Source organism: Pseudarthrobacter sp. rb (assembly GCF_056389225.1).
In genome coordinates this window covers 224,538-266,440 of the sequence record NZ_JBWJAR010000001.1, presented here as the reverse complement: position 1 = coordinate 266,440, position 41,903 = coordinate 224,538, and the positions used below count along the sequence as shown (strand labels likewise).

Below are 41,903 nucleotides of genomic sequence, written 5' to 3'. Positions count from 1 at the left end.
CCCCACAACCCCCCCCCCCCCCCCCCACCCCGGGCGGCCCGCCCCCCGGGGCCCCCCCCCCGCTTTTCTGTCTGCACCGTAGGGACCGCCCGGGCACGCCGTCGGGGAGGACTGGCGGTCAGGACTCCCGAGGGAGCGCAGGGAGGCGCGGACGAAGCAGCAATGCCGCCACTACCCCGCCCGCGGCGCCGCCCAGGTGCGCCTGCCAGCTTACGTAGCCGGCCACAAACGGCAGGGCGCCCAGGAGGATGCTCCCGTACCCCATGAAGAGGACCACCGCGAGCAGGATCTGCCGCCAGCTGCGGTTGAAGAACCCACGCACCAAAAGGAACGCGAAGAGCCCGAAGACCAGGCCGGACGCGCCCACCGTGACACCGTTGCCGATAAGCCAGACGGTGACTCCGCTGCCGAGCCAGCTGAACGCCAGCGCGGTGAGGAACACACGGAGCCCCGAGAGGAACACGAGGAAGCCGAAGATGACCAGGGGCAGGCTGTTGGACAGCAGATGGTTCAGGTTGGCATGCAGGAGCGGGAAGGTGAAGATGTCCAGCAGCCCGTCGGCACTCCTGGGCCGCAGGCCGAAGGTCCGCGTGAGGGCGCCCATCATCAGCGTGTTGACCACCTCGATGGCGAACAGCAGGGCCACGAAGCCGCCCAGAACCACGAGGCCGCCCTTGGCGCGCGCGGCGATGGTTTGCCGCGCCGGGCCGCCTCCGTTACCCGTCAGTCCGCTGCCCGGTCCGGCCATGGCCGGTCCTAGTGCACAACGATCGGCTGGAAACCCTCAGCACGGAGGGCACTGAGGACCTGCTCACCGTGCTGGTGGCCCTTGGTCTCCAGGTTCACGGTGATCGAGACATCGCCCATGCTGATGGATCCCCCCACCCGGGTGTGGTCCAGGCCGGTGACGTTGGCATCATTTTCGGCGATGATGCGGGCAATGGTTGCCAGGGAGCCGGGGCGGTCATCAAGCATCATCCGAACGGTCATGTAGCGCCCTGCGGCGGAGAGGCCGCGCTGGATGACCTTGAGCATCAGCATGGGGTCGATGTTTCCGCCGGAGAGGACCACCACCGTGGATCCCGGGTTCTCGATCTTGCCGTCCATGAGGGCTGCCACGCCCACTGCCCCGGCCGGTTCCACCACCATCTTGGCCCGCTCGAGCAGGAAGATCAGCGCGCGGGCCAGAGAGTCCTCGCTGACGGTGACCACGTCATCCACCAGCTCGCGGATGATGCTGAAAGGCAGCTGTCCCGGGCGCCCCACGGCAATGCCGTCCGCCATGGTGGAGACCCGCTTAAGCGGTACCAGGGCGTCAGCGGCAAGCGAGGGCGGGTACGCGGCGGCGTTCTCCGCCTGGACGCCGATAATGCGGATCTCCCGGCCGAGTTCCCTTGCGCGGGCCTTGATGGCGACGGCGACCCCCGCAAGGAGCCCGCCGCCGCCCACGCCCATGAGGACTGTGTCAACGTTGGGGACCTGCTCAAGGATTTCCAGGCCCACGGTCCCCTGGCCTGCCACCACATCCACATTGTCGAACGGATGGACGAAGACCATGCCGGTTTCATCGCTGTAGCGCTGGGCTTCAGCGAGCGCCTCGTCCACGTTGTGCCCGTGGAGGATGACTTCGGCACCGTGGCTGCGGGTGGCGGCAAGCTTGGGCAGCGCTACGCCCAGCGGCATGTAGATCCGGGCCTTGATGCCGAGGCTTTTGGCGGCAACGGCAACGCCCTGTGCGTGGTTGCCGGCCGACGCCGCCACCACGCCCCGTTTTTTCTCTTCCGGCGAAAGCCGGGCCATCCGGACGTAGGCACCGCGGACCTTGAACGAGCCGGCGCGCTGCAGGTTTTCGCATTTGAAATGGACGTCCCCGCCCACCATGCCCCCCAGCGCCCGGGACGATTCCACGGGCGTGCGCGCAATGATCCCGTCAAGCAGCTTCTGCGCCTCAAGGACATCGTCCAGTGTGACGGGAAGGGTTTCAAGGATCTTCACGGACTACTCTCCTTTGGGTTCTGCTCCGGCGCCTTCCGGGGAGGAAGCACGGGCATCACGGTGTTCAGCTGGGGTGCCGGACGCCGCGTCCCGCCCCGAACCAGGTGCAGACGGCGGCTCAACGTCCTCGATGGTGTTGTCCCCGCCCGCTCCGGCCGTAATGGGCTTCCCGGCAATTACCGGCACCTGTTCATGTTCCCACGTTCTGGCGGCGATGTAGCGAACAGCCGAGTTTGCTACGGCCAGGATGGGCACGGAGAACAGCGCGCCGGGGATCCCGGCGAGGTAGGAGCCGGCCGCAACGCTGAGGATGACTGCCACCGGATGCAGCGATACTGCCTTGCCCATGACCAGGGGTTGCAGGATGTGGCCTTCAAGCTGCTGGACCAGCAGGACGATGGCCAGCATGATCAGGGCGTTGATGGGGCCGTTGGCCACCAGGGCCAGCAGAATGGCGACGACGCCCGTCAAAAGGGCACCTACCACGGGGATGAAGGAGCCGAGGAACACCAGCACGCCCAGGGGAAGCGCCAGCGGGACACCGATGATGGCGGCGCCAACGCCGATGCCAAGCGCGTCGACAGCCGCGACAAACATCTGGATGCGGGCGTAGCTGACCATGGACGCCCAGCCCTTGCGGCCTGCACCGAACGTCGCCGCCCGGGCCTTCCGGGGAAGCATCCTGACCAGGAACGCCCAGATCCGGTCACCTTCCAGGAGGAAGAAGATGAGGATGAACAGGGAGAGGAGCATGCCGGCGGCGAAGTGGCCGGCGGTGCTGCCGAAGGACAGGGCGCCGCTAAGGATGCTGCTGCTGTTGTTCTGCAGCGCGTCGGTGGCTTCCTTGATGTACTGGTCAATCTGTGCGGCGGTCAGGTGCAGAGGCCCGGCGGACAGCCAGTCCTGGACCTGCCGGACGCCCTCAAGCGCCTGGGAATACAGTTCGCCGAAACCGACCACAAGTTGCCTGCCCACCAGGGCCAGTGCACCGGCAATGACGCCGATGAAGCCAAGGACTGTCACTGCGACGGCCAGTCCCGCGGGAAGCCCCCGCCGCTTCAGCCATGCCGTGACCGGGCTCAGCAGACCGGCGAGGAGTGCGGCCACCATGATCGGAATGATCAGGAGGGTGATGTGGCTAAGCAGCCACACCAGCGTTCCCGCCATCAGGAGGATCAGGCCGAGCCGCCACGACCAGGAAGCTGCGATGCGGATGCCGTACGGTATGTCCTTGTCCAGCTCACGGTCCGTCAGGACCCTCAGGGGTGCGGCCGCGGCCGGCGCCGGCGCGGGAGCCGGTTGGACCGGTGCTGGGTGGGCAAGGGTAACGTCGTCCTCTTTTGGCGTCATATCCCAATACTTCCCCAGCGGTGGCCCAATGCAAACTACCGGCCCGCGCCGGGTGTGTAGTCGATCCCCCATTCCATGCTGAAGGACTCCCGTGCAGGCAGCCACCGGAGGCCGTCACCGGAGTTGAAGGCGTTGGCCGGCCCCGTCATTGGCTCCACCGCCACGGCCCGGGTCCGGCCTGGATACACGGTGCTCACGTAGATGTGGACGTACCGGCAGGATTCGTCCTGCCACAGCGACACCGCACTGCCGTCACCCGCTGCAAGGATGTGCCGGGCCACGCCGCCCTCAAAGCGGAGGTCCGTCAGGGCCACGTCCACGGCAAGGTCCGCGACGTGCCGGCCTGGACGGAAGTCAACGTCCCCGTCGACAGGGGCCGAACTGCGCGGAATCAAGCGCTCATCGGTCACCAGCCGCGTGTCGGCGGCAACTGTCAGCTTCAGTTCCTCGACCGGAGTGTCACCCACCCGCAGGTAGGGGTGCGCGCCGAGGACGAAAGGCGCTGCCGCCGTCCCGTCATTGGTGAGGGTCTGCCGGACGCGCAGCCCGAGGTCTTCGGACAGCTGGTAGTCCACCCGGTGCCGCACCAGAAAGGGGTAGCCGTGCTGCGGGAAGACGACCGCTTCCAGCGCCACGGCGTGCGGGGACTCCCCCACCAGGGCATAGCCGGCGTTTCGAAGCAGGCCGTGGCTGGCGTTGTTGCGGGATACCTCGGTGATGTCCAGCTGCTGTTTCCTGCCGTCGAGGAACCATTGCCCGTCCTCCACCCTGTTGGCCCAGGGGGCGAGCGTGATGCCGGCCCCACCCGGGGAGATCTCATCGTCCCCGTAGGTCTCGGTCAGCAGGACCCCGCCCCGGCTGAACGAGCGCAGCCCGGCGGCGAGCTCGGTGACCACGGCCACGGCATCACCCCGGCGCAGTTCGTATTGCCGGCCGGTGGCGCAGGCCCGCGTGGATGCAACGGAGGTTTCCTGTGGGGAAGAGGCAGTCATGGGGATTACCGTACAACGGGCGGCGCCACACCTCCATCCCGCGTCATGTTACTTTTTGTTGTTAACTATTCTTTTCTGATCGCTTGTGCCACACTTTTTGCATGACAGGGATTACCAGCACCAGACTCTCCGACGGCCGGGAGCTGATTTATTTCGATGACGCCGGCACCAGCACCCCGCGCACCGGCAACCTCACCACCGACCACCGCGGCCTGCCGCCGCGGGGGGAACCGGGCGAGGTCCGCTTCGATGCGCTGACGGACGAATGGGTAGCCGTTGCCGCCCACCGCCAGGCCCGCACCCACCTTCCGCCGGCAGACCAGTGCCCCATCTGTCCCACCACTCCCGGGAATGCTTCCGAGATTCCTGCCGCGGACTATGACGTGGTGGTCTTCGAGAACCGGTTCCCCTCCCTGGGACCGGCGCTGGGGCCGGTCCCTGAGCATGCCGGATGGGGAACGAAGGGCCCTGCGTACGGCCGCTGCGAGGTGGTGTCGTTCACCCCGGACCACACCGGATCCTTCAGCGGGCTGAGCCAGGAGCGGTCCCGGACCGTGATTGAAGCCTGGTCGCAGCGTACCGCTGCCCTCAGTGCCATGGCGGGGGTCAAGCAAGTCTTCCCGTTCGAAAACCGCGGCGCCGACATCGGCGTTACGCTGCACCACCCGCACGGGCAAATCTACGCCTACCCCTACGTCACGCCCCGAGCCGGCGTCCTGGGTGCTGCGGCCCGGAAGTACTACGACGCAAGGGACGGCAGGGACACCCTGACCGGTTCGTTGCTGCGCGCCGAGCGGGAGGACGGCAGCAGGATGGTGCTGGAAGGGACGCACTTCAGCGCCTACGTGCCCTTCGCAGCCCGGTGGCCCCTGGAAATCCACCTGGTGCCGCACCGCCAGGTCGCCGACCTCGCCGCCCTGGGCGGGGAAGAAAAGGATGAGTTGGCGCATGTCTACCTGGACCTGCTCAAGCGGGTCGACGCCCTGTACCCCACGCCCACTCCCTACATCTCCGCATGGCACCAAGCCCCGCTGGATGACGTCCTGCGGCCGGCGGGATACCTCCACCTGCAGCTGACCTCTCCTCGCAGGGCAGCCGACAAGCTGAAGTATCTGGCCGGGTCGGAGGCAGCCATGGGCGCTTTCATCAATGACACCACTCCCGAAAGCGTGGCGGAACGGCTCCGCAATGTTGCCGTCCCGCCGTCGTCCACGCCAGCTGCCGCCCTCGCAGCCACCCCGGAAGGAGCCTCCGCGTGACCACCCGGAACCAGAACAACAACCAGGCCGCAGTTGCCACACCGCAGGACCTGGGCGCCCGCTTTGAGCAGGAGTTCGGCAGCGCTCCCGACGGCGTGTGGCAGGCGCCCGGCCGGGTCAATCTCATCGGCGAACACACGGACTACAACGAAGGCTTCGTCCTGCCCTTCGCCATCGACCGTACCGCGCGGGTGGCCGTCGCCGTGCGGCAGGACGCCACCATGCGGCTGCTGTCCACGTACGGCGACCAGGGGGTGGTCAGCACCAAACTCGAAGCCCTGCAGCCGGGAACGGCAAAGGGCTGGACCAAGTACCCCCTGGGCGTCGTGTGGGCGCTGCGGCAACGGGGGATCGACGTCCCCGGGCTGGACCTGCTCCTGGACTCAAACGTTCCGCTCGGCGCCGGCCTGTCGTCGTCGCACGCCATTGAATGTGCCGTCATTACCGCATTGAACGACCTCACGGGCGCCGGGCTGGAGGCCGAGGACATGGTGCTGGCAACCCAGCGGGCTGAGAATGACTTCGTCGGGGCACCCACCGGCATCATGGACCAGTCCGCATCCCTGCGCGGTTCAAAAGGCCACGCAGTGTTCCTGGACTGCCGGGACCAGACGGCGCGCCTCGTTCCGTTTGAGACCGGACCCGCCGGCCTGGTGCTCTTGGTGATCGACACCAAGGTGTCGCACTCCCACGCCGACGGGGGCTACGCCTCGCGGCGGGCATCCTGCGAGCTGGGCGCGGAGGTCATGGGGGTGAAGGCCCTTCGGGACCTGGATGTGGCGGACCTTGAGGAAGCCAGCGGGCTGCTGGACGAGGTCACGTTCCGTCGCGTGCGGCACGTGGTCACCGAGAACAACCGGGTGCTCCAGACCGTGGAGCTGCTGGCCGGCCCCGGTCCCGGCGCCATCGGCCCGCTGCTGGACGCCAGCCACGCCTCCATGCGCGACGACTTCGAAATCTCGTGCCCGGAACTGGACCTGGCCGTGGACACCTCCCGTGCCAACGGCGCCATCGGCGCACGCATGACGGGCGGCGGCTTCGGCGGGGCAGCAATTGCCCTGACGCCGGTGGACGCGGAACAGAAGGTGCGTGACGCTGTCGCCGGGGCTTTTGCCGACGCCGGCTTCGCGGCGCCTGAGATCTTCACCGTCTCCCCCGCCGCCGGCGCCATGCGGATCGCCTAGGCAGGCGCGGTCCGTCAGGGGCACGTTAACGGCCGTGGGCCCCACCAGTTTGGTGGGGCCCACGGTTGGTTAACGTACGACGGCGGAAGTTGCCGGTGTGCCTAGTCGTCGCCGCGCAGGATGGCCAGCAGGCGGATGATCTCCACGTAGAGCCAGACCAGCGTGACGGTCAGGCCGAAGGCGGCCGTCCAGGAGAAGCGCTGCGGGGCACCATTGCGGACGCCCTCCTCAATGCTGGTGAAGTCCATGATCAGCGAGAAGGCGGCGAGGCCGATGGCCAACAGGCCGATGAAGACGCCCAGCGGGATGCCGAAGATCTCAATGCTGCGCATGCCGAAGGGTTGCTGCAGGACGCCGGTCCACATCATCACCATGTTGACCAGGGAGAACACGGCGTAGCCGATGATGGCGATCATGAAGAACCGCATGGCCTTCGGGGTGGCGCGGACCTTGCCGCTCTTGAACAGCAGCAGGGTCACGGCGAACACTGAGAGCGTGCCGATCACGGCCTGCAGCCCGACGCCGGGGAACATGCCGTCCAGGATCCGGGTCAGGCCGCCGAGGAAGAGACCTTCCAATGCCGCGTAGGCCAGGATCAGTGCCGGTGAAGGCTGCTTCTTGAACGTGTTCACGAGCGCCAGGACGAAGCCGCCCAAGGCTCCGACGATCATCAGCATGGAGGCCAGCTGCTGCGCCACCGTGAGGGTGATGGCAGCGCCCACCACCACGGCGCCGAGGCATGCGGCGGTCTTCATGATGACGTCGTCGAACGTCATCCGGCCGGTGTCGGCGGGGCCAGCCGAGGGCTGGCTGTACATCTGCCGGAGCTGTTCATCAGTCATGCTCTGGGGCTGCGTGCCCCAGCCCTGCTGGCCGTAGGGCTGCTGGCCATACGGTTGCTGGCCGTAGGGCTGCTGGCCATAGGGAGCGCCATAAGGGGCCTGCGGTACAGGCGGTGCCTGGGTGGCTCCACGGAAACTCTTTCCGTTGAAGATCGGGTTGCCGCCAAGTGCCATTGCGGGATTCCTCCATTGTGGGGTGGGTGATGAGCTTGTTGTTACGCTACCAATTCCCACGCGGGGGCCGCCGGGAAAGTTCCCAAGGGGCCCGGTTGCAACCGAACCGTGACCGTTGCGTCCCTGGACGCACCGGGCCCCACCGGGAACTAACCCACGCCCAGGTAGGCCTCCTTGACGGTGGGATCTTCCAACAGTTCCTTGCCCGTGCCGCTGTGGGTGATCTCCCCCGTCTCCAGCACAAAGGCGCGGTGCGCCCCGGCCAGAGCCTGGTTGGCGTTCTGCTCCACCACCAGGACCGTGGTGCCCTGGTTGTTGATTTCCTTGATGATCTTGAAAATCTGGCGGATGAACTGTGGGGCGAGGCCCATGGAGGGCTCGTCGAGCAGCAGCAGTCTCGGATTGGACATGAGAGCCCGGCCGATGGCCAGCATCTGCTGCTCACCGCCGGACATCGTGCCGCCGAACTGTTTTTCCCGCTCTTTCAGCCGCGGAAACAGGTCGAAGACGCGGTCCAGGTCCTTCGCTACGCCGCTTCTGTCTTTGCGACCGAACGTTCCCATGTCGAGGTTTTCCATGACGGTCATCCCCGGGAAGATGCCGCGCCCTTCGGGGGCCTGGGAGATTCCGTGCACCACGCGGATGTGGGCCTTCATCTTGGTGATGTCCTGGCCCTCAAAAGTAATCCTGCCTTCGGAGCAGTTCAGCAGGCCCGAGATGGTCCGCATGGTGGTGGTCTTGCCGGCACCGTTGGCACCGATCAGCGCCACCACTTCGCCTTCGTCGACGGTGAAGGAGATGTCCCGAAGGGCCTGGATGCGGCCGTAGTGGACGGACACTCCCTCAAGTTCAAGCAACGTCATCTTCAGGCTCCCCTAGGTAAGCAGCAATAACACGCGGGTCTTCACGGATCTCCCGCGGCAGTCCGTCCGCGATCTTCTTCCCGAATTCCAGTACGACAATCCGGTCTGTCACACCCATGACCAGCTTCATGTCGTGCTCGATCAGCAGCACGGTGTAGCCCTCATCCCTGATGGTGCGGATCAGCGCCATCAGTTCCTCTTTTTCGGCCGGGTTGAAGCCGGCAGCCGGCTCGTCCAGGCAGAGGACCTTTGGATCAGTGGCCAAGGCACGCGCAATCTCAAGCCGCCGCTGGTAGCCGTACGGCAGTTGCCGGGACAGGACATGCGCATGGCTGCCGATGCCCACGAAGTCCAGCAGGGCCATGCCGCGCTCAATGGCAGACTTTTCCTCCTTGATGTGGGTGGGCAGGCGAAGCAGTGCTCCGCCCACGCTGGTCCGGTGCCGCGCGTCCAGGCCCACCACCACGTTCTCCAGGGCTGTCATTTCCCCGAACAGGCGGATGTTCTGGAACGTGCGGGACAGGCCCAGCCGGGTGATCTTGTGCTGCTTGATGCCGTTCAGGACCTGCCCCTCCAGCACCACTTTTCCGCTGGTGGGCTTGTACACGCCGGTCATCGCATTGAAGCACGTGGTCTTGCCGGCGCCGTTGGGCCCGATGAGGCCCAGGATCTCGCCACGCTTGATGTTGAAGCTGATGTTGTCCAGTGCCACCAGGCCGCCGAACTTGATGGTCAGGTTCTGCACCTCGACAATGTTGTCGCCCACCTTGACCGCGATATCGCGGTCCGGGGCCACTTTCTCGGCCAATTCCTGGTCCACTCCTGCTTCGGCGAGGGCCTCGATGTCCAGCTCCGGCGCGACGGGGGCCGCCGAACCGTCCTGAACCGTACTGTCCTGGCCTGTGCTGTCCTGGGCCAACTGCTCCTCCACACTGCTGGAGCCCGCGTGCCTTTCCTCGGAGCTCATGCCTCCGCTCCTCTCTGTCCGGCCGCATGCGTCCCGGGGCCGGCTGGTGGATTGTTCGGGTCTTTCGGCTCCGTGCCGTCGCGGCTGGTGACCTTATTAAGTGCCGTCCTGCCATACGCCAGCAGCCGCTGCCGTGCGGGCAGAAGTCCCTGGGAACGGAAGATCATGATCAGCACCAGCGCAATCCCGAAGATCAGGTACTTGTATTCGGCGATGGCCGTGAACCTCAACGGGATGTAGCTGACCAGGGCTCCACCCAGGATGGCGCCCACCTTGTTGCCGGCCCCGCCCAGCACCACTGCGGCGAGGAACAGGATGGATGTTGTGACGTCGAACTTCTGGTTGTTGACGAACCCCACCTGCCCGGCGAAGAGTGCTCCGGAAAGGCCGCCGACGGCAGCACCAATCGCGAAGGCCCACACCTTGTACTTGAAGGTGGGAACACCCATGATTTCCGCGGCGTCCTCATCCTCGCGGATGGCAATCCAGGCGCGGCCTACCCGGCTGCGTTCCAGGTTGCCCACCAGGAGGGTGACGATGATGATGATGGTCAAGGTCAGCCAGTACCAGGGCACACCGTTTGAGTTGGAGAAGATCGGCGTTCCGTCAGCCCCGTCACCCGGCGGGTGGCCGACGTTCTGGAAACCCACCTGGCCTTTCATGGCAGGAATGATGGTGGCCAGGATGCGGATGATCTCGCCGAAGCCGAGCGTCACGATGGCGAGATAGTCGCCCCTGAGACGGAGTGTGGGCACGCCCAGCATGACGCCGAAGAACATGGTGACTGCCATGGCCACCGGAAGCGTCCACAGGTAAGGGATGTGCAGGTAGGGCGAATCCGGGCTGGTCAGCATGGCGGCAACGTACGAACCCACCGCGAAGAAGGCGACGTAGCCAAGGTCCAGGAGGCCGACGTACCCCACCACGATGTTGAGGCCAACGGCGATCAGCGCAAAGCGTGCCATGTCGAAACAGGCCAGGGCGAAGTTGTTGCCGGGTTCAGTGGTGATGATCGGCGGGTTGAGCAGCGGCAGCAGGTAGGCCAGGACGACCACGATGACCAGGAAGGCCCACTGCTGTTGGCGGGACAGGGCGTGCCAGCGGTCGGAGAAGTAGCCGGGCTTGCGTTTGCCCTGCTGCCGGAGTGTGCTCCTGCCCGGCGCTTTTGACGATGCTTCGCGTTCCTCTGCTGCCTGCTCGGCCGCGGCTGTCTGCAGCGGCGTGGGGCCGTCCGTCATACTCATGCTTTGCTCCTTCCAAGGGAGGTTCCCAGGATGCCCTCGGGCCGCAGCAGCAGCACGAGCACCAGCACCACGAACGCCACGACGTCGGTCCACTGCGAGTTGCCCAGCAGGATCTGGCCGTAGTTGCCGATCAGGCCAAGGAGCAGTCCGCCCAGCAGTGCACCGCGCACGTTGCCGATACCGCCAAGCACCGCGGCAGCGAACGCCTTGATGCCCAGGACGAAACCACCGCTGTACTGGACACCGGACGGGATTTTCATGACGTAGAACAAGGCGGCGGCTCCTGCGAGCAGTCCTCCGATGACGAAGGTGGTAATAATGATGCGCTCTTTGTTGACGCCCATCAACGTGGCGGTGTCGGGGTCCTGGGCGACCGCCCGGATGCCGCGGCCTGTGCGCGACTTGCTGATGAACCTGTCGATGCCCACCATCATGATCACGGCGGCGATGATGATCACCAGCTGCTGCGAATCGATGATGGTACCGAAGACGTCGAAAATGGGGGTGGGCCGGAACATGGTCAGGGCCAGTTCGGGGCTGGGGCCACGCCACAGGTAAATGAGGTACTGGATGGTGAAGGAAGCGCCAATGGCCGTGATCAGGAAGACCAGGCGGGGCGCGTTCCGTTGCCGCAGGGGTTTGTAGGCGATCCGCTCCAGCAGGAAGGCTGTCACGGCTGACGCCACCATGGCCAGGACCAGCGCCAGCAACAGGTTCAGGATGATGGCCCAGATGTCGAGCCGGGGAGCTGAGGGGCCGAAGCCAAGGCTGCTGAGGGTGAAGAAGACGGCGTAGCAGCCAACGATGAACACTTCCGAGTGGGCGAAGTTGATGAGGTTCAGGACGCCGTAAACCAGGGTGTAGCCCAACGCTACGAGCGCATAAATGGCCCCGAACGTGAGGCCGTCAAACGTGGCACTCCAGAAGTTCTGGGCCAGCGACGGTATGTCGAAGGTGATCCAGTCGTTTTCCATCGGGAGTAGTGGGACAAGAGAGGGAAGCATGGGGAACATCCTGATCCAGTTGCACGCGGCCTTGTGGGCCCGGCCGTGGGACTTGTGTCTATTGACGTTGCTTGGTCCTGGGCTGCTGCCAAGCCAAGAAAAGGCTGTGGGGGCCTGCTGATGCTGGCCCCCACAGCCGGTTCGTGCTGGTTGCTACTCCCCGATGGGGCCGATGGGAACGATCTTTCCGTTTTCCACCTTGTAGCCGTAGACGGTCGGGGCCTGGAGCTCGCCCTTGGCATCCCACTTGTAGTGCTTGCTCAGGCCGTCCTTGTCGTAGGCCTTGACCCAAGCCAGCAGGTCCGCACGGCTCTGCTTGCCTGCGTCAATGCCGGAGAGGAGGACGGTTGCGGCGTCGTAGCCCTCGATGGAGTACGTACCGGGTTCCGCTCCCTTGGAAACGTCCTTGTAGGCCGAGGCGAAGTCGGGGATGAGCTCGCCCGGGAGGCAGGGGCAGGTGAAGTAGGCGTTGTTGGAAGCGTCGCCTGCCTGCTTGATGAACTGGTCGTCCTTCACACCGTCAGGCGCTACGAACGTTCCGGTGAATCCCTTGCCAACCAGCTGCTGGTCGAACGGTGCGCCTTCGGCGTAGTAGCCGGCGTAGAACACGGCGTCGGCCTTGGCGTTCATGATCTTGGAGATCACGGCGGAGAAGTCCTTCTGCCCTGTGGTCACCTTCTCCGTTCCGGCCAGGGCGCTGCCCAGGCCCGCGGAGGTGGAGGTTCCCAGGCCAATGCCGTAGTCGGAGTCATCCTGGACCAGGTACACCTTCTTGGCGCCGAGCTTGCCGGTGAGGAACTTGGCGGCTGCGGGGCCCTGGACGGCGTCATTGCCGAGGCCGCGGAAGAAGGTGGTCCAGCCGTTTTCGGTCAGTGTGGGGTTGGTGGCCGACGGGGTGATGTGGACCAGGCCCTTCTGCTCGAAGATGTTGCCCGTGGCCTTGGACTCGCCGGAGAACGGCAGGCCGATCACACCCACAATGTCCGACTCGCTCACCAGCTGGGTGACGGGGCCGGTGGCCTTGTTGGGGTCGCCTTCAGTGTCGAACTTCTTGAACTGGACCTGGCAGCCCGGGTTGGACTTGTTGTGCTGGTCAATGGCCAGCTGGATGCCGTTGAAGATGTTGACACCGAGCTGGGCGTTGGGGCCGGTCTGCGCGCCTGCGTAGGCGAGCGTGGTGGTCGCGGGGCAGGTCGCCTTGCCGTCACCGGCGGGCTTTACCGCACCGGCAGGGACGTCGACTTTCGAAATGGCGGGGATGTTCACCTTGCTGGACGAACCCGAGCTTTCGGTGGTGCCGGGGCCCGCCTGGTTGGCACAGGCCGACAGCAGCATGCTGAATGTGGCTGCTGCTGCCAACGAGGTGAGGACTTTCTTTCGGTACATTTGTCTGCCTTCCGAAACAGGGCCATGCGATGCGCGTGCGGATCAATGGGGCGCTTCGGCGCCCGGAATGGGACCAGGTATTCCTGATTTAGCTTCAAGCTAATGCATAGACAGCAGCGAAACTAAGTGACTGAGGTCACAGCTTTATACCTGTGGTGGCCTTGGCGTAATTAAACGCAGGACGCCGCGTGGTGTCCTGGCGGCTTCCTGGTGTCCAAACCCTGCCGGCGCCGGAAGGGACAGGATGTACCCCAGGTGGGACTCGAACCCACAACACGCGGATTTTAAGTCCGCTGCCTCTGCCAATTGGGCTACTGGGGCGCCGGGTCAATGGTACCTGCCCGGGACGCGTTGGCTGGAAACGCCGACGGCGGCCGCCCCGCAAAGGGGACAGCCGCCGTCGTGCGCTGTGAAGCGTGGTGGAACAGGCGCGCTACTTGGCGTTTGCCGCTACCGTTTCCTTGGGAGCGGCGGCGGCAGCGCTGGAGCCGGCGGCCGGAACCGCTGCGGGCGCAGCGGCAGGCTTCGGTGCCGGGGTGGCTGCCGAGACGAAGGCACCGCGGGGGTTGTCCAGGTCCATCAGCTGCGTGGTGTCGCGTCCGGCGAAGAAGCCGATGATCCAGTTCAGGATGACGCGGAACTTGCGCTCCACCGTGGGCATGGCCATGCCGTGGTAGCCACGGTGGGCCAGCCACGCGAGTCCACCCTTGAGGCCGATGCGGCCCAGGAGGTTGATGTTGGCGACGCCCTTCCATTCGCCGAAGCCTGCTACGGCACCAAGGTTCTTGTGCTTGTAGTCGGACAGCGGCTTGTCCCAACGGGAAGCCCACAGGTTCTTGGCGAGGCGCTTGGCCTGGCGCAGGGCGTGCTGGGCGTTGGGGACGCAGGTGCCGTCCGGGAGGCCCTTGCCGGTGAGGTCCGGGACAGCGGCGATGTCGCCGGCGGCCCAGGCGTTCTCCACAATGCCTTCGTCGCCTGCGACGCGCAGGTCCGGCAGGACGCGGACGCGGCCACGGGGTTCGAGCGGGAAGTCGGTGGAGCGGACCATCGGGTTCGCCTGCACGCCGGCCGTCCACACCAGGGTGTCTGCCTCGAACTCCTGGGCGGGGGTCTTGTCCGGGAGGTTGATGAGCTTCAGGGTGCCTTCGGCGCTGTCCAGCGAGGTGTTCAGCAGGACCTCGATGCCGCGGCTGCGCAGGTGCTCAACCACCCAGTCAGCCTGCTTTGCAGTGACCTCGGGCATGATGCGGCCCATGGCTTCGACCAGGACGAAGCGGACTTCCTCCTGCTTGATGCGGGGGTTGTTGCGCACGGCGGCACGGGCGAGGTCTTCCATCTCGGTGATGCACTCGATGCCGGCGAAGCCGCCGCCGACCACCACGAAGGTGAGGGCCTTGGCGCGGGCTGCAGGGTCCGCCATGGTGGAGGCAACCTCGATGCGCTCCAGCAGCTTGTTGCGCAGGGCAACGGCTTCCTCGATGGTCTTCAGGCCGATGCCCTTGTCCGCCAGGCCCTTGATGGGGAAGGTGCGGGTGATGGCGCCGGCTGCGAGCACGACGTCGAAGTAGGGAACCTCGAAGTTCTCGCCGCCGTCGGCAGGAGCCACCACGGCCGTCCGGTTAACGTGGTCGATCGACGTGACGCGGCCCTGGATGAGTTCCGTCTGCTTGAGGTGCTGGCGGTGGGAGACCACTGCGTGGCGGGCTTCGATGTTGCCACCTGCCACCTCGGGGAGGAAGGGCTGGTAAGTCATGTAGGGCAGGGGATCAACGACGGTGACGATGCCACCGGCATTCGCGATCTTCTTCTGCAGTTTCAGTGCTACGTACAGGCCGACGTACCCGCCGCCGACGACGAGTACCCTGGGACGGTCCTGGAGCTGTGGGGTGGTTGCCATTGTTCAAGGATACAGGAGTTTGTGAAAATCTTCACTAGCCGTGCAGAGCCCCCGTAACCTAGGAGTCAGGCCGCGATTTGACCCTTTCCACCACGCCTGTGTCCGGTTCTTCCACGGCAAGGGAAGGGTTGCGGGCCGCCCGTCGGAGCTGGATGGCGGCGGCGGCGATGATGGCCACGAACAGGGCAGCGAAACCGATCACGACGGCGGCGCCAATGGCACTGTCGCGCTGGGACGGTGGCTTCGCGGCGGGAACGGTGGCTTCGGGCAGCGTGGGTGCCGCGATGGGCGCTGAGGTTGCGGTGGGCAGCGGGGTTGCCGGGGCGGCGTTGCCCCGCCTGTGCACGCGGATCCACTCGGCGATGGTGCCCAGCGGATTGACTGAAACCTCCGGGACGTCAGCCTTGAGCGCTGCCTCGGCGTTGAGGATGCCGAAGCCGTACAGTGGATCCTTCCCCGGGGCGCCGGCGTCCTTCGCCGTGGAGACGATCCTGTTGATCACCTGTTCGGCGCTCATGTCCGGCCACCTGGACCGGATCAGGGCAGCAACGCCTGCCACGATGGGCGTGGACCCGGAGGTTCCGGCCCATTCCGCATAGCCTCCGCCCGGAAGGCCGCCCAGGAGGTTCTCGGCCGGCGCAGCCACTCCAATGCTGATGCCCTGCGAGGAGGCGTCCACGCTGGCCACGTTCTTGCGGTCCAGGCCTGCGACGGTGAGGACGCCGGGAATGGTGGCGGGCGCGCCCACCTGGGTGTTGCCGCCCACCCGGTTCCCGGCGGCGGCCACAATGACCACGTCCTTCTGTTCCGCGTACAGGAAGGCGGCGTCCCAGCTTTGCGGCCACTGCGGCGTGGTGCTGCCGAGCGAGATGTTGATGACCTTGGCGCCGTTGTCCACCGCCCAGCGGACCGCCTCGGGAATCTGGTCCTGGTCGCTTTTGCCCGAGGGGTTGGCCGAGCCCAGCCAGGTGGAGACGGAGAGGATCTGCGCTTCGGGCGCGACGCCGATGATGCCGTCCGGCGGAACAGCCGGCCCGGGGCTGGGGCTGGGGCTCGCGCTGGCGGGCTGGTGTCCGCGGCCTGCGAGCATGGTGGCTACCAGGGTGCCGTGTTCAGGCTTGGAGCCGACGCTTTTCTGGCCGTCCGGCTGGCCTGAGCCGGAGGCATCGTAACCGCCGACAACCGCGCCTTTGAGGTCCGGGTGCTGGGCATCGATGCCGCTGTCGATGACGGCCACCTTCACGCCGGCGCCCTTTGACACTTCCCAGGCCTTGGTAATGCCCGAGTCCGCGAGCCAGTACTCCTTGTCGCGCCACTCGTCGGCGTGTGCGGCGGGGGCCGTGAACAGGCCGGCGAACAAGCAGCACGCGGCCAGGAGGACAGCCACCGCGGCGGCCGCGGCACGGGACGCAAGCGGGGTTGAAGCTGGGGTGGGATGCATGGGGCTACCCGATGCTCAGGGCGATGCCGTCAAGGATGTCGTGCTCGCTTGCGGTGGCCGTGGTGACCTTCCCGCCGGTCAGCTCCCCCATCCGTTCGAGGATGCGGCGCCACACCAGTCCCCCGGCGCCGATGACGTCCACGCGGCCGGGGTGCATGTACGGCAGCGCAGCCCGCCCGGCCCGGGTCATCTCCAGCAGGTCGGTGGCGGCGTCGCGGATGTCCCCGATGGGCAGCGCGGCCCCATGGATGGCGTCGGGCGAGTATTCCGGCAGGCGGAGCGCGTGCGCGGTGATGGTGGTGACGGACCCGGCCACGCCGACGACGGCGGTGGCGCGTTCCAGGGGGACGTCGCGTCCGGCGCGGGCCATGGCTTCGTCCACGTCGGCTTCCGCGGCGGCAATCTGTTCGGGAGTGGGCGGATCGTTGCGCAGGTGCCGTTCAGTCAGCCGGACGCAGCCGATGTCCACGGATTTGGCAGCGGTCACGCCGGCGGCGGTGCCCAGGACGAATTCGGTGCTTCCCCCGCCGAGGTCCACCACGAGCACCTGCTGGCCGTCGAGGACGGGCAGCACGCTGCTGGCCCCGGCAAAGGACAACGCCGCTTCCTCGTCCCCGGAGATGACCTCCGGTTCCACTCCCAGCAGCTCCCTGACGCCGTCCACAAAGACGTCCCGGTTGCGTGCATCGCGGCTCGCGGAGGTGGCAACGAACCGGATCCGCTCTGCGCCATGCTCTTTGATCAGGCGGGCGTAGTCGGCCGTGGCGCCAAGCGTGCGTTCCAGTGCCTCCGGAGCCAGTTCGCCGGTGGCGTCCACGCCCTGGCCCAGCCGGACCACGCGCATCTCCCGGACGACGTCGGTGAGCTTTGTGCCGCCGTTACTGCGGTCAATGTCGGCGATCAGGAGCCGGATGGAGTTGGTGCCGCAGTCGATGGCGGCGACGCGGGTCATTCGGATGCCTCTGTGGTTCCGGCGGATTTCCGGACCGGGGCGGGGCGGCCCACAATGTCCGGGAGCCCTTGGGGCCCGTGGCGGCTCAGGTCCCGGGATGGTGCCTCGCCGGTGGTGTCCCAGGCGCCGTCGCAGTAGCACTTGTCAGCAGTCCACCACTCAGTGATCATGTCCAGGGCCCGGTCCCCCAGGGGGTTGACGCCGCTGCCCGCAGCAAGGGAGTGGCCCACCAGGACATGCAGGCACTTGACGCGGGTGGGCATCCCGCCGGCGGACACGCCGTCGATCTCCGGCACCGGACCGATTCCGGAACGCTGCCCGATGGCGTCGCGGGCGGCCAGATACTCCCCGTGGGCCGCCCGGTAGGCAGCGGCAAGCCCGGCGTCAGCGGCCAGCTGCTCGTTCATGCTGTTCATGACCCCGGCAGCCTCAAGCCTGGAAACCGCGGACGTGATCACCGGGTGCGTCAGGTAGAAGGTGGTGGGAAACGGGGTGCCGTTGCTCAGCCGGGGCGCGGTGGCTGCCACGAGGGGGTTGCCACAGACGCAGCGGGCCGGAATCTCCACGACGTCGCGGACGGGTCGTCCCAGCTGCCTGCTCAGTACTTCAAGGTCGTGTGCTGTTGGTTGGCGGGATTCGTCCCGGGCGGCTGCCGTGTTGTGTTCCACTGTCGCGGGCCGTCCTTCCTGTGCGGTTCAGTCTGTGGCCGCGCGCCTGATGGACTCCCACAGGGAATCCACCCACGGCAGATCGGCGGGGTCTTGTGCTGCTGCGCCGGCGGGGCTACTGCTTTCTCCGGCCGGCTCATCGCTGCCAAAAACCCAGTAGCCGGTTTCGCCCGGCATAACCATGTTAATGCGGTCGCGGGCCTGCTGCTTGACGTAGTTGGGGTCCTGCCAGCGCGACACCTGCTGGCGGAGGACGTCGCCTTCGGCCTGGCGGGCGGCGATGTCAGCATTCAGGGCGTCTATTTCGGCCTTCTTGTCGAAGAAGATCTTGACTGTGGGGGCCAGCATCACGGTGATGGCGATCATCACCACGGCCAGTGCGAGCATGCGGCCGGAAAACGCCTTGGCGGGGACGGGATGCTGCTCCTCTTCGGGGCTGCGGGCATCCTTGCCGTCAACGGGACTGCTGCCTTTGCGCCCGGCGGCGGGCTTCGAAGATTTGGCCTCCCCCGCTTTCCCGGACCGGCCTGCAGCAGTTCCGCCCGCGTGGCTGTCCTTTGCAGGTGCGGGGGCTGCCGCGGACCCGCCCTTGGCCGGCCGGAAATCCGCCCGGATGACCTCGGCACCGCCGGAGGATCCGTCGTCGTCCGTTGCCTTGGCTGGACGGGCGGGTGCGACCTTGGGAACTTTGGGGCGGCGGGTAGCCATGACACTCCTGAAACGCAGCCTGCCGGGGCCGCCACTATCTGTGCTGGACGTTCACTGCTGAACAAATGCTGCTGGAAACAACAGCGGTGGCTATGGTCTTTCAACCATAGCCACCGCGGATGGGTTTAGGCGGTTACTAGCCCTTGAAACGCGGGAAGGCGCTGCGGCCTGCGTAGCGTGCGGCGTCGTCCAGTTCCTCTTCGATGCGCAGCAGCTGGTTGTACTTGGCTACGCGCTCGGAGCGGGCCGGTGCACCGGTCTTGATCTGGCCGGCGTTGGTGGCCACGGCGATGTCCGCGATGGTGGTGTCCTCGGTCTCGCCGGAGCGGTGCGAGGTGATGGTGGTGTAGCCGGCACGCTGGGCCAGGCTGACGGCGTCCAGGGTCTCGGTCAGCGAACCGATCTGGTTGACCTTGACCAGCAGGGAGTTGGCGGTCCTGGTGTCGATGCCGCGCTGCAGGATGGAGGGGTTGGTGACGAAGAGGTCGTCACCCACCAGCTGGACCTTGTCGCCGATGGCGTCGGTGAGGGTCTTCCAGCCGTCCCAGTCGTTCTCGTCCAGCGGGTCCTCGATGGAGACCAGCGGGTAGTCGGCAACGAGTTCGCCGTAGTACGCACTCATGTCGCTGGCGGACAGGGACTTGCCTTCGAACTGGTACGCGCCGTCCTTGTAGAACTCGGAGGAGGCAACGTCCAGGGCCAGGGCGATGTCCTTGCCCGGGGTGTAGCCGGCGTTCTTGATGGCCTCAGTGATGAGGTCCAGGGCTGCACGGTTCGACGGCAGGTTCGGTGCGAAGCCGCCTTCGTCGCCGAGGCCGGTGGACAGGCCCTTCTGCTGCAGTACGGACTTGAGGTTGTGGTAGACCTCAACGCCCCAGCGCAGGCCCTCGGAGAAGGTCTCGGCGCCGATCGGGGCGATCATGAATTCCTGGATGTCGACGTCGGAGTCGGCGTGGGAGCCACCGTTGAGAATGTTCATCAGCGGCACGGGCAGGACGTGGGCGTTCGGGCCGCCCAAGTACTTGTAGAGCGGCAGGTCGGCGGAAGCAGCGGCTGCGTTGGCGACTGCCAGGGAGACGCCCAGGATGGCGTTGGCGCCCAGCTTGCCCTTGTTGGGGGTGCCGTCCAGGTCCAGCATGGCCTGGTCGATGCTGCGCTGGTCGGTGGCGTCGAAGCCGGTCAGGGCGGGGGCGATCTGGTCGATCACGGCGTCGACGGCCTTCTGCACGCCCTTGCCCAGGTAGCGGCCCTTGTCGCCGTCACGCAGTTCAACGGCCTCGTGCTCACCGGTGGAGGCGCCGGAGGGAACCGCGGCGCGGCCGATCTGGCCGTCCGACAGCAGGACTTCAACTTCAACGGTGGGGTTGCCGCGGGAATCGAGGATCTCGCGGGCGTGGATGGCATCGATAAGCGCCATGAATTTGCTCCTTATGGGCGATTAACGGGGGGAATCAGGCAGAAAACTCGACGTACTCGTCACGGTCCAGCCTAGTCGAGAGTGCTCCGGGTTACTCAAACCGGTCAAGGCCGGGACGTCATGATGGCGCTTGGTCGCTTTGGTCACTCTGGTCACGCTGGTAGCGGCGGACGGCGGCATTCAGGGCGCGCTCAGCGTCCATGCCGTTGTCCCGCGCAGAACGCACGACGGCGAGCAGCAGGTTTCCGAGCTCGTCCTCGCTTTCAGGGACGGGAGTCCCCGCGGGGAGCCCAAGGCCAGCACGCGCTGCACGGTCCAGGGACTTCTGCGCCCTGGCCAGCGCCGGGAGGGCCTGCGGGATGCCTTCGAAGGGGTCCTGCCGTTCCGGCTTTTCGGCCCGCTTTACGGCATCCCACTTCTGCTCGATCTCCGCCACGGTGGCCGGGAAGCTGTCCTGCAGGGAGCCGTCAGGCCGGAAGACATGGGGATTCCGCCGGATCATTTTGGCACCCAGGCCGCGCGCCACGTCGTCGAACGTAAAGGCGCCGCGCTCCTCAGCCAGGCGGGCATGGAGCACCACCTGGAGCAGCACGTCACCGAGCTCGCCCTGCAGCTCGGCGTCGGGGTGGCCTTCCTCGATGGTCTCGGCCACTTCGTAGGCCTCCTCCAGGAGGTATTCCACCAGCGACGCGTGCGTCAGGGCGCCCATCCAGGGGCAGTGCACGCGCAGCTGGGCAATCAGGCCCAGCAGTTCCGCCGTTGCAGAACTGCCGGGCCGCGAATCCGGATCAGCCAAGGTTGGCGTAGGCGTCGTTGATGTACTCCACCAGCGCTTCCTTTTCCTCCAGGGGCAGGAAGGATGCCTCGGCGGCGTTGAGGGTCAGCTCCAGCAGGTCATCGAGGTCGTAGTCGAAGGTTTCCACCAGCAGGTTGAACTCGTCGGTCAGGGTGACGCCGCTCATCAGGCGGTTGTCGGTGTTGATGGTGACGTTGAAGCCCAGCTGGTAGAGCATGTCCAGGGGATGGCTTTCGATGCCTTCGCCGAACTCCGCGATGGCGCCGGTCTGCAGGTTGGAGGAAGGGCAGATTTCCAGGGCGATGCCGCGGTCGCGGACCCAGCTGGAGAGGTCGCCGAGGGTGACCAGGCCAACGGTGTCCCCGGCTTCCTCGTCATCGTCGAATTCCACCATGATGTCCTCGGCGATGCGGACGCCGTGTCCCAGCCGGAGGGCGCGGCCGTCCACCAGCGCGGACTGGATGCTCTCCAGCCCGGCAGCCTCGCCTGCGTGTACGGTGGCGGGGAAATTGTGCTGGGCCAGGTACGTGAAGGCGTCCCTGAAGCGGCTGGGCAGGAATCCGTCCTCGGCGCCGGCAATGTCGAAGCCCACTGCGCCCTGGTTGCGGTGGCGGACGGCGAGTTCGGCGATCTCCTGGCCGCGGTCGGCGTGGCGCATGGCGGTGATCAGCTGCCCCACCTGGATCTCGCGTCCGGTCTCGGAGACGGCCTCGACGCCGGCCTCCAGTCCGTCCTGGACTGCCTCCACGGCATCATCAAGGCTGAGCCCCTTCTGGAGGTGCTGCTCGGGCGCCCAGCGCACCTCGCCGTACACCACGCCGTCGTCCGCAAGGTCCTCGACGAACTCCTTGGCAACGCGGAACAGGCCGTCGTAGGTCTGCATGACGGCTACCGTGTGGTCGAAAGTTTCCAGGTAGCGGACCAGGGATCCGGAGTCGGCTGATTCGCGGAACCACTGTCCCAGGGCCACGGGGTCCGTTGAGGGAAGTGTGTGGCCAACGGCCTCCGCCAGCTCGATGATGGTGGCCGGACGGAGTCCTCCGTCCAGGTGGTCGTGAAGGGAAACCTTGGGCAGGCTCTTCAGGTCAAAATCGATGGCAGGGGCAGCGTCAACAATGGGCTCAGTCACGTTCCCACCTTAGGGTGGGCCGCAGTTCAAAGCCAGCCGTTCAAAGCCGGCCGCTACTTGGCCGCGGGGCCGGCCTCTGCCGAGGGCACCACGAGGGCCTGCGTGCCGGGCCTGCGTTCCTGCCCGGAACCGGAGGACCCTTCGGCCCACTCGTCCGCCTCGGGGGCGTCATGCCGGCCCAGCCGTTTGTGCCACCAGCGGAGCAGGTGGTCGATGACCACACCCAAGACAATGGCAAAGACGACGGCGATGCCCGCGCTCAGCAGCGGGTTGTGGTGCAGCCACGGGAACGAGCTGGCCAGCAGGCCGATGCCAAGGGAGTAGGCCACCCACGTCACACAGGCAAAGGCGTCGAAGACGAAGAACCTGCGGTGCGAGAAGCCGGTGCTTCCGGCGACGTAGTTGACCGCCACACGGCCCCAGGGGATGTAGCGGGCGGTGAAGATCAGTACCGCGCCGCGTTTCTCGAGTTCATAGCGGGCCCAGGCGAAGACTTTCCGGACCTTGGGCCGGCGCATCCATCCCCACCGCTCCAGGCCGATCTTGCGGCCGAGCATGTAGGCCATGTTGTCACCGGCAATGGCGCCAACAAGTGCAGTGAGGCCCAGGATCCAGAGATTGGGTTCGCCGCTGTGCCGCGAGAAGGCTGCGAGCGCCACGATGAGGGTCTCGCTGGGGACCACCATGGCGAAGCCGTCCACGAAGAAGAACACCAGCAGCGCCGGGTAAATCCACCACTGGCCCGCTGCATGGAGCACGGCCTCATTAATAAACTCCACGCGGTGTTGCTCCTGTAGAAAAATGACACAGCCAAAGTGCCGCAGCCAAAGCGGAAATCGTTCCTAAGTGTCCCACGCCCCGGGCCCTGTCCGCTACGCCCCAATGCCCGGAATTACCCCTTAAACGCGCTGGTCAGGCCCCGGGTTCCCGGATCCGTTCCACCACGTTGGGTTTACCCCGGAACTTGTTGATGACCAGGTCCACCACGATGCCCAGCGCTACCGCGCAGACAATGGCAATCGCTGCGCCCAGGACGTGGTTGTTCTCGAACCACTGGCCAAAAAACAGCCCGATCGCCACCGAGTAGCCGGCCCACAGGCTCGCCGAAAGGACGGTCAGGCCCACGAACCGCAGGTGCGGGTAATGCGTGACCCCGGCGGTCAGGTTTACCGCCACCCGGCCGATCGGGACGAAGCGGGCCACCAGGATCAGCGATGCCGGCCGTTTGTGCAGCTCCCGGCCCGCCCAGCGGAACGCGCTTTGCATGCGCGGCCCGCGCATCCACGCCCAGCGCCTGGTGCCCACCCGGCGGCCCAGCAGGTACGCGATGTTGTCCCCGAGGAATGCACCCGCTGCCGCTACAAGCACCAGGAGCAGCGGGTTGGGAACATCCGCGGTGGCGGCCACGGCGGCGAGGCCCACCACCACGGACTCACTGGGAACGGGCGGGAAGAAGCCGTCAATGACGCAGCACGCCAGCACCAGGACCAGCACCCACGGCTGGCCGGCTGCGGCGAGGATGAAGTCATTGATGGCCTGCATGGGTCCCTATGCTATGCGGTCGATGATGAGCTGCTGGGCGGGCCGCGAACCTTCCGGAGCGATGACCACTGCGTGTTCCAGGGCTTCCCGGGCACGGGCGAACCGCTCCGGAGTGTCGGTGAGCAGTGTCATCAGGGGCTCCCCTGCCCGCACGGTGGCGCCGGGTTTGGCATGCATGCGCACCCCGGCCCCCGCCTGTACCGCGTCCTCCTTGCGGGCGCGGCCGGCACCCAGCCGCCACGCAGCCACACCGACGGCGAGCGCATCCAGCTCCACCAGCACCCCATCGGCGGGGGCATAGACGACGTCGGATTCCCTGGCCACCGGCAGCGCCGCGCGGGGGTCGCCGCCCTGGGCGGTGATCATCCGGTTCCAGACATCCATGGCCCGGCCGTCCTTGAGGGCGGCGGCGGGGTCGGCGTCGTGAACCCCTGCACAGGCCAGCATCTCCTCGGCGAGCCGGACGGTCAGTTCCACCACGTCCTCCGGGCCGCCGCCCGCCAGCACCTCCACCGATTCCTCGACTTCAATGGCGTTGCCGGCCGTGAGTCCCAAGGGGGTGTTCATGTTGGTCAGCAGCGCGACGGTGTTGACCCCCGCGTCCTTGCCGAGCGCCACCATGGTCTCGGCCAGTTCGCGGGCTTTGGCTTCATCCTTCATGAAGGCTCCACTGCCCACCTTGACGTCCAGGACCAGGGACCCGGTGCCCTCCGCGATCTTCTTGCTCATGATGGAGGAGGCAATCAGCGGGATGGCCTCAACCGTTCCCGTGACGTCGCGCAGGGCATAGAGTTTCTTGTCCGCCGGGGCCAGGCCGGCACCGGCGGCGCAGATGACCGCCCCCACGTCCTGGAGCTGGGCCAGGATTTCGTCGTTTGCCAGGTTGGCCCGCCATCCCGGAATCGACTCGAGTTTGTCCAGGGTGCCGCCGGTGTGCCCCAGCCCGCGGCCGGACAGCTGCGGGACAGCAACGCCGAACACTGCCACCAGCGGAGCCAGGGGCAGGGTGATCTTGTCCCCCACCCCACCGGTTGAGTGCTTGTCGGTGGTGTATTTCAGGCCGCCGTCAGGGCGCCGAAGGCTGGAGAAATCCATCCGCTCTCCCGAGGCGATCATGGCGGCCGTCCAGCGGGCGATTTCGGTGCGGTCCATTCCGTTGAGCAGGATGGCCATGTTCAGGGCTGCCATCTGCTCGTCCGCGATGGCCCCACGCGTGTACGCGTCGATGGTCCAGTCGATCTGTTCGGGGCTCAGCGTCCCCTTGTCGCGCTTGGTCCGGATGATATCAACGACGTCGAACGCTTCGGCTTTGCTGTCGGTCACCGGGTCTCCTCCAGGTGTTCGGGACCAAAGGCGTCGGGCAGCACCTGGTCCATGGTTTTGATGCCTTGGCTGGTCATGAGCTCCATGCCGGGAGCCCTGAATTCGTACAGCAGCTGCCGGCAGCGGCCACAGGGCATGAGCACGGTACCCTGGCCGTCCACGCAGTAGAACGCCCGCAGCAGTCCCCCGCCCGTCATCTGCAGTTCCCCCACCAGGACGCACTCCGCGCAGAGGGTAAGCCCGTAGCTGGCGTTCTCAACGTTGCAGCCGCTGACGATCCGGCCGTCCCCCGTCAGGGCTGCGGCTCCCACCGGAAACTTTGAATACGGGGCGTACGCATTCTTCATGGCGTCGACGGCGGCGGACTCCAGCGCTGCCCAGTCCACCGTTTGTGCCGGGTCCATCTGTCCCTTGTCCACGGCGGTCATCCCTTGACGTAGGGGATGCCGCTGGCGGCAGGCCCCCTGGACTTGCCCACCAGGCCGGCGACGGCGAGTACGGTTACCAGGTAGGGCAGCATGGCCATGAACTGGCTGGGCACGGGCGTTCCGATGATGGTCACGATGCTCTGCAGGTTGTCCGCGAACCCAAACAGCAGTGCCGCGAAGAAGGCGCCCACCGGGTTCCAGCGGCCGAAGATGAGCGCCGCCAGGGCGATGAAGCCGCGGCCACCGGAGATTTCCTTGGTGAAGCTGTCGATCGCTACCAGGGTGAAGAAGGAGCCGCCAATGCCGGCGACGGCACCGCCCAGGGTGACGTTCCAGAACCGGGTGGCATTGACGTTGATGCCCAGGGTGTCCGCCGCCTGCGGGTGCTCCCCCACCGCACGGACGCGCAGGCCCCACCTGGTCTTGAACAGGCCGACCCAGACCACCGCGACGGCCACGTACATGAGGTAGCCCACCAGGGACTGCCGGAACAGGATGGGCCCGATGATCGGGATCGCGGAAAGAATGGGGATATCAATGACGTCCAGGCCCGGCGGCGAGTTGAACTGTGCTTTGTTGGCCTGCATCACGGTGCTGAACAGGAAGCCCGTCACGCCGGATACCAGCACGTTGAGGACGACGCCGACGATGATCTGGTTGACCAGGTACTTGATGCTGAACAGGGCCAGGACCATGGACACCACCGCCCCGGCAACGGCTGCAGCGAGCAGTCCGATGAAGGCGTTCCTGGTCATGCTGGCAACGATGGCCGCGGTGAACGCCCCGCCCAGGAGCTGCCCCTCGATGGCAATGTTCACCACGCCTACGCGTTCGCACAGGACACCGGACAGCGAACCGAACACCAGCGGAACCGCGAGCGTCACGGATCCGGCGATGAGGCCGGCCAGCGAGATGGTGGGCGTGCGGGCCCCGCCCACCACCCAAATGAGGAAGGCCGCCACGAAGATCACGATGAAGGTGACCGCCAGCCAGCCGGGCGCGGGCTGGTTCCTGGTCTTGAGGAAGACGGCGTAGGCGGCGAGTGCCACGAGCAGCACCGACAGCACGATGCCGCCCGCAAAGGCATTGATTTCCAGCGCCGGAAGTTGAAAGAAGTCGCCCCCTGTGGAGATACCGAAACTGGCTGTCTGGCTGGGTGCCAGGAAGCCGAAGAACACCAGGGAGACAAGGGCGAACACCGTGAGCAGGACGGGAGTCTTCCAGCTGACCGGTTTGGCCGAAAGCGCCGCGGCGGGTGCGGCCGCCTTGGAGCCCCCGGGCTGCGGGCTGCCGGGCCTGGACGATGAAACTGTTGTGCTCATGCGGCACCTCCGGTAGTGGCTGCCTGCCCGGACTTGGCTGCGCGCGCGGGCTTCCTGCGCCGCGGGTTCAGGCCGAAGACGGCCCGGACCAGCGGCGGTGCGGCGATGAAAAGGACAATCAGGGACTGCACCACCAGGACGATGTCGATGGGGGTGCCGGTCTGGATCTGCATCTGGACCGCCCCGGCGCGGAAGGCGCCGAACAGCAGGCCGGCGGCGAAGGTGCCCCACGGCGTCGAACGTCCCAGCAGTGCCACCGTGATGGCGTCAAAGCCGTACGTGGCGGCGACGCCGTCGGTGAGCACCTTCTCGGTGCCGGCAACCTGGGCCACGCCGGACATGCCGGCAAGGCCGCCGGCGATGGCCATGACCAGGATGGTGGACCGGGAGACGTTGATGCCGGCGGTCTGCGCTGCCTTGGGGTTGGCGCCCACGGCCCGGAATTCGAAGCCAACGGTGGACCTGTTGAGGAGCCACCAGACCAGGACCGTGGCGCCGATGGCCAGGATGAAGCCGAGGTGCAGCCTGTACTGGCTGCCCAGGATCTGCGGGTAAACGGCGCTGGGATCCAGGATGGGCGAGATCGGATTCGACTCCCCCGGCCGCTGGAATGCGGGCGTGTTCAGCAGGTAGCGCAGGAAGTACAGCGCAATGTAGTTGAACATGATGGTCAGGATGACCTCGTGTGCCCCGGTGCGTGCTTTGAGCAGGCCGGCGAGACCGCCCCAGAGGGCGCCGCCGACGATTCCGGCCACGAGCACCAGCAGCAGGTGCAGTCCCACCGGGAGGTGCAGCGCGAAGCCCACCCACGCGGCCAGGATGCCCGCCACGATGATCTGGCCCTGCGCACCGATGTTGAACAGCCCGGCCCGGAATGCCAGCGCCACGCCCAGGCCGGCCGTGATGAGCGGCGTGGCGATGGTCAGGGTTTCCATGAAGGGGGCGAACTGTGCTGCCAGCCCGTTGCCGCGGGGGTTGAACACCGAACCTTGGAACAGGGCGATGTAGGAGCGGGTGGCGGCATTCCAGACCGCCGCCAGCATGTCCGTGGGCCGGGCGAAGAAGTAGCCGGCGGTGGTGGAGACCTGTTTGTCGGTGCTCGCGATGAGCAAGCCGCCGAGGATCAGCGCCAGCAGCACCGCGAGCACCGATACCATGCCGCTGCCGGTGAAGATCCGGCGCAAAACGGTGTCGGAGCCACCGGGCAGCTGTCCGCTCTGGGCCGTGGCCGGCACCGCTGAGGGCTGCATGGCTCCGCCGGCGGTATCGACGGCCACCACTGCCGCGGTCTGTTCCCCCGGTGCAGTCTCCTGGCCGTTGTGCGGCGAAGGTGCGGACTGCGGGTCCGGGGCGTTTTCTGGGGCTTGCTGGTCAGGCATGGTCGGCTCCCTCGGCGTTGGCGGCAGGGGCCGGGGTGCCGGCCTGCGGGGTATGTGCATGGTCTGCCGGTGCGTGTTCTTCCGGCGGGATGCCTGCCATCATGAGGCCCAGGACGTCCCGGCTGGTCCCGGCGGGAACGGTGCCCACCAGTTTGCCCTTGTAGAGCACTGCGATGCGGTCGGCCAGTTCCATGACTTCATCGAGCTCGGTGGAAATAATCATCACCGGGGTGCCCTGGTCGCGCTCGGCGACGATCCGCCGGTGCAGGAACTCGATGGAGCCAACGTCCACGCCGCGCGTGGGCTGGGAAGCGATGAAGAGGCGCAGGGGCCGGGAGAGCTCACGGGCCATGACCAGTTTTTGCTGGTTGCCACCGGACAGGGTTCCGGCCGCCGCTGCAGCCGACGGTGTGCGGACGTCGAATTCACCGATGCGCGCCTTGGCGTTCTCCATGATCTTCGCCGGGCTCATGCTGATCCCCTTGGCGAAGGGCGGCTTGTCATACAGGTCGAGGATCAGGTTCTCGGCCACGGAGAAGGTGCCCACCAGCCCGTCCACCTTGCGGTCTTCGGGCACGAACCCGACGCCGGCGTCCAGGACTTCCTTGACGGACCGGCCCACGAGTTCCTTGCCATCCAGGACGATGGAGCCGGTGACCCGCTCCTGCAGGCCCAGGATGGCTTCGGTGAGTTCGGTCTGCCCGTTGCCCTGCACGCCGGCGATGGCCAGGATTTCGCCGCGCTTGATGTGGAAGCTGAGGTGGTCCACCACGTGCTGGCCGTTGGGCGCGACGACGGTGAGGTCGCGGACGTCGAACGTGGTTTCCCTGGGTTGGGCAGCGGCCTTGTCCAGGGTCAGGCTCACGGCCCGGCCCACCATCATCGAGGCGAGCTCGGTGGTGGAGGCGGCAGGATCGGCGGTGCCCACCACCTTGCCCCGGCGGATCACGGTGATAGTGTCCGAGACTTCCTTGACCTCGCGCAGCTTGTGCGAGATGAAGACGATGGAGGTGCCGCGCGACTTGAGCTGGCGCATGATGTCCAGGAGTTCATCCGTCTCCTGAGGCGTGAGCACGGCCGTGGGTTCATCGAGGATCAGTACCTTGGCATTCCGGACCAGCGCCTTGATGATTTCCACCCGCTGCTGGACACCCACCGGCAGGTCCTCCACCAGGGCGTCCGGGTCCACGTCGAAACCGTACTGGTCCGAGATCTCCTTGATGCGCTGCCGGGTCTGGTCCAGGTTGAGGAAGCCCGCCGCCTTGGTGGGTTCCGCGCCCAAGGCTACGTTCTCCGCCACGGTGAAGACCGGCACCAGCATGAAGTGCTGGTGCACCATGCCGATTCCCGCAGCCATGGCGTCGCCGGGCCCGCGGAAGGTGACGGGCTTGTCATCGATGAGGATGTCGCCTTCGGTGGGCTCGTACAGCCCGTAGAGCACGTTCATCAGGGTGGATTTGCCCGCCCCGTTTTCTCCAAGGAGGCAGTGGATCTGCCCGGGCTCAACCACCACGTCGATGTGGTCGTTGGCCAGCAGCGTGCCAAAGCGTTTGGTGATCCCTCGAAGCTCAAGTTTCAAAACTCTGACCAATCTCGAAGCGTCCGGTGATCAGACCGGACGGGATATATGGCTGCAGCACCAGCCTAGTGGCTGCAGTACCGGGAGGCGCCGGCCGCGCGCGGTAAACGTCAGGCCAGCAAAAAGCGCCACCGGCCGGCCAGTGGGTGACGGACCGGCGGTGGCGCTTCGTGTGGTGGGTCAGGCCTTGGGGCTTGCTGCGGACTCGACCTTCAGCTTGCCGTCGACGATGTCCTTCTTGATCTTCTCGAGGTCGGACTTCAGTTCCGCGGGGACCTGGGAATCGAGGTCGTGGAAGGGTGCCAGCTGCACGCCGTCGTTGGCGAGCGTGCCCACGTACGGGGTGCTGTTGAACTTGCCGTCCTTGTCCTCGGAGACCACGGTCTCCACGGCCTCGCCCATCTGCTTCATGACCGAGGAGAGCATGATGCCCTTGTAGTCCGGGGCGGTGAGGTAGCCGTCGGAGTCAACCCAGATGAGCTTGACGTCCTTGCCGGCAGCCTTGGCTTCGTTGAGCGCGGCTCCTGCACCCTTGCCCACTGGACCGGCCACCGGCATGACGATGTCAGCGCCCTGGTCCAGGAAGTTCTTGGTCAGCTGCTTTCCAACGTCCTGCTTTTCGAAGTCGCCGGTGAAGCTGCCGTCCTGGGCGTCCTTGTTCCAGCCGAGCAGCTTGACGTTCTTGCCCTTCTGCTGGTTGTAGTACTTCACGCCGTCCGCGTAGCCGTCCATGAAGATGGTGACGGTGGGGATCTTGATGCCGCCGAAGGTGGCCACGGTCCCGGTCTTGGTGGTGCCTGCGGCCAGGTAGCCGGCCAGGAATGCCGCCTGGGCGGTGTCATAGATGATGGGCTTGACGTTGCTGATGGGCTGGTCATAGCCGAAGTCGATGATGGCGAAGTGCTTGTCCGGGTTGGCCGTTGCCTGTGCCTTGGTGGCGTCGCCCAGCAGGAAGCCGACCGTGATGGTCAGGTTGCAGCCGGCGGTAACCATGGCCCGCAGGTTGGGTTCGAAGTCGTTGTTGGTCTTTGACTCGATCTGGTTGACCTTGATGCCAAGGTCCTTCTCGGTCTTCTTCAGGCCCTCATAGGAGGACTGGTTGAAGGACTGGTCATCGAACCCGCCGGAGTCCGAAACGATGCAGCCTGTGTAGTCGCTGGCACCTGCGGATGCTGTACTTCCGGCTTCGGGGGCCGCACCGCAGCCGGTAAGTACAAGCGCGGACGCACCGAGGGTGGCCACGCCGGCCATTGAACCGCGCTTGAAGCTGGCACGCAGTGATTTCTTCAATTTTCCTCCAGGGATGATGCGAGTGGCGCTACGGGCTGGAATTCAATGAGTGTCCGTTTCGGCGCTGAAATTCTGTTTTCACTGAAGGCACGCAGCACTGCGCCGGAGCGCACTGATGGCACTTACTTTAGTGGCCTGCGCCACGTCCCCATAGCACGCCGGGAGTCCATCCGGGAGATTGTTTACAAGTTGTTACCAAGCAGTAGGGGCACCGCGGAAAGCGGTGCCCCTACTGCTCGCGGATGCCTGCGGCGGCTACAGCCGGACCAGCATCTTGCCGGTGTTTGCCCCGTCCAGGAGGTCCATGAACGCCTGCGGCGCGTTCTCCAGCCCGTCCACGATCGTTTCGTCGTAGCGTACGGTGCCGTCCGCAAGCCAGCCGGCCATCTTCTCCGCGAACTCAGCCGCGTGCTGCCGCTGGCCACCCACCAGGAAGCCGCGCAGGGTCAGCTGCTTGCCGATTGCCTGCATCAGGTTGTGCGGTGCGGGAGTCGGTTCGGTGGAGTTGTACTGTGCGATCGCGCCGCACATTGCCACCCGGCCGCCCACATTGAGGACCGCCAGGGCCGCCTCCAGGTGCTCGCCCCCCACGTTGTCGAAGTAGACGTCGATGCCGGCGGGGCCTGCTGCCTTCTGCAGCTGCTCCACCACGGGACCATCGTGGTAGTCGAACGCGGCGTCGAAGCCCAGCTCCAGGAGGCGTGCCACCTTGGCGGGCGAGCCTGCAGAGCCGATGACCCGCGAGGCGCCCATGGCCTTGGCGATCTGACCGACGAGGGAACCGACCGCACCTGCTGCGCCGGAGACGAACACGGCGTCCCCCGGCTTGAATTCCGCTACCTTCAACAGGCCGGTGTACGCCGTCAGCCCGGTCATGCCCAGGGCGCCGAGGAAAGCCGAGGCCGGCGCCAGGTCAGTGCGGGCAGGGGTGGCAGCACTCCCGTCCACCACCGCATACTCCCGCCAACCCAGGGAATGGACGACGACGTCGCCCTCCTTGTGTGCCGACGAACGGGACGCGACCACCTCACCCACCGCGCCGCCGTCGAGCGCTTTGCCCACGGCGAAGGGAGCGGAGTAGGACTTGACGTCGTTCATGCGGCCCCGCATGTAGGGGTCCACGGACATGAAAAGGTTGCGCACCAAGATCTGGCCGTCTTCGAGTGCGGGCAGGGGTGACTCTGCGAGTTCGAAGTTGTCACCGGAGGGGCGCCCCACGGGGCGGGAGGCGAGCCGGATTTCACGGGTGGTGGTTGCGATGGCTGTGCTCATGCTGCGTACTCCAGAATCTTGAGGTCGACGTTGATGTTGCCGCGGGTGGCGTTCGAATAGGGGCAGACCTGGTGTGCCTTGGCCACCAGGTCCTCTGCGGTGGCCAGGTCCAGGGCGGGAAGGGCGATTTCCAGTTCGGCGGCCAGCCCAAAGCCGGCACCGCCGTCCAGTTGCCCAAGGTGGATTTTTGCTGCGACGGCCGAGTCCGTGAGGTCTGCGCCTGCCTTGCGGCCGACCAGGCGCAGTGCGGAGTGGAAGCAGGCGGCGTAGCCGGCGGCGAAGAGTTGTTCAGGGTTGGTGCCCTGGCCGCTGCCCCCGAGTTCCACAGGGCTGGCCAGGTCCACGGCCAGCCGGCCGTCGTTGCTGCGTGCGGTACCGTCACGCCCTTCGCCCGAGGCCAGTGCCTCGGCGGTGTAGAGAGTTTTCACGAAATAAGTCCGTCCTGTAGGTGGGATGGTGCCGGATTCAGCGTTCAGAGTGATTCATGCAGCGCGGCCGTGAGCTTGCCCAGGGTGGTCCGCAGCCGGTCAAGTTCATCCAGCGAGAGCCCTGCGGCGTCGGCCAGCCGCTGCGGGATGGCGCTGGCCGGGCCGCTGAGGCTTCGCCCGGCGGGGGTCAGGTGGATGGCGACGCGGCGCTCATCCTCGCCGGACCGCCGGCGTTCCACGAACCCGAGGGCTTCCAAACGCTTGAGCAGGGGCGACAGGGTGCCTGAGTCAAGGCCGAGTTCTCCGCCGAGTTCCTTGACTCCCCGGGGTTCGCTTTCCCACAGCACGAGCATGACCAAATACTGCGGGTAGGTGAGGCCCAGCTCGTCCAGGACCGGCCGGTAGACGGCGGTGGCGGCCCGGGACGCCGAATAGAGCGCAAAACATACTTGCCGGTCCAGGCGGGGTGCTTCGGTCATGGAACTACCGTAGCGCACAACTAAGTTGTGCACAACCTACCGCCACGCGGACCGCCACGGTTGAACCGCCGTCGTGCTTTCCCGCCGCCGGATCCGCACCTCCCGGCCGGCCCCCGGCGGGACGGGGCTAGGAAAGGGGCGCCTGCTCCAGGTCCCGGATGGTGCGCAGGGCTGCTGCCGTGAGCACCCGGATGCCCAGGCCCAGGGACCGTTCGTCCAGGATGTAGTCGCCCCGGTGCAGGTCGTAGTCCTCGCCGCCGGGCGTTTTGGTGCCCAGCCGCATCATCGCGCCGGGAAGTTCGGCCAGGAACCACGCGAAGTCCTCGCCGCCCATGGACTGGGGTGTCAGCACCACGGCGCTTTCCCCGATCTCGGCGCGGGCAGCGGCCTCGATGATCGCCGTCTCATGCTCGGAGTTCACCACCGGCGGCACTCCCCTGGTGTGTTCAAGGTGGACGTCCACGCCGTAGGGCGCGGCCACCTGGTGCACCACCTCGTCGAGCAGTTCACCGGCGGCATGCCAGGCGTCCCGGTCCAGGCAGCGCATGGTTCCCGCCATGTAGCCGCTGCCGGGGATCGCGTTGGGCGCCGAGCCGGCGGTGATCTGGCCCCACACCACGGAAACGCCGCTGCGGACGTCCACCCTGCGGGACAGCACGGCCGGGACGTTGACGGCAATCTGCGCCAGCGCGAACACGAGGTCCTCCGTGAGGTGCGGGCGGGAGGTGTGGCCGCCGCGCCCGGACAGTTCGATCCGGATGGTGTCCGAGGCGGACGTGATGGCACCGATTCTGGTGCCCACCTTGCCCACTTCGATCCGCGGGTCGCAGTGGAGGGCGAGGATCCGGGGTACGCCGTCCAGGACACCCTGTTCGATACAGGCATGCGCGCCGCCGGGCATGGTCTCCTCGGCGGGTTGGAAGATGATCCGGACGGTGGCGCCGAGGGGTGCTTCCTGGTGCATCCGGTGCAGGACCAGGGCAATGCCCAGCATGGTGGTGGTGTGCACATCATGGCCGCAGGCGTGGGTCACGCCGTGGTTCTTCGACGCGAACGGCAGGCCCGTCTCCTCGATGATGGGCAGGGCGTCGATGTCACCGCGCAGGGCTGTTGCGATGGGGCCTTCGCCGACGTCCACCGTCAGGCCGGTGCCTTCCAGGCGGCGGGGGCTCAGGCCTGCAGCTTCGAGCCGCTCGGCGAGCTTGTCCGTGGTGCGGAACTCCTTGAAGGACAGCTCCGGGTGCGCATGCAGGTCCCTGCGGAATTCGAGCAGTTCCGGGAGGAGCGGTTCAAGCCAGGGAGCCACCAGGGCGGTGGGCTCGGCTTCAGTAGTGTAGTTGCGCACTGTTTCACTCTAGCGAGGGTGGCGGCATTAGCGCCCATTCACTGAGCCGCATTACATCCCGGCCCTGCCGGCACGTGGAGTGCCGGCAGGTTCCCGGTCAGAGGACGTCCGTGTCCCCGCTCGCCTTGAGGGCGTCCACGGCAGCCTTCACGCGCTGGGAATTGGCCATGGTGGTCACCAGAAGGGCGTCCGGGGTGTCCACGATGACAACGTCCTGGATTCCGATCAGGGCGATGACACGCTTGGTGTCGGTGACTACAACGCCACTGGAGTTCTCGGTGAACACGCGGGCGCCTTCACCGAGAACGGTGACGTCGTCCACTTCCTTGGCGCTGTTGAGGCGGCCGACCGAGGCGAAGTCGCCGACATCGTCCCAGCGGAAGGAACCGGGCACGACGGCGACGTCCCCGGCTTCGGCGGCGGGTTCGGCCACCGCGTAATCAATGGCGATCTTGGGCAGGGTGGGCCAGATGCGGGCAGTGACCTCGTCACGCTGGGGGGTGTCCCAGGCACGGGCGATTTCCTGCAGGCCCTGGAACAGTTCGGGCTGGTTGGCCTCGAGGTGCTTGAGCATCAGCGACACGGGCGCCACGAACATGCCGGCGTTCCATACGTAGTCGCCGCTGTCCACGTACTGCTGGGCCACCGTCTCGTCCGGCTTTTCGACGAACTCCACAACGTCGTGGGCGCTGGGGGCGCCTTCGATGTGGAGGGCCTTGCCGGAGCGGATGTAACCGAAACCGGTGGACGGGTGGGTGGGCTTGATGCCGATGGTCACGATCTTGCCGGCGGCAGCGGTATGGATGGCTTCCCGGACTGCCTCCTGGAAGAGGTTGTCCGGGCTGATCACCTGGTCGGCGGCAAAGGAACCCATGATGGTGTCGGGATCGCGTTCGTGCAGGATTGCCGCGGCAAGGCCGATTGCCGCACCGGAGTCCTTGGGCTCAGACTCCAGGACAAGGTCGGAGTCGCGCACCTCGGGAAGCTGGCGGCACACGGCTTCACGGTGCGCCTGGCCGGTCACCACCAGCATCCGGTTGCCCGCGAGGGGATGCAGCCGGTCGTAGGTGGCGCGCAGCAACGTGCTGCCCGATCCGGTGAGGTCGTGAAGGAACTTGGGAGCTGCTGCTCGTGACAGAGGCCAGAGGCGGGTCCCCACTCCGCCTGCCGGAATCACCGCAATGAAGCGGTCAAGGGGTGAAGCCGGGCTTGTCACTTTGTCTGTACTCATCACGGCTACTTTAGCTGAAGGGCCGCGCGCGGCTCCTGTGGCGGCGCACGTGCCCGCGTTTTGGCCTCTGCCCCGGCCTCCGGGCCAGCACCGATGTGGTGTTTGTCTCATTTCCCCGCAAAATCCGCTCCAGCGCTGGGCACCAACAATCGTCTAAATTGAATAAGCTGTTAGCGAAGCCTAGATTTAGGCCTGAGCTACGAGTGCTCTCACAGCAGGCGTTCCCCCCGCATGGATCTCATGCCAGCGCCGCTGTGTTGCAGGGAGGTTTATCAGTGCCGACAAAACCAGCTGGCACCTTGTACCGCGGCCGTGAAGGCATGTGGTCCTGGGTAGGACACCGTATTACCGGTGTAGTGATCTTTTTCTTCTTGTTGGTCCACGTCCTGGACACCTCCTTGGTGCGTGTGTCACCGGAGGCCTACACCGCCGTGATCGGCGCCTACAAGAATCCGCTGATGGCGCTGGGTGAGACCGGACTAGTGGCTGCCATCGTTTTCCACGCCTTCAACGGCCTGCGGATCATCGCGGTCGACTTCTGGAAGAAGGGCGCCAAGTACCAGCGGCAGATGCTGTGGGCAGTCCTGGCCCTCTGGGTCGTGACCATGGTCGCCTTCTCCATCCGCCACCTGTCCCTCGCCCTCGGAGGTCACTAAGCCATGACTGCAACCATCGAGAGCCCCCGCAGCGGCCGGATCGCTCCCCAGTACCGCCGCAGCGGCGGTTCCAAGGGCAACTTCGAGATGATCGCCTGGCTGTTCATGCGCCTTTCCGGCGTGGTGCTGGTGGTCCTCATCTTCGGCCACCTGTTCGTGAACCTCATGGTCGGCGAAGGCATCCACGCCATTGACTTCGGCTTCGTGGCCGGCAAGTGGGCCGACCCGTTCTGGCAGTTCTGGGACCTGGCCATGCTGTGGCTGGCCATGCTGCACGGCACCAACGGCGTGCGGACCATCATCAACGACTACGCCGAGAAGACGTCCACCCGCCGCTGGCTGAAGACCGTTCTCTACGCGGCGGCTGTGGTCATCATCCTCCTGGGCACCCTGGTCATCTTCACCTTCAACCCGTGCCCCGTAGTGAACGGCGTTGCCCTTCCGGGTGGCTTCTGCCCTGCCTAGCACTGGCACGACCCTGGGCCCGCGGGCTTGTCCGCGGGCCCTGTTTTGCGGAGCAGGCAAAGCCGCCCCGTTGTTTTATAGCGAATTTTGAGAGAAAGAGCGTCTGGTATGCAGGTCCATAAGTACGACGTCGTCATCGTCGGTGCCGGTGGCGCTGGCATGCGCGCCGCGATCGAGTCCGGTCAGCGCGCGCGCACAGCAGTACTGACCAAGCTCTACCCCACCCGCTCGCACACGGGTGCGGCGCAGGGTGGCATGTGTGCAGCCCTTGCCAATGTCGAGGAAGACAACTGGGAATGGCACACCTTCGACACCGTCAAGGGCGGCGACTACCTGGTTGACCAGGACGCCGCCGAGGTCATGGCCAAGGAAGCCATCGACGCCGTGCTGGACCTGGAAAAGATGGGCCTGCCCTTCAACCGCACGCCCGAGGGCCGCATCGACCAGCGCCGCTTCGGCGGCCACACCCGTGACCACGGCAAGGCTCCCGTTCGCCGTGCATGCTACGCCGCGGACCGCACCGGCCACATGATCCTGCAGACCCTGTACCAAAACTGCGTCAAGCACAACGTTGAGTTCTACAACGAGTACTACGTCCTGGACCTGCTGACGGTTGAAGAGGACGCTGTCCGCGAAGACGGCACTGCCTACAAGCAGAAGCGCGTGGCCGGCGTCGTCTCCTACGACCTCGCTTCCGGTGAGCTGCACGTGTTCCAGGCCAAGTCCGTGGTGTTCGCCTCCGGTGGCGCCGGCAAGGTCTTCAAGACCACGTCCAACGCCCACACCCTGACCGGTGACGGCATGGGTATCGCTTTCCGCCGCGGCATCCCGCTGGAAGACATGGAGTTCTTCCAGTTCCACCCGACAGGCCTGGCCGGCCTGGGCATCCTGCTGTCCGAGGCCGCCCGCGGTGAAGGTGCAATCCTCCGCAACTCCGAGGGTGAACGCTTCATGGAGCGCTACGCCCCCACCATCAAGGACCTGGCGCCGCGTGATATCGTGGCCCGTTCCATGGCCAATGAGGTGCGCGAAGGCCGCGGCTGCGGCCCGAACAAGGATTACGTCCTCCTGGACCTGACCCACCTGGAGCCGGCGCACATCGACGCCAAGCTCCCGGACATCACCGAGTTCGCCCGCACCTACCTTGGCGTGGAACCGTACACCGAGCCGGTGCCGGTGTTCCCCACCGCGCACTACGCCATGGGCGGCATTCCCACGAACATCCAGACCGAGGTCCTGCAGGACAACGACACCGTGGTCCCCGGCCTCTACGCAGCCGGCGAAGTTGCCTGCGTCTCCGTCCACGGCTCCAACCGCCTGGGCACCAACTCGCTGCTGGACATCAACGTCTTCGGAAAGCGGGCCGGCATTGCCGCCGCGGAGTACGCAAAGACCGCGCCGTACGTGGAGCTGCCGGAGAACCCGCTGGCCTACACCACCGAGCTGCTGGACATTGCCCGCAACGGCACCGGCGATGAGAAAGTAGCCCAGATCCGCAAGGAACTGCAGGACACGATGGACGCGAACATGCAGGTGTTCCGCACGGCGGACACCCTGAACCAGGTGCTGCGGGACATCGAATCCTTCGAGGAGCGGTACAAGCGCATCAACGTCCAGGACAAGGGCAAGCGCTTCAACCTGGACCTGCTCGAGGCCGTTGAGCTCGGCTTCCTGCTGGAACTGGCCAAGGTCATGACCGTGGCCGCCCTGCACCGCGAGGAATCCCGCGGCGGACACTTCCGCGAGGACTTCCCCGAGCGTGACGACGAGAAATTCATGAAGCACTCCATGGCGTACAAGGATGACCACGCGCCGGCTGACGGATCGGCGGAATCAATCGCCGGTATCCGCCTCGCCACCAAACCGGTCGTCTTTACCCGCTACGAGCCGATGGTGAGGAAGTACTAGGATGAGCACCGAAATCGCTGAGCCAGCCTCAAAGGTTGAACTGCCCGCCGGCGTCGGCGGCGGAGGCGAGATCCCCACGTTCGACGTCCACCTGCGGGTCCGCCGGTACAACCCGGAGGTTTCCGAGGAAGCCACCTGGGACGATTTCCACCTGACCATGTACGGAACGGACCGTGTCCTGGACGCCCTGCACAAGGTGAAGTGGGAGACGGACGGCACCCTGTCATTCCGCCGTTCCTGCGCCCACGGCGTGTGCGGCTCGGATGCCATGCGCATCAACGGCCGCAACCGCCTTGCCTGCAAGACCCTGTTGAAGGACCTGGACACGTCCAAGCCCATCACGGTGGAGCCCATCAAGGGCCTGCCGGTGGAAAAGGACCTGATCGTGGACATGGAGCCCTTCTTCCAGTCGTACCGCGAAGTCATGCCCTTCCTGATCAACAAGGGCCACGAGCCCACCCGGGAGCGCCTGCAGTCCGCCGAGGACCGTGAGCGCTTCGATGACACCACCAAGTGCATCCTGTGTGCTGCGTGCACGTCCTCCTGCCCCGTGTTCTGGACCGACGGGCAGTACTTCGGCCCGGCTGCCATCGTGAACGCGCACCGCTTCATCTTCGACTCCCGCGATGATGCCGGCGACATGCGCCTGGAGATCCTCAACGACAAGGAAGGCGTGTGGCGCTGCCGCACCACCTTCAACTGCTCCGAAGCATGCCCCCGCGGCATCCAGGTCACGCAGGCTATCGCCGAGGTCAAGCAGGCCATCCTGGCCCGCAGGATCTAGGGCAGTTCCAGCAACAGTATTACGGCCGACGGCGTCACCCACCACACGTGGTGGAGGGCGCCGTCGTCGTTCCAGCACTTAAGCACCCCGGATGCTCTATCAGCTTTGGTCCCTAAGGCGGGGGTTTAGGGACCACAAGTGATAGAACAAACTGTCCGGCCGCAGAAAGGGTCCCCTTTGTCCCGCTCCGAAAAAGTGTCCTTTGCAGGTTCCACGGGCGAAATGCTGTCCGGCATCATTGATGTTCCCGAGGGCCCGGTCAAGGGCTGGGGAGTGTTTTCCCACGGCTTCACGCTGGGCAAGGACAGCCCCTCCGCGGCACGGATGTGCAAGGCGCTGGCGGACAGCGGCATCGGCATGCTGCGTTTCGACAACGTTGGCCTGGGCGGCTCCGCCGGGGAATGGTCTGCCGGATCCTTCAGCCACAAGGTGGCGGACACGGTGAAGGCGGCGGAATTCATGCGCAGCGAGGGGAAGGAAATCTCGCTGCTGGTGGGCCATTCGTTCGGCGGCGCTGCGGTCCTTGCCGCTGCCCGGGAGATTCCGGAACTGGACGCCGTTGCCACCGTGGGAGCGCCCTTCTCCCCCAAGCACGTAGCCCATGTGTTCGATGCCGCACTCGACCGGATCCTGAGTGAGGGCAGCGCCGAAGTGGACCTGGGCGGCAAGCGCGTGGAAATCCGCCGGCACTTCGTGGAGGACCTTGAGAACGCGGACCTGACGGACTGCATCAGGCAGCTGCACAAGCCGCTGATGGTGCTCCACTCCCCTACCGACAACACCGTAGGGATTGAGAATGCCAGCACCATCTTCCAGACCGCCCGCCACCCGCGGAACTTCGTCTCCCTGGAGGGAAGCGACCACCTCCTGACCGGCAAGGGCCAGGCCGCCCGGGCAGCGCGGATTATCGCCGCCTGGGCTGACCAGTACCTGGACGCAGGGAACGGCTCTTAGACGGCCGCTGGGCGATGCAGGTCAGGTCTGGGGCGTCGCCCGCCGCGCGCCGAGGATGGTTTTCCGCTGAGCTCCGCCGGACTCCAGGTCAGCCTCACGGATCGCCGACCACGCGGCTGAGACAAGGTAGACCTGGCTGACCAGGTTGAACCAGATCAGCAGGCCGATGATGATGGCGAAAGAGGCGAGGATTGGGTTCCGGCTGGCACCTGCCAGCAGCTCGGTGCTGAAGATCTGCAGAACGGTGGTGCCTACGGCGGCGAGGATGGTGCCTTCGAGCAGCGCCTGCCGGGACAACTTGAGTCCGGCCGCGAGCCGGAACATGATCAGCGCTGTGACCCAGTTCAGGACCAGCGGCACCACGATCTTGACCGACGTGGTGAGGGGTCCGGCCACGGCGTCGCTAAGATGCAGGAAGCCCACCACCCAGCCCGCCGCCGTGCCGAAGACAAGGGAGGCACCCGCGCTGATCACCAGGGCCAGCCCCAGCAGCAGGAGGGTTCCGGCATCGCGCAGCCTCACCAGGATGGGGTTGACCACGAGCGGAGGAAGTTGGAGGACGCCGCGCAGCCCGTCCCTCATCCCGTTGATCCAGCCCAGCGAGGTGATGATGGTGACCACGGCGGCAATAACCGCCGTCCAGCCGAGGCTCCCCGGGTTCAGGAGGTCCTTTGGGTCCACCAGTCCGTCCCCGTTGCCGACTTTCAGGAGGCCCGGGGCGCTTTGCGCCACCGTGGCAACAATGGTGTCAAGGAGGGCCGGCTGCCCGCTGAGGACAAGCCCGGCTATCGAAAAACCGGTGGTGAGGAGGCCGGTGATGGAGAAGAACATCCGGAAGCCAATCCCGGCGCTCAGCAGGGGCCCGTGCTGGCGGTTGTAGTGCTGGAAGGCCCGCATGGGGCGCAAGGTGTTGAGTTTGGCCAGCAGCAACTGGACCAGTGCCATCAGGCCCGGCACCACGCCGCCGCCCGCTCTCCTGGCTTTCCCCCATTCCATCCGCTTCTGGATGACGGCCAGCTCCAGCTGGGCGTGCTCGGTGGGCAGCGGCTGCCGGTCAGCCGCTTTCGGTTGTAGTGTCCGCGGCAGCGTCCGTGAAGCTGGTGCCGGCGTGGTTGTCAGTTTCGGTCCCAAAGTCCAGCTCTTCCCGTAGCTGCCAGATGCCGTCGGCATCATGCTCATAGAGTCCCATGCTAACCACGGGGAAGGTGGCCCTGTAGTTCTTCAGCACCGTTTCGGCTTCATCCAGGCTT

Annotated in this window: 40 protein-coding genes and 1 tRNA gene (1 of these 41 only partly in view); 7 read left to right on the top strand and 34 right to left on the bottom strand. The window is 66.1% G+C overall.

Annotated features, from left to right (window positions below; all coding sequences use genetic code 11):
• Positions 1 to 118 precede the first annotated feature (118 nt).
• The 4 genes from ACWRN3_RS01170 to ACWRN3_RS01155 are packed head-to-tail and all read right to left on the bottom strand — an operon-like array spanning position 119 to position 4,337.
• Complete coding sequence (locus tag ACWRN3_RS01170; RefSeq protein WP_324644562.1) at positions 119 to 748, bottom strand: rhomboid family intramembrane serine protease; 630 nt, start codon at positions 746 to 748, stop codon at positions 119 to 121.
• A gap of 8 nt (positions 749 to 756) precedes the next feature.
• On the bottom strand, positions 757 to 1,995 hold the full coding sequence (gene ilvA / locus ACWRN3_RS01165; RefSeq protein WP_159632540.1) for a threonine ammonia-lyase: 1,239 nt from the start codon (positions 1,993 to 1,995) through the stop codon (positions 757 to 759).
• A gap of 3 nt (positions 1,996 to 1,998) precedes the next feature.
• Positions 1,999 to 3,345 (bottom strand): AI-2E family transporter, encoded by a 1,347-nt coding sequence (locus ACWRN3_RS01160; protein WP_324644561.1) that lies wholly within the window; start codon positions 3,343 to 3,345, stop codon positions 1,999 to 2,001.
• A gap of 35 nt (positions 3,346 to 3,380) precedes the next feature.
• Positions 3,381 to 4,337 carry an aldose 1-epimerase family protein gene (locus ACWRN3_RS01155; protein WP_476739654.1) on the bottom strand — a complete coding sequence of 319 codons (957 nt, stop codon included), beginning with the start codon at positions 4,335 to 4,337 and terminating at the stop codon, positions 3,381 to 3,383.
• Positions 4,338 to 4,438: 101 nt separating this feature from the next.
• On the opposite strand from ACWRN3_RS01155, the gene galT reads away from it, so the two are divergent.
• Positions 4,439 to 5,596 carry a galactose-1-phosphate uridylyltransferase gene (gene galT, locus ACWRN3_RS01150; protein ID WP_324644559.1) on the top strand — a complete coding sequence of 386 codons (1,158 nt, stop codon included), beginning with the start codon at positions 4,439 to 4,441 and terminating at the stop codon, positions 5,594 to 5,596.
• Entirely contained in the window at positions 5,593 to 6,780 is a 1,188-nt protein-coding gene (gene galK / locus ACWRN3_RS01145; protein ID WP_324644558.1) for a galactokinase, read from the top strand. Before galT ends, galK begins: the two co-directional genes overlap by 4 nt.
• Positions 6,781 to 6,881: 101 nt before the next feature.
• Here the strand turns inward: galK and ACWRN3_RS01140 are convergent, their stop codons facing one another.
• The 28 genes from ACWRN3_RS01140 to ACWRN3_RS01005 form a co-directional block, all read right to left on the bottom strand.
• Entirely contained in the window at positions 6,882 to 7,796 is a 915-nt protein-coding gene (locus ACWRN3_RS01140; protein WP_255174858.1) for a Bax inhibitor-1/YccA family protein, read from the bottom strand.
• Positions 7,797 to 7,945: 149 nt separating this feature from the next.
• Positions 7,946 to 8,659, bottom strand: a complete 714-nt coding sequence (locus ACWRN3_RS01135; RefSeq protein WP_255174857.1) for an ABC transporter ATP-binding protein — start codon at positions 8,657 to 8,659, stop codon at positions 7,946 to 7,948.
• A complete protein-coding gene (locus ACWRN3_RS01130) occupies positions 8,646 to 9,626 on the bottom strand; it encodes an ABC transporter ATP-binding protein (RefSeq protein WP_255174856.1) in 981 nt (326 codons plus the stop codon). The genes ACWRN3_RS01135 and ACWRN3_RS01130 overlap by 14 nt, the downstream gene beginning before the upstream one ends.
• Positions 9,623 to 10,870, bottom strand: a complete 1,248-nt coding sequence (locus ACWRN3_RS01125; protein ID WP_476739653.1) for a branched-chain amino acid ABC transporter permease — start codon at positions 10,868 to 10,870, stop codon at positions 9,623 to 9,625. Before ACWRN3_RS01125 ends, ACWRN3_RS01130 begins: the two co-directional genes overlap by 4 nt.
• The gene (locus ACWRN3_RS01120; protein WP_159632548.1) at positions 10,867 to 11,874 is read right to left on the bottom strand and encodes a branched-chain amino acid ABC transporter permease; all 1,008 of its coding nucleotides are present in this window, start codon (positions 11,872 to 11,874) and stop codon (positions 10,867 to 10,869) included. The genes ACWRN3_RS01125 and ACWRN3_RS01120 overlap by 4 nt, the downstream gene beginning before the upstream one ends.
• Before the next feature lie 153 nt (positions 11,875 to 12,027).
• Positions 12,028 to 13,260: a branched-chain amino acid ABC transporter substrate-binding protein gene (locus ACWRN3_RS01115; RefSeq protein ID WP_159632549.1), complete on the bottom strand. Its 1,233-nt coding sequence runs from the start codon at positions 13,258 to 13,260 to the stop codon at positions 12,028 to 12,030.
• A gap of 247 nt (positions 13,261 to 13,507) precedes the next feature.
• Positions 13,508 to 13,581: transfer RNA gene (locus ACWRN3_RS01110), tRNA-Leu, on the bottom strand.
• Positions 13,582 to 13,693: 112 nt separating this feature from the next.
• On the bottom strand, positions 13,694 to 15,157 hold the full coding sequence (locus ACWRN3_RS01105; protein ID WP_476739652.1) for an NAD(P)/FAD-dependent oxidoreductase: 1,464 nt from the start codon (positions 15,155 to 15,157) through the stop codon (positions 13,694 to 13,696).
• A gap of 58 nt (positions 15,158 to 15,215) precedes the next feature.
• Entirely contained in the window at positions 15,216 to 16,598 is a 1,383-nt protein-coding gene (locus ACWRN3_RS01100) for a S8 family serine peptidase (protein WP_476739651.1), read from the bottom strand.
• Between the two features lie 4 nt (positions 16,599 to 16,602).
• On the bottom strand, positions 16,603 to 17,550 hold the full coding sequence (locus ACWRN3_RS01095) for a Ppx/GppA phosphatase family protein (RefSeq protein WP_476739650.1): 948 nt from the start codon (positions 17,548 to 17,550) through the stop codon (positions 16,603 to 16,605).
• Positions 17,547 to 18,218, bottom strand: coding sequence for a DUF501 domain-containing protein (locus ACWRN3_RS01090; RefSeq protein ID WP_255174851.1), 672 nt, complete (start codon positions 18,216 to 18,218; stop codon positions 17,547 to 17,549). Before ACWRN3_RS01090 ends, ACWRN3_RS01095 begins: the two co-directional genes overlap by 4 nt.
• A gap of 27 nt (positions 18,219 to 18,245) precedes the next feature.
• Positions 18,246 to 18,926, bottom strand: coding sequence for an FtsB family cell division protein (locus ACWRN3_RS01085; RefSeq protein WP_476739649.1), 681 nt, complete (start codon positions 18,924 to 18,926; stop codon positions 18,246 to 18,248).
• Positions 18,927 to 19,062: 136 nt separating this feature from the next.
• Positions 19,063 to 20,343 (bottom strand): phosphopyruvate hydratase, encoded by a 1,281-nt coding sequence (gene eno, locus ACWRN3_RS01080; RefSeq protein ID WP_110542781.1) that lies wholly within the window; start codon positions 20,341 to 20,343, stop codon positions 19,063 to 19,065.
• Between the two features lie 118 nt (positions 20,344 to 20,461).
• Positions 20,462 to 21,052, bottom strand: coding sequence for a MazG nucleotide pyrophosphohydrolase domain-containing protein (locus ACWRN3_RS01075; RefSeq protein WP_255175545.1), 591 nt, complete (start codon positions 21,050 to 21,052; stop codon positions 20,462 to 20,464).
• 79 nt (positions 21,053 to 21,131) lie between these two features.
• Positions 21,132 to 22,268, bottom strand: coding sequence for an adenosine deaminase (locus ACWRN3_RS01070; protein WP_324644552.1), 1,137 nt, complete (start codon positions 22,266 to 22,268; stop codon positions 21,132 to 21,134).
• A 53-nt stretch (positions 22,269 to 22,321) separates the two neighbouring features.
• Complete coding sequence (locus tag ACWRN3_RS01065) at positions 22,322 to 23,047, bottom strand: DedA family protein (RefSeq protein ID WP_324644551.1); 726 nt, start codon at positions 23,045 to 23,047, stop codon at positions 22,322 to 22,324.
• A gap of 133 nt (positions 23,048 to 23,180) precedes the next feature.
• Positions 23,181 to 23,810, bottom strand: coding sequence for a DedA family protein (locus tag ACWRN3_RS01060; protein WP_476739648.1), 630 nt, complete (start codon positions 23,808 to 23,810; stop codon positions 23,181 to 23,183).
• Between the two features lie 6 nt (positions 23,811 to 23,816).
• Positions 23,817 to 25,133: a thymidine phosphorylase gene (locus tag ACWRN3_RS01055; RefSeq protein ID WP_476739647.1), complete on the bottom strand. Its 1,317-nt coding sequence runs from the start codon at positions 25,131 to 25,133 to the stop codon at positions 23,817 to 23,819.
• Positions 25,130 to 25,537: a cytidine deaminase gene (locus tag ACWRN3_RS01050; RefSeq protein ID WP_324645231.1), complete on the bottom strand. Its 408-nt coding sequence runs from the start codon at positions 25,535 to 25,537 to the stop codon at positions 25,130 to 25,132. The genes ACWRN3_RS01055 and ACWRN3_RS01050 overlap by 4 nt, the downstream gene beginning before the upstream one ends.
• Before the next feature lie 20 nt (positions 25,538 to 25,557).
• Complete coding sequence (locus tag ACWRN3_RS01045; RefSeq protein WP_476739646.1) at positions 25,558 to 26,883, bottom strand: ABC transporter permease; 1,326 nt, start codon at positions 26,881 to 26,883, stop codon at positions 25,558 to 25,560.
• On the bottom strand, positions 26,880 to 28,262 hold the full coding sequence (locus ACWRN3_RS01040; protein WP_476739645.1) for an ABC transporter permease: 1,383 nt from the start codon (positions 28,260 to 28,262) through the stop codon (positions 26,880 to 26,882). The genes ACWRN3_RS01045 and ACWRN3_RS01040 overlap by 4 nt, the downstream gene beginning before the upstream one ends.
• Positions 28,255 to 29,841 carry an ABC transporter ATP-binding protein gene (locus ACWRN3_RS01035; protein WP_476739644.1) on the bottom strand — a complete coding sequence of 529 codons (1,587 nt, stop codon included), beginning with the start codon at positions 29,839 to 29,841 and terminating at the stop codon, positions 28,255 to 28,257. The genes ACWRN3_RS01040 and ACWRN3_RS01035 overlap by 8 nt, the downstream gene beginning before the upstream one ends.
• Before the next feature lie 180 nt (positions 29,842 to 30,021).
• The gene (locus ACWRN3_RS01030) at positions 30,022 to 31,131 is read right to left on the bottom strand and encodes a BMP family lipoprotein (protein WP_476739643.1); all 1,110 of its coding nucleotides are present in this window, start codon (positions 31,129 to 31,131) and stop codon (positions 30,022 to 30,024) included.
• Positions 31,132 to 31,386: 255 nt separating this feature from the next.
• A complete protein-coding gene (locus tag ACWRN3_RS01025) occupies positions 31,387 to 32,403 on the bottom strand; it encodes an NADP-dependent oxidoreductase (RefSeq protein ID WP_476739642.1) in 1,017 nt (338 codons plus the stop codon).
• Complete coding sequence (locus ACWRN3_RS01020) at positions 32,400 to 32,831, bottom strand: organic hydroperoxide resistance protein (protein WP_476739641.1); 432 nt, start codon at positions 32,829 to 32,831, stop codon at positions 32,400 to 32,402. The genes ACWRN3_RS01025 and ACWRN3_RS01020 overlap by 4 nt, the downstream gene beginning before the upstream one ends.
• Before the next feature lie 44 nt (positions 32,832 to 32,875).
• Positions 32,876 to 33,310 (bottom strand): MarR family winged helix-turn-helix transcriptional regulator, encoded by a 435-nt coding sequence (locus tag ACWRN3_RS01015; RefSeq protein WP_476739640.1) that lies wholly within the window; start codon positions 33,308 to 33,310, stop codon positions 32,876 to 32,878.
• Between the two features lie 127 nt (positions 33,311 to 33,437).
• Positions 33,438 to 34,655, bottom strand: a complete 1,218-nt coding sequence (locus ACWRN3_RS01010) for an amidohydrolase (RefSeq protein WP_255174842.1) — start codon at positions 34,653 to 34,655, stop codon at positions 33,438 to 33,440.
• Positions 34,656 to 34,752: 97 nt separating this feature from the next.
• On the bottom strand, positions 34,753 to 35,886 hold the full coding sequence (locus tag ACWRN3_RS01005; protein WP_159632567.1) for a mannose-1-phosphate guanylyltransferase: 1,134 nt from the start codon (positions 35,884 to 35,886) through the stop codon (positions 34,753 to 34,755).
• A gap of 275 nt (positions 35,887 to 36,161) precedes the next feature.
• Between ACWRN3_RS01005 and sdhC the strand changes: the two genes are divergently transcribed.
• From sdhC to ACWRN3_RS00980, 5 genes are all read left to right on the top strand, one after another.
• Entirely contained in the window at positions 36,162 to 36,542 is a 381-nt protein-coding gene (sdhC, locus tag ACWRN3_RS01000) for a succinate dehydrogenase, cytochrome b556 subunit (RefSeq protein WP_081620212.1), read from the top strand.
• 3 nt (positions 36,543 to 36,545) lie between these two features.
• The gene (locus ACWRN3_RS00995; RefSeq protein WP_142130710.1) at positions 36,546 to 37,007 is read left to right on the top strand and encodes a succinate dehydrogenase hydrophobic membrane anchor subunit; all 462 of its coding nucleotides are present in this window, start codon (positions 36,546 to 36,548) and stop codon (positions 37,005 to 37,007) included.
• A gap of 108 nt (positions 37,008 to 37,115) precedes the next feature.
• The gene (gene sdhA, locus ACWRN3_RS00990; protein WP_476739639.1) at positions 37,116 to 38,915 is read left to right on the top strand and encodes a succinate dehydrogenase flavoprotein subunit; all 1,800 of its coding nucleotides are present in this window, start codon (positions 37,116 to 37,118) and stop codon (positions 38,913 to 38,915) included.
• Between the two features lies 1 nt (position 38,916).
• Positions 38,917 to 39,699, top strand: coding sequence for a succinate dehydrogenase iron-sulfur subunit (locus tag ACWRN3_RS00985; RefSeq protein WP_255174839.1), 783 nt, complete (start codon positions 38,917 to 38,919; stop codon positions 39,697 to 39,699).
• 177 nt (positions 39,700 to 39,876) lie between these two features.
• Positions 39,877 to 40,653, top strand: coding sequence for an alpha/beta hydrolase family protein (locus ACWRN3_RS00980; protein WP_141940544.1), 777 nt, complete (start codon positions 39,877 to 39,879; stop codon positions 40,651 to 40,653).
• 21 nt (positions 40,654 to 40,674) lie between these two features.
• Here the strand turns inward: ACWRN3_RS00980 and ACWRN3_RS00975 are convergent, their stop codons facing one another.
• Together ACWRN3_RS00975 and ACWRN3_RS00970 are read right to left on the bottom strand one after the other, a co-directional pair.
• Positions 40,675 to 41,649 carry a YihY/virulence factor BrkB family protein gene (locus ACWRN3_RS00975; protein ID WP_255175542.1) on the bottom strand — a complete coding sequence of 325 codons (975 nt, stop codon included), beginning with the start codon at positions 41,647 to 41,649 and terminating at the stop codon, positions 40,675 to 40,677.
• A 58-nt stretch (positions 41,650 to 41,707) separates the two neighbouring features.
• A protein-coding gene (locus tag ACWRN3_RS00970; RefSeq protein WP_255174838.1) for a 2'-5' RNA ligase family protein crosses the window boundary here: on the bottom strand, positions 41,708 to 41,903 show its 3' end. It continues 509 nt past the right edge of the window; the window shows 196 of its 705 coding nt (coding positions 510–705); its start codon lies off the right edge, out of view — the gene reads right to left on this strand; the stop codon is at positions 41,708 to 41,710.

What these genes read in the sequence shown, in the direction of transcription:
- ACWRN3_RS01005 (WP_159632567.1), bottom strand. Translation starts at nt 35,886, where the DNA reads ATGAGTACAGACAAAGTGACAAGCCCGGCTTCACCCCTTGACCGCTTC.
- ACWRN3_RS01015 (WP_476739640.1), bottom strand. Translation starts at nt 33,310, where the DNA reads ATGACCGAAGCACCCCGCCTGGACCGGCAAGTATGTTTTGCGCTCTAT.
- ACWRN3_RS01095 (WP_476739650.1), bottom strand. Translation starts at nt 17,550, where the DNA reads ATGACCCGCGTCGCCGCCATCGACTGCGGCACCAACTCCATCCGGCTC.
- ACWRN3_RS01060 (WP_476739648.1), bottom strand. Translation starts at nt 23,810, where the DNA reads ATGCAGGCCATCAATGACTTCATCCTCGCCGCAGCCGGCCAGCCGTGG.
- eno (WP_110542781.1), bottom strand. Translation starts at nt 20,343, where the DNA reads ATGGCGCTTATCGATGCCATCCACGCCCGCGAGATCCTCGATTCCCGC.
- ACWRN3_RS01075 (WP_255175545.1), bottom strand. Translation starts at nt 21,052, where the DNA reads ATGGGCGCCCTGACGCACGCGTCGCTGGTGGAATACCTCCTGGAGGAG.
- ACWRN3_RS01050 (WP_324645231.1), bottom strand. Translation starts at nt 25,537, where the DNA reads ATGGACCCGGCACAAACGGTGGACTGGGCAGCGCTGGAGTCCGCCGCC.
- ACWRN3_RS01140 (WP_255174858.1), bottom strand. Translation starts at nt 7,796, where the DNA reads ATGGCACTTGGCGGCAACCCGATCTTCAACGGAAAGAGTTTCCGTGGA.
- sdhA (WP_476739639.1), top strand. Translation starts at nt 37,116, where the DNA reads ATGCAGGTCCATAAGTACGACGTCGTCATCGTCGGTGCCGGTGGCGCT.
- ACWRN3_RS01100 (WP_476739651.1), bottom strand. Translation starts at nt 16,598, where the DNA reads ATGCATCCCACCCCAGCTTCAACCCCGCTTGCGTCCCGTGCCGCGGCC.
- ACWRN3_RS01170 (WP_324644562.1), bottom strand. Translation starts at nt 748, where the DNA reads ATGGCCGGACCGGGCAGCGGACTGACGGGTAACGGAGGCGGCCCGGCG.
- ACWRN3_RS00975 (WP_255175542.1), bottom strand. Translation starts at nt 41,649, where the DNA reads ATGGAATGGGGGAAAGCCAGGAGAGCGGGCGGCGGCGTGGTGCCGGGC.
- galT (WP_324644559.1), top strand. Translation starts at nt 4,439, where the DNA reads ATGACAGGGATTACCAGCACCAGACTCTCCGACGGCCGGGAGCTGATT.
- ACWRN3_RS01155 (WP_476739654.1), bottom strand. Translation starts at nt 4,337, where the DNA reads ATGACTGCCTCTTCCCCACAGGAAACCTCCGTTGCATCCACGCGGGCC.
- ACWRN3_RS00985 (WP_255174839.1), top strand. Translation starts at nt 38,917, where the DNA reads ATGAGCACCGAAATCGCTGAGCCAGCCTCAAAGGTTGAACTGCCCGCC.
- ACWRN3_RS01130 (WP_255174856.1), bottom strand. Translation starts at nt 9,626, where the DNA reads ATGAGCTCCGAGGAAAGGCACGCGGGCTCCAGCAGTGTGGAGGAGCAG.
- ACWRN3_RS01115 (WP_159632549.1), bottom strand. Translation starts at nt 13,260, where the DNA reads ATGTACCGAAAGAAAGTCCTCACCTCGTTGGCAGCAGCAGCCACATTC.
- ACWRN3_RS01125 (WP_476739653.1), bottom strand. Translation starts at nt 10,870, where the DNA reads ATGAGTATGACGGACGGCCCCACGCCGCTGCAGACAGCCGCGGCCGAG.
- ACWRN3_RS01105 (WP_476739652.1), bottom strand. Translation starts at nt 15,157, where the DNA reads ATGGCAACCACCCCACAGCTCCAGGACCGTCCCAGGGTACTCGTCGTC.
- ACWRN3_RS01045 (WP_476739646.1), bottom strand. Translation starts at nt 26,883, where the DNA reads ATGAGCACAACAGTTTCATCGTCCAGGCCCGGCAGCCCGCAGCCCGGG.
- ACWRN3_RS01040 (WP_476739645.1), bottom strand. Translation starts at nt 28,262, where the DNA reads ATGCCTGACCAGCAAGCCCCAGAAAACGCCCCGGACCCGCAGTCCGCA.
- ACWRN3_RS01160 (WP_324644561.1), bottom strand. Translation starts at nt 3,345, where the DNA reads ATGACGCCAAAAGAGGACGACGTTACCCTTGCCCACCCAGCACCGGTC.
- ACWRN3_RS01120 (WP_159632548.1), bottom strand. Translation starts at nt 11,874, where the DNA reads ATGCTTCCCTCTCTTGTCCCACTACTCCCGATGGAAAACGACTGGATC.
- ACWRN3_RS00995 (WP_142130710.1), top strand. Translation starts at nt 36,546, where the DNA reads ATGACTGCAACCATCGAGAGCCCCCGCAGCGGCCGGATCGCTCCCCAG.
- ACWRN3_RS01025 (WP_476739642.1), bottom strand. Translation starts at nt 32,403, where the DNA reads ATGAGCACAGCCATCGCAACCACCACCCGTGAAATCCGGCTCGCCTCC.
- ACWRN3_RS01085 (WP_476739649.1), bottom strand. Translation starts at nt 18,926, where the DNA reads ATGGCTACCCGCCGCCCCAAAGTTCCCAAGGTCGCACCCGCCCGTCCA.
- ACWRN3_RS01135 (WP_255174857.1), bottom strand. Translation starts at nt 8,659, where the DNA reads ATGACGTTGCTTGAACTTGAGGGAGTGTCCGTCCACTACGGCCGCATC.